Raw genomic sequence first — 57671 nt, 5'->3', positions numbered from 1 at the left:
GTGGCAAACAGAGTGGCCGTACCCAGGAAATCCAGCGTCTGATCGGTCGTAGCTTGCGCTCAATGGTTGACCTGAAAAAGCTGGGTGAAAATACCATTACCATTGACTGTGATGTGATTCAGGCTGATGGCGGTACCCGTACTGCAGCGATTACCGGTGCTGCGGTGGCGCTGGTCGATGCCATGAATGTTTTGCTGGAAAGAAAGAAAATCAAACATGATCCATTAAAAGGTCTGGTAGCTGCGGTTTCTGTTGGTATTTTCAAAGATGAAGTATTACTGGATCTTTGCTATGAAGAAGATTCGAACTGTCAAACCGATTTGAACGTGGTGATGACACAGGCCGGTGAATTTATTGAAATTCAGGGCACTGCGGAAGACAAACCATTTACCCGTGCCCAATCGGATGCCATGCTGGAAATGGCCGAGAAAGGCATTCAGGAGCTGGTGAAAAAGCAGCAACAAGCTTTGGGCTGGTAATTCATTACTGCCAAATATAAAACGCATCTCCGGATGCGTTTTTTTATGCCGGAAATTTCAGAATATAGCCCATTGAAAATGCAGCACAAAACTTCCTGACAAAATTCCGACATGAATCGGCTAGATCCAGATCTATTTTGCCCCGATATTCAAACGATATCACAATGAGGAATGCGAGATGAAACAGTGGATTTGTGCAATGTCTTTGCTGGGCATGTTTGGACTAAGCGCCTGTGACTGGGGCAATCAGCGGAAGGATGACGAGCGTTCAGTGTTAAATCAGGATCGTGAGGAGGATAACGGAAGATATAACGACCGTGATGGTGACGATGATGACCGCGATCGTCGAGGTAATCGGGACGACGATGATGATTAAGGTCTAAAATAGAAAATTGAGCAAAATATATGCAAAAAAATTTCTAAAAATCAAAAAAGGGTGCTTCGCACCCTCAATGGTCATCTATCGAATTTAGGCTTCAGCATTAAATCGCATCGATAAATCCACAGCTTTGACATCTTTGGTCAAGACACCCATCGAAATATAATCGACACCGCTACTGGCAACTTCACGTAAATTTTCGATCGTGATATTGCCAGATGCTTCCAGTTTGCAGCGGCCGGCCACATGCTGTACTGCCTCAATCATTTGCTGCTGGCTGAAATTATCCAGCATCACGATATCCGCATTGGCCTCTAAGGCCTGATTCAGTTCATCCCAGGTTTCCACTTCTACTTCGACCGGTTTGCCCGGCGCAATCTGGTGTGCCTTGGCAATCGCCTGAACAATTCCGCCAGCGGCCATAATATGATTTTCTTTAATCAAAAAGGCATCGAATAAACCCAGACGATGATTCTGACCACCACCAATGGCAACGGCATATTTTTGTGCAATACGCAGGCCAGGAAGGGTTTTACGGGTATCCAGCAGCTTGGTATTTAAGCCATCCAATTGTTTGACATAATGCGCTGTTTTCGTCGCAACGGCAGACAGTGTCTGGACAAAATTCAGCGCAGGACGTTCCACAGTCAATAAACTGCGTGCAGAACCGGCCAGTTTCAGGAAAGTTTCATTGGCTTGAACCTGATCACCCTCATTTTTTAGCCAGATGACTTCAACACTTGGATCATAAGCCTGAATCAAGGCATTCACCCAAGGTTGCCCGGCCAGTACCATATCTTCACGGCTGATGATCGTGGCAGTGGCCTGTTCATCTTCAGGGGTCAGCAGGGCAGTAATATCACCGTCACCAATATCTTCTGAAAGTGCCTGTTGGATATTGATCTGAATCGACTGGTCTAGCAACGCTTGAGATATGCGCATGAGTATTTCCGTATCTTTTAAGCCGTGAAAATTGCGCATTATCTTAGCACTGTTACATAAAAAATGAGCGATTTTTCCTACAGTCTGCCGGGATGAATTGAGATTTGTGCCTGAAAGTTTTAGCATGAAGCCGGCTGCAACCCTGATCGTGCAGATTTTATTTTTGGAGAGAATGGTTTTATGCAACAGGCAGCCGAGTTTCAGGTTAAGAATGGACAACTGATGGGCGCACGTCACATTCCCTCTCCCAATTTTAACCAGCGTCCGGACAATACCGAGATTCAGCTCATTGTGGTGCATAACATCAGTCTGCCACCCTCACAGTTTGGCGGCGGTTATATTGAACAGTTTTTTCAAAATCAACTGGATTGGTCAGTCCATCCCTATTTTCAAAGCATTGAAGGGATGCAGGTTTCGACCCATCTGCTGATTTTGCGTTCTGGTGAGGTACTGCAATTCGTCAATTTTAATGACCGTGCCTGGCATGCCGGACGTTCGACCTATTTGGGTAAAAAAGAATGTAATGATTATTCGATTGGCATCGAGCTGGAAGGCAGTGACGACTTGCCTTTTGAACCGGTACAGTATGCAGCCTTGATCAAAGTCACTGCCTGTTTGCAAGATTATTATCCTAAAATTCAGCAGCATATTGCCGGACATTCGGATATTGCCCCGGGCCGTAAGACCGATCCGGGACCGTATTTTAACTGGGCTGATTTTCGTTGCCAGTTACAGCATTATAAAAATACCTCAACCTCGCTTGAGGGATGCAATTAAGCAATGAACTTCTGACAGAGGTTTCATTACAATAGCCACAAATTTATACATTAGGTGAATAGGATGGCGCTTTGGCGTTCGACCGTCATTGTCAGTGCGATGACCATGTTGTCACGTGTACTGGGATTGGTTCGAGATATTGTTTTACTGAATGTCTTTGGTGCGGGTAAGGACTTCGATACCTTCGTGGTCGCATTTCGTATTCCAAACTTTTTCAGGCGATTATTTGCCGAAGGGGCATTCTCACAGGCCTTTATTCCGGTTTTGACCGAATACAAAACCAGTCGTACCCATGCTGAAGTGCAGATTCTGATTAGCCGGGTCTTTGGCTGTCTGGCAACGGTAATGAGTCTGCTGACCATGTTCGCAGTGATTGCTGCACCGTTGATCATGTATATCTATGCGCCCGGTTTCCATAGCGATCCTGAGAAATTCGCCTTGGCGACTGACATGTTCCGCCTGACCATTCCTTATTTACTGTTCATGTCACTGACGGCTTTTGCCAGCAGTATTCTGAACAGTTATGGCTCTTTTAGTACACCGGCCTTTGCACCGGTCTTGCTCAATGTCGCCATGATTGCTGGTGCGCTCTGGCTGACTCCGCATATGGCCGAGCCGATTATGGCACTGGGCTGGGCAGTCATCATTGCCGGTATTTTACAGCTGGCGATTCAGATTCCTGAACTGTGGCGTAAAAACCTGCTGATCCCACCTAAAATTGACTTCAAGCATGAAGGCGTGGATCGCATCATGAAGTTGATGCTGCCGGCTTTATTTGGTGTATCCGTCACGCAAATTAACCTGCTGCTGAATACCATCTGGGCTTCATTTATGCAGGATGGTTCGGTGTCCTGGCTGTATAGTGCTGAGCGCATGACCGAGTTGCCGCTTGGCCTGATTGGTGTAGCGATTGGTACTGTCATTTTGCCATCTTTATCGGCACGACATACCGAGCAGAATCCGGAAAAATTCCGCGGCATGATGGACTGGGCCGCTAAAGTGATTGTAATGGCAGGTTTACCGGCCAGTATTGCCTTGTTTATGCTGTCGACCCCGATCATTCAGGCCCTGTTTGAACGTGGTCAGTTCAGCTTTGAAGATACCCAAATGACGGCTCTGGCGCTGCAATGTATGAGCGGTGGTGTGATTGCCTTTATGTTGATTAAAGTCTTTGCCCCGGGTTTCTATGCACAGCAGGATACCAAAACACCGGTGCGTGTCGGTCTGATGGCTGTGGCTGCCAATGCAATCCTGAACGTGATTTTTATCGGTATCTTCAAGTTGATTGACTGGGAAGCAGAACATATGGCACTGGCACTGGCATCGACCGGTTCAGCCATGGTGAATGCCGGCCTGCTTTATTACTATCTGCATAAGCGTCATATTTTCCGCTTTGGCCCGCACTGGAAAAAAATCTTCCTGCAATTCATGTTTGCCAATGTGGTGATGATCGCAGCTTTGGCTTATGCCTTAAGTTGGTATAATGCCGATGTGTCGCAATGGATGCGTGTCGCAGAAGTACTCATCTTGTGTGTCATTGGTGTGGTGGCCTATCTGGCGGCCTTGCTGGTGGCAGGTTTTAGACCGCATCATTTAAAACCTTAAGTGAATATTGAACTTGATATTCGCTTAATAAAGCCATAAAAAAAACAAGAGCCAGAAGGCTCTTGTTTTTTTCGAAGGATCATACTTGCTTCGACTCAATCTAAACTGAATCTAGACCTTACCGCGGGAAAGAAATCCAACGATCGCAAGAATCACCGCAATTACTAACAAGATAATTGCAAAATCCTTAGATAAGCCTGCTACTCCACCGAAACCAAGTAGACTCGCAATTAATGCAATAACAGCAAAAATAATAGCCCAGCGAAACATATATATTCTCCATGTGTTTTTATTTTCAAATTTAGTATAGAAATAAACGATTCCAGCGACTGTTAGTGTTTTGTTGACGAACTGTCTATGATTTAACAATAGTTTACGTGATGGTAATAAGAATTTGAGCGGTAGGTCTGCGCGGTTTGGGCTGCTATAATCAGCTGATTTTTGAGTGCGCCGACCTGATCATGACCGATACTTTACGTCCCGAATTTTGGAAAAACTATGGCCTTGCCGAACTCACGCAAGCCGAGTGGGAAGCCTTGTGTGATGGTTGCGGACTCTGTTGCCTGATTAAACTGGAAGATGAAGATACCCAGGAAGTCGCTTATACCAAAGTGGCCTGCAAACTGCTGGATTGTACGACTGCGCGTTGCTCCAATTATCCAGAGCGTTTGCACTATGTGCCAGACTGTATTCAGCTCACGCCAGAAAAATTGGAAACGATTCACTGGTTGCCTTCAAGCTGTGCTTATCGCCGGGTCGAGCAGGGCAAAAGCCTGCCATCCTGGCATTATCTGATCAGCGGTTCACGGGAAAGTGTGATTCAGGCACGCAAGTCGGCAGCAGGGCGCTGCCTGAGTGAAGCCGACATTCCTGAAGACGACATCGAAGACTATATCGTGCGTTGGGTGCGTTAATTTGCCGCGATAAGTAGCTATTGATTTGCCGGCTGCAGTAGGGCCTGAGCCGAAGCACCGGCCATCGGACGATAGAAATAAAAGCCTTGTCCAATCTGACAGTCACAATGGATCAGGGTATCGAGTTGTTCGGTATTTTCGATGCCTTCGACCAGAACATCCAAAGCAATACTGGAACCAATCTGGGTAATGGCTTTGACAATCGCCAAGGCGGACGGGTCACTGTTCATACGCTCGACGAAGTTGCGGTCAATTTTGATGCAATCCACCGGATAGTCTTGTAAACGGGTTAGTGAAGAATGCCCGGTGCCGAAATCATCCAGTGAGATCTGGATTCCGGCCTGTTTCAGCAGGTTCAGGGCCCGGATTACATAATTGGCACCATGCTCGGACAGACTCTGTTCGGTAATTTCCAGTTCCACCTTATTCACAGGAATATCAAAATTGGACAGGCGGGCCAACATTTTTTCAGCATAGTCATCGCGCAAAAATTCAACCGGTGCAGCATTGATTGAAATCGGCAACAGATCCAGTCCTTGGGCCTGCCAGCGACTCATATCGGCAAAGACTTTCAGCTGCATGGTTTCACTGATACGTGAGGCCAGCTCATAGTCCTGAAAGGCACCAAAAATCTCGGAAGGCAGTTGCACCTGCTGATCCTGATCTTGCCAGCGTAACAGCGCTTCAAAACCAATCACCACACCATCAGACAGACGAACTTTGGGTTGATAGTAGGGAATGATCTGATCGGCCAGAATAATCTTGCGGGCCAAAGTCAGCTGCTTGGTCATATTTTCCAGCGAACCACACATGTCCTGATTAAACATGCGGATGCCGCCACGACCACTATTTTTCAGATCATTTAAGGCAATGTCGGCACACTTCAACAGATTCGAGGTGTTCAGGGCATCACGTGGATAGATGGCACAGCCAATACTCATAGCACTGCTGATACTGTCGCCAATATAATTGATCGGTTGATCCAGCTGGCTATAGGCCAGTTGCGCCGTGGCCAGCAGCTGTTCTTCACTTTCCAGATTTTTCACCAGAACTGCAAATTCATCTCCACCCAAACGGGCCACAATGGTATTCGGGCCGAAACAGGCCTGGAAACGCTGACCCAGAACATGGAGTAGATGATCGCCAGCAATATGGCCCAAGGTGTCATTGATGTGCCGGAAATAATCCAGATCAATCAGCAGTAGACCCGCCTTGGTCTGCTGTTGTTGCGCTTTTAATAGCACCTGTTTAAAGGTTTTATAGAAGGTACTGCGATTATACAGACCAGTCAGTTCATCTCGTTTAATGGCTTCTTTTAAGCGGGTTTCTGCAATTTTTTGCTGACTGATATTGCGTGAGACACAGAGGATGCTTTGGGTAATATTGTGCTGATCCAGAATCGGGGTCAGCAGATGATCCCAATATTGGATTGGCTGGTCTTTGCTCTGAGTTTTGCTAGAAAAACGGCTATTTAAGCCTAGGACTGCCTGTTTCAGTGCACGTTGCGCAGATTTTCGGGCTTCAGGTGCTAAACGGTTCAGCCAGGACAAAGAACTGTCCTGATCTTGCGCTGTTGTTTCGCTTTCTGGTGTCAGACCGTCAGACTGGTTACTATGCCGAATCTGACCTTCAGGACTGATAATATGGATGCAGTCTGCGCTGGCATCCAGCATATTTTCCTGGGTTGAAACGATTTGAGATAGTTGTTGCTGGATTTCAAAATAATCATGCACATCCGTCAGTGAAACCGCCCACTGCAACACATCTTCCGGATCATGATGAAATTTTACCGCCAGCGTACACATACGATAATGGGTATCGCTGCGTTTAATCCGGCACTGGGTTTCAAAATTCTGATGCTGATCCAGTGCCGCATGCCACAGCTTCGAAAACAGCTGTAAGTCCTCGGTATGAATGAAACTCTGCCACGATATATTGCCCGGTTCATTCAGGTTCACACCAAGATAATCGGTCATGGCGGCGTTAAAATAGTGCAGATGTGTTTTGCTACTGACCCAGAGAGGTTGGGGTAAGGCATCAATCAGTTTTTGAAGCTGAATTAATTCAGACAGATGAACAGGGGTTGAACTCAGTGATGTTGCCAGCAGAGGTTGCGACTGGCTCACAGCTCCCTGTTCAAATTTATCATGCTTCATGCATTCACCAATACAACCCAAAAAATACCCAGGGGGGCGACATAAGTTTCTTTTAATTAGAATAAACAATATGAAAATTACACTGTAATTAATTCACAATTAATCATGTTCAAATTACTTGCTTTTATGAAGATTAATTCATTCAGAATTAAAAAAATAGAGGATTTCTACATAAATTAATTTTTTATGCTTTATGTTTGCAATCTTGGAATCAAAACTGCTGGTGTTAGAATGAGATCAGAATTTAGTTTGAGCCAATAATAACATGTCAGATAGTCATATCCCGCTTCCAGAACGCTTAAGACCACGTGACCTTGCAGAGATTATCGGGCAGGAACATTTGCTGGGGGAACAGGCGCCCTTACGCCAGATGATTGATCAGGGTCATCTACCGTCGATTATTTTCTGGGGACCACCCGGCGTTGGAAAAACCACCATTGCCTTACTGTTGGCACAAGCGGTAGATCGGCCTTTTATCAGTCTGTCTGCCCTGAATACCGGAGTGAAAGAGCTGCGTGAAGTGATTGCCGATGGTGGTGATCTGCTGACGCCAGTGGTGTTTATTGATGAAATTCACCGCTTTAATAAATCCCAGCAGGATGCACTGTTAAATGCGGTCGAAAAAGGGAAAATTACCTTAATTGGTGCCACTACCGAAAACCCGTCTTTTGAAGTGAATAGTGCCTTATTGTCACGTTGTCAGGTGTATAGCCTGAATGCGTTGAGTGCGGAATCGATTCAGACTCTGCTCACACAAGCCTTGCAAAATGACCGTTTTTTGCAGGAACGACATATCCTGATTGAAGAATTTGATGCCTTGGTGCAGTTCGCAGCAGGTGATGCCCGTAAAGCATTGAATTTACTTGATCTGATTGCCAGTACTTTTGAACCGGATATGGAAAATATCATCACCAATGCAGGGGTGGTGAAAGTGGCACAACAAAATATTGCCCGTTATGACAAGTCCGGTGAACAGCATTATGATCTGGTCTCGGCTTTTATAAAATCAATTCGCGGCAGTGATCCCGATGCAGCGCTGTACTGGATGGCACGCATGCTCAAAGGCGGTGAAGATCCGGTATTTATTGCCCGCCGTATGCTGATTGCAGCTTCTGAAGATATCGGTAATTCTAATCCGAATGCCTTATTGCTGGCGGGTGAATGTTTCCGTTCGGTGCAGGCCGTCGGAATGCCGGAATGCCGGATTATTTTAGGACAATGTGCGGTGTATTTAGCCACCAGTGCCAAAAGTAACAGCACCTATCTGGCAATTAACAAGGCGATGGAGCTTGCAGATAAAACCTCGAATTTGCCGGTGCCTTTGCATTTGAGAAATGCACCGACCAAGCTGATGAAAGAACAGGGCTACGGGGTGGATTATCTGTATCCGCATCATTATCCTGAGCATTTTGTGCTGCAAGACTATATGCCGCCAGAACTGAAAGATACCAAACTGTATGAGTCGGCACGCAATAAACGTGAAGTTGAAGGAGAGCGCTTACAGCAACGCCGTTGGCAACAACAGCAGCAATAATATCAGTACACAAATAGATTAAACTCAGGCAAAAAAAAGCCCAATTCAAGGCGAATTGGGCAGAAATTAGGATGTTTTTTAAGGGAGAGAACATCCTAGAGGGTAGGCGATCAATCTGGTCGGCAAACCTTGAGTTAAATCAATCAGCTCACTGATTTGCCTAGTATGTGATGATATTAGACCATAGATTTTCCAATGTAAAAGCGATCATTTTTATCTGTAATATTTGTTTTTTCGATTAAAGCTTAAAAGGTCAATCTGGCCCAGCCAAAAAAATCAGGGATAAAAAAACCGAGCTGTTGAGCTCGGTTTTTTTGAAGCAATGGACTATGCCATTAGATGTTGTCGAGGTTAATACCTAAACGGCCCGCAACTTCTTCATAGGCTTCAACCACACCGCCTAAACCTTGACGGAAACGGTCTTTGTCGAGTTTTTTCTTGGTGTCTTTGTCCCATAGACGGCAACCGTCTGGAGAGAATTCATCACCCAAAACGATACGGTCATGGAATACACCGAATTCAAGTTTGAAGTCGACCAGAATCATGTTGCCGGCATCAAACAATGCTTTTAGCACGTCATTGACTTGGTAAGTCAATTCTTTCATTTTTTCCAGTTGCTCAGCAGTCGCCCAACCTAAAGCAATCGCTTGCGATTCATTGACCATTGGATCGCCAAGCGCATCGTCTTTAAAGAACAATTCGAATGTAGATGGAGTCAGTTCTTTACCTTCTTCAACACCTAAACGGCGGCATAAAGAACCTGCTGCATAGTTACGAATCACACATTCAACCGGGATCATATCCAGTTTTTTCACCAGCACTTCATTTGGAGTCAGCAGCTTTTCAAAGTGAGTTTCAATACCCGCTTCTGCCAGCTTTTCCATGATGAAGGCGTTAAAACGGTTGTTCACCTTGCCTTTACGATCTAGTTGCTCGATTTTTTCGCCATTGAATGCAGAGGCATCATCTCGAAAGACTAAAATCAGATGGTCTGAACTGTCTGTGGTGTAGACAGATTTCGCTTTACCAGTATAGAGCAAGGTTTGTTTTAACATGAGGGAACCTTTTACAAAAAAAAATGCCTAGAAATGTCTAGGCTGGCCAATTTTGGTAAATCTGGTTGAGCAGTTCTGCGGCTTTTTCACGGTCGGCAAAACTGTTATCGGCATTGAACACAGCGAGGTTATTACTTGAACCGACAGAAGATAATCTTAATACATAGGTTTGCTGGTCGACCCGAATCGTGACTTCGTAACGGTTTTTATTCTGCGCAACGATGCTATGATTCAGGCTGCTGAGGGTGGCAAGCGTATATTGCCAAATTGTAGCAGAATTTCCGTCAATTTTAAGCAGCGGATTAAGATTTCCGTCTGTGACCAACTGTGGTTTACCAACAGCATTGCTTTCAGTCAGCTCAGCTTGAGCGGTGTTTTCAGTCTGGGCCTGAGGGCGTGGCAAGGCAAAACGGTTGCCACGCTGGTTTTCAAGCTTCGGTGCATTTTCAATTGCAAGTGGATCGACTGTTGGAGCAGGATACAATGGCGTTGCAGGACGTACCATGGCGCCTTCAGGATATTGTAAAGCGTCCAGAGTTGTAGTTTCTTTATAGTCTAAAGTGCCGTTATTAAAGGCCATTGAACTACAACCTGCCAAACTGAATACTGAAAGTGTAAGGCTAAGTCCTAAACGTAATTGCATAATCTTGTGCTCTTTTATTTAATAACGCCCGCTTCGACCAGTGCTTCATGAAGCGGAGCGCGATATTGTTCTGCAAGTGGTGTTAATGGAAGGCGAATACCAGTACCAATTAAGCCCATGTCATGGAGTGCCCATTTCACAGGAATTGGGTTTGATTCGCAAAATAAAATATTGTGTAAATTTGCAACCTGAGCATTTAACTGTTCAGCGTCTGTAGCATTACCTGTAATGGCAGCGGCACACACTTCACTCATGGCTTTCGGAGCCACATTCGCTGTGACCGAGATATTGCCTTTGGCGCCATGACCCATCAGCTGATATGCCGTTGCATCATCACCTGAGTAGACCACCATGTCTTTGTCTTTCAGACCTTGCAAGAGTTCAGCACCACGCGGTACATCACCCGTCGCATCTTTAATCCCGACGATTTGTGGAATATCGGCCAGACGAATCACGGTTTCATTCAGCATGTCGACACCGGTACGGCCAGGGACATTATACAGAATCTGCGGAAGATCGACCGCTTCAGCCACAGCTTTATAATGCTGGTACAAGCCTTCCTGGGTCGGTTTGTTATAATAAGGCGTCACCAGAAGAGCAGCATCGGCGCCGAGTTCTTTGGCTTCACGGGTAAGTTGGATGGCTTCACGGGTCGAGTTTGCGCCTGTGCCGGCAATAATAGGAATACGTTTGTTGGCCACACGAATGATTTCTTTGATCACCTGGGTGTGTTCACTCATGCTCAGGGTCGAGGCTTCGCCTGTCGTTCCAACGGCAACAATACTGTTGGTGCCCTCTGCAATATGCCATTCAACCAGCTTCTCGAGACCCTTCCAATCTACGTTGCCATCTTCAAACATAGGGGTGACGATTGCGACTATGGAACCTTGAATGGTCTGTGCTTGCTGAGTCATTTTAAAAAACTATCCTATTTGTCCATCCGAAAGGAATGAGAAAACATAAATTGGGATGGATTTGTATTTTGATTTATAGCAAATTCAATGGACTTGCGCTGAATTGAAGATTGCTTATGCAAATTATGACTGATCAAACGCATAAGAACAATATGCTTTAGTCAAAGCCACTCAATTCTTTATACAAAGCCTTTTGAAAACAATCAAGTAATAAATTAGATGATTTATCCGGCGAAATACCGCGGTCAAACTGCGACTTAAGTCCCGGCTCAGCGAGATATTGTTGAATTTTGTCTGCAAAATTAGCTCGATTTGAGTAAAAATCTCGGCCAAGTCGTGAATTTCGTTGTTTTTAGCTGCTGAATTAATATTTTTATTGGATGAATCTATATGTAAAACATCTTTGTCTGGAGGCTAAGCTGATGTAAACAGGTTGAAAAATTGAATCTATTAATCTTTTTTTAATATCAATGAATTGCATAATATTTTTCTAATCGGTTGGTTTTTTAACTTGATGTATAAGTCTTAAAGCATAAATTGTGAATTTTAAAACTTTTTGATTAATTGCTTTTGCGACTTTATCTCAAGGTCTATTGCATGGAGCTGCTTCAGCTGCTGTGGGGATATCCAAGTAAAACGTTCAACTTATTGATAGTTATTTCTGCGCTCAGGCTCATAGATGATGGTCTTTCTTTTGTAACGCTGATTGAACAAGGATAATCCAATGGAAAAATCAGACAATAAGCATGCTATCGTCACGGTCGCCATCTGTTTTCTGATAGCGGTGATTGAAGGCTTGGATATTCAGGCTGCTGGTATTGCTGCAGCCGGTGTGCGTGAACACTTCGGTCTCGATAGTTCCCAGTTGGGTGTGTTTTTTAGTGCAGGGATTCTGGGTTTATTACCCGGTGCACTGATCGGCGGTCGATTTGCAGACCGTATCGGCCGTAAGAAAGTGTTGATCTGGTCGACAGCAACATTTGCCATATTCACTTTATGTACAGTTTGGGTCAATAGCTTTAACAGTCTGCTGGCAGTACGTTTTCTGGCCGGAGCAGGTCTGGGCGGTGCGATGCCGATTCTCATCACACTCGCTTCTGAAGCGGTATCGCCGCAAAATCGTGGTCGTGCAGTCGGCTTGATGTATTGCGGTATGCCTGTGGGTGCTGCGATTTTATCTTTAATTGCTGCGACTGAATTTGGTGCCAACTGGAAAAATGTTTTCTATTTGGGCGGCTTGTTACCGATTTTTGCAATTCCATTGATGATGCTATTTTTGCCTGAATCGAAGGAATATCTGAAAACACAGAACAAAACTGCAGCAGAACTTGCCGTTGCACCACAAGGTTCATTTAAGGACCTGTTTAATTCGGACAACCTGTTACGTACCATGTGCATCTGGATCAGCTACTTCTTTACGCTGATGGTGGTTTACATCATGTTGAGCTGGTTACCCTCATTGTTTATGGAACTTGGCTTTAGCCGTAAGGATGGTTCAACCGCACAGTTCTACTTCATGGTCACGGCGACGATTGGTACAATTATCCTGGGTATGCTGACCGATCGCTGGAAAAAAGCGTATGTGATCCTGTTGATGTACGGCGGTATTCTTGCAGGTCTATTGGCACTAAATGGTGCAAGCTCACTGAACCAGATGTATATGGCAGCAGCATTGGCAGGTGCCTTCGTAATTGGCTGTCAGGGTGTACTTTATGCCTTCGGTAGTATCGTGTATCCAACAGAAGTGCGCGGTACCGGTGTCGGTGTAGCTTCTGCAGTCGGTCGTATTGGTGCCATGCTAGGCCCAGTCATCGCAGGTCAGCTCCTGGTGGCAGGTTTTGGTGCCGCAGGGGTAATTACAGCCGCAATCCCATGTATCATCATCTCTGCACTGTGTATGCTATTCCTGGTGAACCGTACCAAAGTGTAATAGGCCAAGATTTGAAAAAGCCTGCTTTTGCAGGCTTTTTTGTGTTTAAAATTCAAGGAATCAGATCCGCAGTGCGGTTAAAAACAGGCAGAATCAGAATATGCAGTCACAGGGTTTTTAGCAGCCGCTCTAAAAATCCGATAACAATTTGCGCTATGCTTGGACATAAATCGAGATTTCAATGGATGAAAACAGATGCAAAATAATATCGCATTGCTGGTCGTAGATGTACAAAGAGGATTTACCCCAGGGGGTAATCTGGCAGTGGCCAATGCTGACCAGATTATCCCCAATATCAATTTATTGGGGCAGTATTTTCAAAATATTATCCTGACGCAGGACTGGCATCCAGAAAACCATATTTCTTTTGCAGACAATCACCCCGCTAAAGCGGCTTATGACAGCATTCAGCTGGATTATGGCACTCAGGTTTTATGGCCAAAGCATTGTGTGCAGGGGACAGTAGATGCCGAGTTGCATCCGGATTTAAATTTACCGCAAGCGCAACTGATTATCCGCAAGGGTTTTGATTCCCGGATTGACAGTTATTCCGCCTTTATGGAAGCAGATCAGAAAACCACAACCGGTTTGGCCGGCTATCTGCGTGAACGTGGTATTGATACGGTATTTGTGGTTGGGATTGCTACCGATTTCTGTGTGGCTTGGACCGCCATCGATGCCTGCAAACTGGGCTTTAAGACCTATGTCATTGCCGATGCCAGCAAGGGCATTGATCTGAATGGTTCCTTGCAACATGCCTGGCAAGATATGCTGGCGCATGGGGTAAAACGCATCTATACCAAAGATATCGTTCAGCCGGTTTAAAATTTTATCATGATGCGCTTCGGATATTTATTTGATCTTCGGCGCATTTAAATCTTCAGATTTCTGGTATTGAGAGATGCCTGTTTTATCTTGTTATTATTCTCCCTTTGTACCCCTGGATGAACCCCATGTCAGCCTTGCTCCAGTTTAGCCAATTTGTCCAAAAAACCTTTGCTTTATGGGTGCTGCTGTTTTCCGGCATTGCCTTAATGCTGCCCGAGGGCTTTGTCTGGTTACGCGCTTATATTCCATGGATGCTGGGCATCATCATGTTTGGTATGGGCATGACCATGACCGTAGGCGATTTTAAAAGTGTGCTACAAAGTCCGAAAGCTGTCGGGATTGGGGTCGTGGCCCAGTTTGTAGTGATGCCGGGTCTGGCTTTTCTCTTGTGTCAATTGTTCCAGTTGCCGCCGGAAATTGCGATCGGGGTGATACTGGTCGGTTGCTGTCCGGGTGGCACTGCCTCCAATGTCATTACCTATATGGCCAAAGGCAATACTGCTCTGTCTGTGGCCTGTACTTCCGTCTCAACCTTATTGGCTCCGATTCTGACCCCTGCGATTTTTTATCTCTTGGCCAGCCAATGGATCGAGATCAATGCCTTATCCATGCTGGTGTCGATTCTACAAGTGGTGCTATTTCCAATTCTTCTGGGCTTGATTGTACGGGGCCTGCTCAAGCAAAAAGTAAATGCCTATATTCAGGTGATGCCGCTGATTTCTGTGATTGCCATTGTCGCGATTGTGGCAGCGATTATTGCCGGCAGCAAAGCTCAGATTCTGCAATCCGGATTATTGATCTTGGGAGTTGTGGCCTTGCATAATGGTCTCGGTTATTTGCTGGGTTATTGGGCCAGTCGTATCTTTAAGCTGGCGGAAATAGACTGTCGTGCGGTATCGATTGAGGTGGGAATGCAGAATTCGGGTCTGGGTGTGGCTTTGGCTGCGACCCATTTTGCAGCTTCTCCACTTACGGCTTTGCCCAGTGCGATCTTTAGCTTATGGCACAATATTTCAGGGCCAGCTCTGGCCACCTATTGGGCAGCCAAAAGCAGGGCAACGACATTAGAGCCAAAGCAAAATCTGGATACAGACAGCTAGAGTTTTAAAATGCGGCAGTGATTTTAATTGCTGCAAGGCGCTGAATAATAAAACTTGACCAGTAACAGCTTGAAAATTCTGCGCATAAAAAAGCCCGATTTAAAGTCGGGCTTTGTACTGTACAACCTTTATGAGGCTTTGGACTGTTTGGATTTTAAAATCTCGGTTCTAAAAGTCTGTGCCAGTTCAGCCGTTTCTGCATCCATGCCATTCACTACAAAGGCATGACGGGTCAGGACATTGGTTGGATTCGGCATGCTCACCAGCTGGAAATGTTCGCTCACATCTTTCAGCAAGCTATTCGGGACATGTAAGGCACTTTCTTTTGCGACCAAGTGCTGGCTAAGACGCTCAGAGGCCTGCACCGAGCTGAGCTGCATCTCCTCGACTTTAGACGCAATTGCACTACGGGTTTGTAGTACAAAACGTTTTTCTTCACGATAGCGTTTATACAGTACTTCCGAGAGTAACTGGAATACCGCACTGATCATGGTCAGGCAGGCCAAGGCATTTGGCTTGTCTGCCGCAATGCTGATAGTGGCACCTTTTTCATCAAATTTATGCACAGTACTAATATCACTGCCATTCAGTTTGTAGCGCTGCACACAGAGTTCAGTGGCTTTATTCAGGAAAATCTGACACAGGTTGAAATAAGGCACCGATACGGTTTTATTCACGCTATCGAGTAACTGTTTTGGATCATAGAACTGGATATTCAAGCTCAGGCTATCGCTTTCTAGTACAGCTGGCTTATGTTCTTTTTCTTTGGCTTTATTTTTTACTGCCTGCTGGGCTTGGGCAATGGCCAGTGCAGCATTGTGCTTTTCCTGTTCCAGAGCTTGGGTCAGGGTCTGAATCTCGAATTTCAAACGGGATTCGTTGTTAATGCGTGCCAGATATTCGGTTCGGCTAGGACGCGCGATCGCGCGGTATGCCACCCAAATCAAAGCATGAATAATGAAAGAGAACAGAATCGCCAACCATTGCGTCCGCAGAATTTCACCCATACTTGGCTCAATCAGGGTGATTTCAATCAGACCAACTTTTTTCTCGTTTTGCAGTGCATCACGGACAAAAACTTCACCATCACGAGTTTTGGTCAGTCCACCGGTGGCTAAAACCTGACCTTTCGCATCCAGAATTCGAATCGAAGCCACACTCGGGTTGGTCGCATAACGATTTGCCAGCAAAGCCAGGGAAACACGATTGGCCGGTTCCAGCTCGGACAGGCTGTCTGTCACCAGTTGACTGGTGATCAGCTGCCCCTGACTGGTGCGGTTTTCATTCAGTTGGTGAGTGGTTGCCAATACCAGTAAAAAGGTATGCAGAGCAAAACTTACAATCAATAGGCTAGCAAATAGCCCTTGTCTAGGCGCATTCAACGTAAACTTCCAAGGCAATTCTGTTCAATTTCGATTATGATTCTAACAATAGTTGTAGCTCAGACCCGAGTCAATTCATGCGAGAAATCATTCTTATATCATTTTTAGGACCTGACCAGCCTAATCAATTTACACGATTAATGCAGGTTTTGTCCGCCCATTCCCTACAGATTTTAGATGTGGGGCAAGCGGTTATTCATAATCAGTTAACCTTAGGTATTGTTGTAGCGTCTGATGACCAGACGGCGACAGCATTAGCCATGAAGGAAATCCTGATTCTAGCACATGATATCGGGTTAACTGTGCGCTTTAAACCGATCTCTGCGACTGAATATGATCAGTGGGTCAAAGAGGGTGGGCGCACACGTTATATCGTAACGGCATTGGCCCCTGAATTAAATGCCTCTCATTTGCAGGCCGTGACCCAGATTGTCTCGGCTCAGGGTTTTAATATTGAAACCGTAACCCGTCTGTCTGGCCGTCCGGCCCTGGATGGCAGCAGTACCGGTCCGAAACGTGCCTGTATCGAATTTGGTTTAAAAGGACAAATGCTGGATGCCGCAGCCATGCGTGCTGCCTGTTTGCGTTTATCCAGTGAACTGAATGTCGATGTTGCGGTTCAGGAAGACAATGCCTATCGCCGTAACCGCCGTCTGGTCTGCTTTGATATGGACTCGACCCTGATCGAACAGGAAGTGATTGATGAACTGGCGATTGAAGCAGGGGTCGGTGCGCAGGTTGCTGAAATTACTGAACGCGCCATGCAAGGTGAACTTGATTTTCAGGCCAGTTTCCGTGCCCGTGTGGCTTTATTGAAAGGCATGGATGCATCGGTACTGCCGAAAATTGCCGAGCGCCTGACCATTACCGAGGGTGCTGAACGCCTGATTTCGACTTTAAAAGCATTGGGTTACCGTACTGCAATTCTGTCGGGTGGTTTTCAGTACTTTGCCGAATATCTGCAAGGCAAACTGGATATTGATGAAGTACATGCCAATGCGCTTGATGTTCAGGATGGTGTAGTCACGGGTGAAGTCAAAGGTCATATTGTTGATGGCGCGCGTAAAGCTTTATTGCTTGGCGAAATTGCCAAAGAGATGGGAATTTCCCTGGAACAGACCATTGCAGTCGGTGATGGTGCCAATGACTTGCCAATGTTATCGATTGCAGGACTCGGTGTGGCTTTCCGTGCCAAGCCACTGGTGCGTCAAAATGCCACTCAGGCGATTTCCAGTGTGGGACTGGACGGGGTACTGTATCTGCTCGGGGTACACGATAAAGACCTGAATCAGGCATAAACACTCTTTTTGATAGAATAAACGCGACCTCAGGGTCGCGTTTTTTGATTGCCTTTGTACTAAGGTGACCAAGCCAGCAGAGAAGATTGACTATAAAAACATCGATCATCTTAAACGGAAAAATAATTTTTTCAGTCAATAACAGCCCTGATAATTTTGTAATGACACGCCAACATTGACACAGTCATTGATCCACAAAAATGCCAAAAGCAAAAAATGTAATGACAATATAGTATCGCGACAAAGTATGTCGTGAGACCAGATCACAGGACTTTTTTTATGCAAAAAACTCAGCATAATGCAGGCATAGAGATACAAATCAACAGATTCCATTTTATTGATTGAACGAAATTCAATAGATAGAACCGTTGCAATATCAAACAGGCAAACTATCTATTTGGATGGAGGGGTTTATATGGTAACAGCGAATTTAGCAACGATCGTGGGCTTCAGTTTAGTCGCTGCAGCTGTAGTTGCTGTGTTCTTCTCGCCTTATCGTCGCTGGTTGAGTTTTATGGCAGCCGGGATGTTGGTCTGGGGCTTGATTGAGATGATTCGTGTAGGCACACAAGCCTGGTTTGATCTGCCAATGACCTATAGTTATCTGAGTGCATTGACAGCAGTCATGATGGTGGTCACTTTCTTATTATTGCGTGAAGACCGTCGTGCAGAGCGTGCCTTGGCAAAACGCCGTTGTATCGAACATACGCCAGTCTATGAAGATGACCAGCAGCAGCTTTCGAGCCGTTAAGTCTACAAATCGCAAAGAAAAAATGCACCCACGGGTGCATTTTTTAGCTTAGAAATATGATACAAACTGCTTAATCAACCTAGCCAAGAATTATGCTAGGATATTTGTCAATTTTCGTACAATTAGAATAGGCATCCTCCATGAAACTGTCGTCCATTCCTGTGTTAAAACTTCCTCTTATTGATATGAGTACCGATCCACTGGACTTGTTGGTCGCGGGTCTGGCTTTACGTATGAAGCAATTGGCACGTACCAGCCCAAAATTTATTGAACTGGTACATGAGCGTCAATTCCGGATCCAGATTGGCACAGATGAAGGTATGGCACGTCAGATCATTGTCAATAATGGCCAGATTGAGACGGTTTCAGGTGATGCAGAGAAAGCAGATTTTGTATTGCAGTTTGCTGATAGTGAACAGGGTGTAAAGACCTTGGTCAAAGGTGACCCGACAGCATTCATGACCGGTATGCAAAATGGCACCATCAAAATGGAAGGTGACTTTGGCCTGCTGGTCTGGTTTAACCAGGTGGCGAAGATGATTCCACCCAAATTGCCCAAACCGGTCAAAGAAAAAATTAAATTTGCCCGGGCGTTTATTAAAGAAAAAACGGGTAAATAAAACTCTGCTCCTGACTTCCTCTCCTTTTTCAAGGAGGGCTGAGGGCAGGATTCAGCCAGTTTCAATCTGGGTAATGCCAGTCAGTTAGGGAGTTTAGATCTAAGCTCCTTAATTTTTTAAATCTTTTGCAGAAACAATTATTTTCTAATCTTGCGGTACAATACACCTGATGCCCCAGACCGTTGGGGATGAGGTTTCCAGCTACCCCATATCATTATGAATAACAATAATAAAAAACCAGACAGTTTCCTGCCTGATCTCGATTACTGAATCTGAGGGCTTTTTAATGTGGAAAATAATGTCGCTATTCAACTTCTAAATTAAACGTCACCGGCCCATCATTGATCAAATGTACTTTCATATCCGCTGCAAAAATACCAGTTTGTACATGTTTAAATTGTGACTTTGCATAGTCAACCAGTTGCTCATACAGCTCTTTTGCAGCAGCAGGTGGCATGGCAGGGCCAAAATCTGGACGTAAACCTTTTTGGGTTTGCGCCATTAGGGTAAATTGCGAAACCAGCAGTAAACTGCCTCCGGCCTGACCGACATTCCAGCCCATTTTGCCTTGTTCATCATCAAAGAATCGGTATTTCAATATCTTATCAATCAGCTTTTTACCTTTTTCCAGATTGTCGTCCTTGCCCAGACCCAGAAAAACCAGAATTCCTTTATTTATTTCGCCAGTGGTTTCACCCTCGACCACGACTTTAGCTTCTAAAACTCTTTGTAATAAGGCACGCATTTTACATATTGACTGATAACGATAGATGGGCGTGATTGTAGCAAGAATAAAACCTGAAGCAGTATCAGATGCTAATTTTTATGAGTTTTAAATATTTGAAAATCAATTGATTAATTTTTATAAATTCATTAAAACGATTGAAGTGATAAAAATAATCTGTTTTAACAATTTTTAGTTTTTATATATCTTAGCACCTGCAGGAAAGGTAATAAATTGAGAGATTTAGAAATGTTTAAGCGTTCATTACTGGTTGCAATGCTTGCAACTGTCACAGCCACACAAGCTGCTCCTCTAACTAAAGACAATGGTGCGCCAGTCGGTGATAACCAGAACTCAATCACAGCAGGCCCAAATGGTTCAGTCTTGCTTCAAGACGTTCAATTGGTACAAAAACTACAACGTTTTGGTCGTGAGCGTATTCCGGAGCGTGTGGTACATGCGCGTGGTACAGGGGCTTATGGTGAATTCGTTGCAACTAAAGACCTGTCTGACTTAACAATTGCTTCTCTATTCAAGACCGGTACTAAAACTCCAGTTTTTGTACGTATGTCTACGGTAATTCATGGTAAAGGTTCACCGGAAACCCTGCGTGACCCGCACGGTTTCGCGATCAAGTTCTATACTCAAGAAGGGAATTGGGATCTGGTCGGTAACCAGACACCGGTATTCTTCATCCGTGATGCGATCAAATTCCCGGACTTCATTCATGCAATGAAGCCAAGCCCGGTGACAAACGTACAAGATGCCAACCGTGTATTTGACTTCCTGTCGAGCCAGCCATGGGCTACCAACATGCTGACTTATGTGTACGGCAAACAAGGTGTGCCCACCAGCTACCGCGAACAGGACGGTTTCGGTGTACATGCTTACAAGCTATATAACGACAAGGGCGAATACAAATATGTGAAATTCAACTTCCGCTCGCAACAAGGCGTGAAGGGTTTGAATGTGAAAGAAGCTGCCGTGCAACAGGGCAAAGACTTCAATCACTTGACCAATGATCTTTATAACAACATTTATGCCGGCAACTTCCCGAAATGGGATCTGCATATCCAGGTACTGGATCCAAAAGATCTCGGCAAGTTTGATTTTGATCCACTTGATCCCACCAAGATCTGGCCAACTGACTTAGTTCCAGAAGTGAAAGTGGGGACATTGACCCTGAACCGCATGCCAAAGAACTTCTTCAATGAGACTGAACAGTCGGCATTTGCACCAGGTAATCTAGTTCCGGGTATTGAGCCATCGGAAGACCGTCTGCTACAAGGCCGTATCTTCTCTTACTCAGATACGCAAATGTACCGTCTGGGTGTGAATCACCAGCAAATTCCGGTGAACCGTCCAGTGGTTGCTGTAAATAACAACAACCAGGAAGGTTATATGAACGTGTCTGAGCGTGACTCGGATGTGAACTATGAGCCAAGCCGCAAAGAGCCAAAAGCTGCAACTGCAAAAGCACGTGCGGTACAAACACCATTATCGGGTCATGTACAGCAAATCGGTGTGAAAGAGCAGAACTTCAAGCAGGCAGGTGAGCTGTACCGCTCGTATACTGCCAAAGAGAAAGATGACCTGATTATGAACCTGGCTGCGGATTTAGGTGCAGTAAAAGATTCAGAAACCAAGCACATCATGTTGTCTTATTTCTACAAGGCAGATGCCGACTACGGTACACGTATGACCAAAGCGGTGAAGGGCAACATCGCAACGGTCAAAGCCAAAGCAGCACAACTCAAAGACTGATTTCGATTGGTCGATCAGGATTGGTGACTAGGGTTTAAGAATTCACCTCCGCAAAGTCCTGTAGAACTCCAAACCTTTCCTGCACCCTAGGGGGAGTTCTACAGGCACTCCGTTTTACTCATCTTATCTAATCTGAATAGAATCATTTTCGATTCATGTCTCTATTTGATTTCTGTTGGAGTTCATCATGAAAGCTATGCAGCATGCAGTTTTAGCCAGTATTCTCGCGATAGGTTCCATGTTCGCAAACGTGGCCACCGCCAAGGAGATCTCCTCCCCCGCTAAAACTGTGGAAAATGTTCAGATGAGCTCACAACAGGAATTAGTTGCATTGTTTTTTGCCGCAGCCAAAACCGGCAATCACGAAGTGATTCATGAATTTCTAAAGTATGGTTTTCCGGTTGATGTACGCAATAGTGCCGGTTTTACCCCACTGATGATGGCGACCTATTATGGTCATCAAACTATTGTGACGACCTTGCTCAATCATGGTGCTGATCGCTGCGCCCGCGACAATAAAGGCAATACCGCATTGATGGGGGCACTGTTTAAAATGGAACTTGCGATTGCCAAACAGCTGCGTCAGGTCGACTGTGATGCCCAAGCCAAGCAGACCGGGCAAAAGACCACAGCCGAATTTGCCAAGGTGATTGGTCAGGAAAAACAGCTGCAGAAAATTATTCAAGAACAGGGGAAAACCCCAGGCCAGTTGCCGAAATAAAACCCCTTATACTCTGATACTTTTGTCGCGAATTCAGCTAGCTGTACGTAAATCCTGCAATATTGCATAAAATTTTATGCTTTAATGTTGAGATAAGCACAGCGATATTTCCTTAGTTATGGCTCCAATTATCCGTTCCCTGTTAGATACTGACTTGTACAAATTCACCATGTTACAAGTGGTATTACACAAGTTTCCGCAAACGCATAGTGTCTACCATTTTCGTTGTCGTAATCTGGAAGATACAGTCTATCCACTGACGGATATTCTGGATGATCTCAATCATCAACTTGATCTGTTGTGTCAGCTCAACTTTAAAGAAGACGAGTTGCAATATTTAAGAAGTCTGCGTTTTATCAAGAGCGATTTCGTCGATTATCTGGAACTGTTTCAACTGAAACGCCGTTTTATTCAGGCCAGTATCGATAGCGAAGGTCGTTTAGACATTAAAGTTGAAGGCCCGATGGTTCAGGCGATGATGTTTGAAATCTTCGTACTGGCAATTGTCAATGAACTGTATTTTAGCCGGATCCGTAGTCCTGAAGTGCTGGCTGAAGGTGAGCGCCGTTTACAGGCGAAAATACAATTATTAAAAGAATACGATGCATCGCAACATCCACATGATCCGCCATTTTTAGTGTCGGATTTTGGGACACGTCGCCGTTATAGTTTCGAATGGCAAAAGCATGTGGTAGAAGAATTCAACAAGGCTGCACCACATGTCTTCCGTGGTACCAGTAATGTGTTATTGGCGAAAGAATTGGGAATTACCCCGATTGGCACCATGGCGCATGAATTCCTGCAAGCATTTCAGGCGCTTGACGTGCGTCTGCGTAATTTCCAGAAATCTGCGCTGGAAACCTGGGTACAGGAATATCGTGGTGATTTAGGTATTGCCCTGACTGATGTGGTCGGTATGGATGCTTTCCTGCGTGATTTTGACCTGTATTTTGCCAAACTGTTTGACGGCCTGCGTCATGACAGTGGTGATCCCTATGTTTGGGGTGACAAGGCCTATGCACATTATAAAAAACTGAAAATTGACAGCAAAACCAAAATGCTGACTTTCAGTGATGGTCTGAATCTGGAAAAAGCCTGGAAACTGCATCAATACTTTAAAGACCGTTTTCAGGTCAGTTTCGGGATTGGCACCAACCTGACCAACGACATGGGCCAAACCCCCTTAAATATCGTATTGAAACTGGTGGAATGTAACCGTCAGTCGGTGGCAAAAATTTCGGACAGTCCAGGCAAAACCATGACTGATAATGATACTTTCCTGGCTTATTTGCGTCAGGTTTTCGAGATCACTGAACCTGCTTAAGCACATTTTAGACATGAGTAATTTTAAAAACCGCTTCGCTACAGGGGCGGTTTTTTTATACAAGATGGCTTTTTAGCATGACTTATCTAAAATCCTGCTAATCATCTTAAAGGAAACCGCATAAGTGTAAAAATGAGCTGTGCTAAGATCAAAACAATTTGACCCATCATAGCCATGATAACGATGACAGCTTCAGCTTTTAATTTTGGTCTGCTGATCGAGGCAGAAGATTTAGTTCCCTATTTGGGCCATGAAAAACTTCGTATTGTCGACCTCAGCCGGGCTTCTGTGTATGAGCAGTTGCATATTCCACATGCCCTGCATTTACAACCCAAGCTGCTGGTTCGTCAGGAAGAGCATACGATGGGGCTATTGCCGGATGTAGAAGGCTTGCAGGCCCTCATTGCTTATCTGAATATTTCGCCTGAGCATCATGTGGTGGCCTATGATGATGAGGGCGGGGCGTGGGCCGGGCGTTTACTCTGGAATCTGCATTGTCTGGGTTTTGAAAATACCAGTCTATTGAATGGCGGGATTCATGCCTGGCTAGGTGCAGGTTTGCCAACCTCGTCCGATCAGGAAATATTTAGCCCGGTGAGTCATTTAGTTCCTGTCAATCTCGAGCAAAAATCAGAGTTTCAGATTGACTATGATGAATTACACCAGCTCATTGAAAATGAACAAGTTCAACTGTGGGATTGCCGCACTGAAGATGAATATACTGGCCTGCGTCTGGCAGCGCGCCGCGGCGGTCATATTCCGGGAGCACGTCATTTTGAATGGAGTACTGCACTTAACCGGCAAAATCATTTAAAATTGCAGCCTTTACCACGTACTCAGCAGCGTCTGGAACAACTGGGCTTTGATTTGACTCAGCCGGTTGTGGTGTACTGCCAGTCCCATCATCGCTCAGGTTTGGCCTATATTCTGGGCCGTTTACTGGGCTGGAAAATTCGAGCCTATGATGGTGCGTGGAGTGAATGGGGCAATCGCCTCAATAGTCCAATCGCTACAGGGGAGGTGCCATCTTGAGCATCACATCACGTTTAAAACAACAGTTTTTTATTAAAGCTCAACGATTAGTACCGCAACATCGCCTGTCTCGTGTGGTCGGCAAAATTGCTGCCAGCGAAAACCCGATTATCAAAACGGCTGTAATTACTGCCTTTAAGGCACAGTACGGCATTGATATGTCGATTGCTGAACAGGCCAATGCCTTGAAATTCAAATCATTTAATGAATTCTTTACCCGTGCCCTGAAACAAGGGATTCGTGCAGTTGATCCAGATGCCAGCAGCATTGTTTCACCTGCGGATGGGGCGATTTCCCAGCTGGGTAAAATTGAAAATGGCGATGTGTTTCAGGCCAAAGGTCAAAAATTTACTGTAGAAGCGCTGATTGCTGACCCGCAACTGGCTGAACCCTTCAAAAATGGCGAGTTTGCGACAGTATATTTGTCACCACGTGATTATCACCGTGTGCATATGCCATTTGCAGGGACTTTGACTGAAACTTTGTATGTACCGGGCGAGCTGTTCTCGGTCAATCAGGTCACAGCAGAAAACATTCCGGGTCTGTTTGCCCGCAATGAACGCATGGTCTGCCTGTTTGATACTGAAATTGGCCGTATGGCCGTGGTCTTGGTTGGTGCAATGATTGTCGCTGGTATTGAAACGGTGGCTACTGGCAAGGTTAAACCTTCTGGTCGGATCGAGTTAAACCAGCATGATCTGTTCCTGGAAAAAGGTGCGGAACTGGGCCGGTTCTACCTCGGTTCAACTGCAGTGATTTTATTTGAAGAAAATAAAATGCAGTGGGATGCCGCTTTCAAGGCCAATTCTTTGGTGAATATGGGTGAAGCATTGGGGCATACGGTTTAAAGATTTTAGCCTCTTGTATCCTCCCCCTTTTTCAAAGGGGGATCGAGGGGGATTAATCCTGAATGATATAAATCCTCCCTTGCGGAGCAATGCTCTTCACCCTTTTCCAAAGGGGGAAGGATACAAAAAAAGCGCCATCAGGCGCTTTTTTTATTTAAATCTTTAGCGCTTCACCACAATCGAATCAATGCCACTGTGTTGCAAGGTCTGCTGGGCAATCAGTGCCGCATCAGCCGAGTCATAAGGGCCTGAGACCACGCGATACCAGACTTTGCCATTTTCTACGCTTCTGACCACATCAGCAGACAGGCCATTCAGAATAATTTCCGCACGGCGGGCATCGGCCTGATCCGGATCATCAAAGCTGCGTACTTGTAGAATATAGCTGACCGGAGCTGTAACCGGTGCTTCGCTGACTTCCAAGCCAGGTTCGGTGCTTGCTGCAGCTTCAGGAACTTCAGGTCGAGGTGCTTCTACAATCACCACAGTATCCTGTCTTTTAGCTTCAGGTACCGCCTGTTCAGGAATCGGAGTTACTTGTTGTTGTGGCAACAAATCGTAAAAACGGTAATCCTTATTGGTGTCTTCTTCCTGGACAGATGCTGCAGTCGTTTGAGTTTTAGGCTTAACCGGTTCCCATGGCTTCCACAACATCAGTGCCATTAAAAAACTCAACACGATTAAAATGATCACGAGTGTGCCGAGCCAGGTCGGAATCAGTGGCTTTTTAGGCTTATTCGGTCTTTCAGATACACCGCGTTGCGTTTTTCCAAACACTTGGGATTTCCTCTATATCGGGTTGCCTCATAGAAAAGGCATAACAGTGGTTATGCCTGACTATTATTTCATCCTATGTGATTAAGATCCAAATGTCATTATTTAGATCAAACTGCACACCAGATTTATACTTGAACTATTTTTTCAAATAGCTGGCAGAATCTAGCCAGGTATTTTCTGAACAGCTAAAACAACAGTTTTCGTTGTGGCTTCGAGTAGAGCTTTTGTCTTGCGAGCATGCAAAACAATCTATACATGCTTACTCAAGCGAAGCTTTCGCCTTGCGAGCATGCAAAGCGGTGCTTTGCTTACATGCTCTCAGGCGCAGACACACCTAAAAGTTCTAAGCCATTACGCAATACCTGACGTACGTTCACTGATAACAGTAAACGCGCCTGAGTCAGTTCAGCATCATCACCGAGTACTTTATTGTCGTTGTACCAGCCGTGGAACAAGGCTGCCAGCTCTTTCAGGTAGTTGCCGATTTGATGTGGCTCATGGCTGTTTGCAGCACGCACCAGAATTTCTGGATAGGCAGCCAGTTTAGCCAGAACTTCAGTTTCAGCATCCAGCTCGAGTCGGGCCGCCAGAGTACGCGCTGCCGCAGCGTCAAAATTCACGCCTGTAGAGGCCGCTTTTTCTAACATACGGCAGATTCGGGCATGCGCATACTGGATGTAATATACAGCGTTGTCTTTGCTTTGCGACACCGCTAAGTCTAGATCGAAATCGATGTGTTGTTCAGATTTACGCATCACATAGTAGAAACGTGCAGCATCGTTGCCGACTTCTTTACGCAGATCACGCAAGGTCACGAACTGACCTGAACGAGATGACATTTGTACCATCTCGCCACCGCGCCACAGGCTGACAAACTGAACCAGAAGCACTGTTAATTTCTTCGAGTCATAGCCCATCGCATCAATCGCTGCTTTTACACGTGCGATATAACCGTGGTGGTCTGAACCCCAGATATCAATAATATCGGTATAGCCACGTTGTAATTTATTCAGGTGATAGGCAATGTCAGAGGCAAAGTAGGTAGTCTGGCCGTTACGGCGTTTCACCACACGGTCTTTTTCATCACCAAATTCAGTCGACTTGAACCAGATATTGCCATCTTTTTCGTACAGGAAACCGCGCTGATCTAGGGTCTGTAAGGCTTCTTCAATTTTTTCGGTTAATGATTCTTCGCTGAACCATTGATTGAAAGTGACACCAAACTCGCCCAGGTCATCTTTAATATCGTCCAGAATCGCTTTGAGTGCTGCCTGTAGGAAGACACGATAGCCTGTACCAATCAAGGCCTGAGAATTAAAGATCAAACCATCAATGTGCTTTTCTTTGTCGCCAGACACCACCACTTTGTTGCCATCTGCATCCAGTTCAGCAGCGAATTGCACATCTTCCGGTACATCTTTATACACATCCGCAACCGGGCGGACATAAGCATCGCCATCCTGGTCAATAATGCTTTGCGCGATTTCTTTGACATAGTCGCCTTGGTAAGCATTTTTCGGGAAGACCAGTTCCTGACCATTTAACTCTAAATAACGCAGGTAAGTTGAAGTGGCCAAAATGTCCATTTGACGGCCAGCATCATTGACATAGTATTCGCGATCTACTTTGGCACCAGTCGCCTCTAAAAGATTGGCAACGGTCATGCCATACGCGGCACCACGACCATGACCCACGTGCAGGCTAGAGGTCGGATTGGCAGAGACAAATTCAACCTGAATGCGTTTGTCCGCATTGACCTGGGTGCGACCATAAGCATCTTGCTGTGCTTGAATTTGATCGAGTACCACAAAGCGCTGGTCTGCATTGAGGAAGAAGTTAATAAAACCAGGACCTGCGATTTCCGCTTTGCTGATATCTGCCACTTCAGGAAGAACAGCAAGCATTTTTTCTGCTAAATCACGCGGCTTCATACCCGCAGCTTTAGAGGCAATCATCGCGATATTTGAGGCGAAATCACCGTGTGTTCGGTCTTTGGTACGCGTCAAACTACTGCTGTTTTTCCAGTCAGATGGGAGGACACCTTCAGCTTGAAGGGATTGCACTGCATGTTCTAGAGCTGCTTGGATTGCCGTGTTCATAATCAGTCGAAAATAAATGTCGCAGAAAAACAGCAAATATAGCAAATTTCATGCTCTTTAGGTAAAAGCATTTCTAGGGAATAAAAATTATACGATCACTCCACAGATTTTTTACAATCTGGTCTTTGGGAGAATGTGATCAATCGGGTGAAAATAACATCAATTTTAATAAAAATGCACCTTCAGAAGTATAAAATTTGGCTTATATTAGTGATCTTAAAATATAGAAAAAGAGCAGTCCGTGGATTCGCAACAACATCCGACCATTATTGGCAATATTCCTAAACTTCCGGCGAAATGGGCACTGATTATTGTGCCGTTTATCTTGTCTGGTCTGATGAGTGGCATCATTTCCATGATCAATATGCTGCGCAATTTAGGCTGGATTGATGGATTTATGGCACTCTGGTTTCATAACTGGATGATTTCCTGGGCGATTGCTTTTCCGATTGTGGTGACCTTATTGCCGTTCGTGCGCAAATTCACTGGGCTATTGGTCGATATGTCCGGATCTCAGCCACCCAAATGATCATTTTTTAAATTTGATCTGGCTAGAGTCAATTCTTGGGCATTTTAAAAGTCGGGCTCTATGGGGCGAATAGTGTCATCTTTAAATTAAATGCTCTACCGCCGCCCGGATGATCCCGAGCACCAGACCGATACAGGCACCCACCACGACCCCATTGACCCGGATCATATGCAGGTCGCCGCCAACTTCATTTTCAATCTTGTCAATCATCTCGCTCGAATCCCATTCGTGAATGCGCTCGCTAATGAAACGAATCACTTTTTCACTGTACTGATCACTCAGATCCACCGCGATCCCGCTAAGACGTTTATTCAGCAGCTCACGTACCGAAGCATTCGAGATAATATTTTCTCCGACCTGCTGAATCGCAATTCTGAGATTCTCGGCAATACCGGAATCCGGTTTTTGCAAATCCTCTTTAATGGCATCACATAAAATCACCACGGCACCACTGATAAAATTCAGCACCTGCGGGCTATCGAGCAAGGCATCCTTGGTTTCATTCAGACGCTGGCTGGCTTCACTGTGGTTGTCGGCCAGTTGCAACATCCAGTGATGTCCAGTTTCCTCAATTTTAAGCCGCCAAGGATGATCCGGGTCGGCCAGCATCGCTTCAACCCTCTGAATGACAGAATCAATACTGCGTTGCTGTACATCAATTCCAATCCAGCTCGCGCCTTTGGCCAGTTTCCAGACTCCCATTTCCTTGAACAGGTTGCGGGTCAGTTCCCGGGTTTCTTCAGGATGTGAGCTCATCCAGGCATGTACCACGTCTAGGCCGCGTTGCAGTACATCCTGATGAAAATCATTTTCGAGTACGGCGCGCAGCATCTCGCTGGCCAGGGTATTGATCTGGGTGTTCTTGACCCATTGCACGCTATTATTCTGGATAAATCCGGCAATCTGTTCCTGCCCGACAAATTCGAAAACTTTAGGCACGGTTTGCTGGATCACCTGGGTGACCTGGGCATTATTCTGCGGATTCGCCAGCCAGCACCCCGCGGCCAGACTCAGGTCGGTACTGGCCAGACTGCGCTGTACAATTTGCGGAGAGAGAAAATTTTCCTGCACAAAACGGCCCATTGACTCTGCAATACGGGCCTTGTTGCGGGGAATGATTTCGGTATGGTCACGTAAAAATTTCGGGATCGGCAAGCGGCCAAAAGGATTACGGAACAGTACGGTAATCGCATACCAGTCAGCCAGACCACCGACCACACCGGCTTCTGCAGAGAGCATCAGGATATGAATCAGCCAGACATATTCGGGCAGCAGCTTGGCAGCAAGCATGAGTGCCAACCAGATCAGTACCGCGACCACTAGCGCGATGGTCGCAAAACGTTTACTGCGTTGTAAGCTCGGTGAGATAGGCTCTGTCTGCATAGATCATCCTGTCAAGAGGGATTGGCCGGTTGCGGTTGCAGCACTGCGCCGGATGGACTTAGACCATATTTAGCCCCAAGTGACTGTAAAATCAAGCGCGCATCAAAAGCATCACTAGGTGCCTGACCAGCTTTGAAGCATTCAATGGTATAGGCCACCTGAGCAGGATCCAGGGTGACAGTATAAGGACGGTCATAGAACGGGTCTGGCCAGAACCCCGGATAGCGACGGTAATAACCATATGGATAATAGCTCGGTGCCGGATAGACGATCGCCTGACGTGGCGGTTGCTGGGTACGATTACTTGGATCATTCAGCACTCTAAAGAACTGAAAGCCATTTTGCACAGTGGTCTGCGCGGCTTTGAGCAGGGTAATTTCCTCAGCCGTGCCAAAGCTCATATTGGGCCGGGCCTGAAACCCAATCCGATAGGTGTTGCTGTTGAGGGGCGTGGTACTGTAGCGGCCCAACTGATCAAAGCTTAAAGGCTTTGAGGGTGTCGTTGCACAGCCACTCAGACCCAGTACCGCAATGAGAGCCAGCCCGCAGAGGGTATATTTCATGTTCGATCTCCTGATGCAATGATCCAGTCCAGATAGCGGAGCTTAAAAACTCTTAAAAACTACTGTCTGGCTGGGTCAGGAAAGTTAATTCTTCCGCTGTCGATTCCCGGCCTAAAAGCTGGTTTCGATGCGGATAACGTCCGAAACGGTCAATAATCACTTTATGTCTTAGCTCATAGTCCAACACAGTTGGATTATCCAGCGCTTCAAACAGTTGCAATGCCACTTCATGGATACGTGCTGACTCACTGTGCATAAAGGGCATGTATAAAAAACGGCGGTAGACTGGATCAAGCGCTTGATCGAGTTTTAGCTGGATCATTTCCTGCGCCAGGACCAAAGCCATACCATCTTGAGCAAAAGCACGTGGATCATTGCGATATAAATTACGGGATAACTGATCCAGGATAATGATTTCGGCCACCCGGCCTGCTGGCGCTTCTCGCCAGGTCCATAATTCGCCTTGTGCAGCCTGCCGATGCAAGACGCTAAACTTTTCAGCCAGTAAGGCATCAAAGGCTGCGCTTTTAACAAACCAGTTCGGTTCTGCGGCCGGGGAAAACCAGAAGTCTAAAAAATCTTGATAATTCATATGCTTTATTGTTTGCCTCTGCTCATTTAATTATAAAATCACAAATTTCACATGTCTTATAGGGGAAGTTTGTGTTAAAAAATTGCCAAATTAAAAATCAATAGTTTGCCTGAAAACTAGACAGCCTATCATGTGCCGGCCAGAAATCACGTTATACTGATTAAACTGATGATTTTAATTTAATAGTTTAGCCCCTTTAAGCGAGATTGTAATGAGTCAACCTGAACCGACTTCCCCAAATGTGTTACCGACCTGGGTAGAGTCGTCACTCATCAAAGGCATGCTGCGTGGTATTGAGCGTGAAAGCTTACGTATGCAGAGTGATGGTTTCCTGTCACAGGCAGGGCATCCGCGTGCCTTGGGTTCAGCCTTGACTCATCCACATATCACCACAGACTATTCTGAAGCCTTAATGGAGTTCATTACGCCGCCGCAGGACACGATCAAAAAAGCCTTGGACTATCTCACTGATATTCACGCGATTGTGCATCGTCATCTGGAAAATGAGGAAAAACTCTGGCCGATGTCGATGCCCTGCATGCTGGATAGCCGCGATGAAAGTATTCCGTTGGCGCAGTATGGCAGCTCGAATATCGGCTTATTTAAAACCTTGTATCGTCATGGCTTGGGGGTGCGTTATGGTCGCCGTATGCAGACGATTTCAGGGGTGCATTATAACCTGTCTTTCCCGGATCATCTGTTCGAAGCCTTACAGCAGCAGGAGCAGGATGAAGCACTCAAGGACTTAAGCCTGCAGGATTATCGCAGTCACCGCTATATGGGGCTGATCCGTAACTTTATTCGTCTGACCCCACTGGTGATGTTCCTGGTCGGTGCCAGTCCGGCAGTCTGCCAGTGCTTTATGACCGGTCGTGATCATCATCTATTGCCCTTGGTAAAAGGCACCCTGTATACCCCTTATGCGACAGCATTGCGTATGGGACGATTTGGCTACCAGAACTCAGCCCAGAAACAGCTCGGCATTCACTATAATAACTTGCAAGACTATCTAGAAGGACTGCAAAAAGCAGTCAAAACGCCGTATAAACCCTTTAGTCGTCTTGGACTGAATGCAGCAGATGGCCAGCCGACTCAGATCAATGATCATGTGCTGCAAATCGAAAATGAATATTATAGTCTGGTACGTCCGAAGCAGGTGCCACAAGAGGGTGAAACCCCATCTCAAGCCCTGGAAAATCGCGGGATTGCCTATGTCGAGCTGCGGGCAGTCGATGTCAATCCATATAGCCCGATTGGCATCAATGAAGACACCGCCGGCTTCCTGGAAGTGGTGGCCTTGTATTGTTTATTGCAGGACAGTCCAGCACTTTTCGGTGAGGAGCAGGAGATCATTGAGCAGAATCAGACCGAAGTGGTAAATCGTGGCCGTGCGCCGAATGCTGCAATTCTGGCAGATGGTCAATGCTATCCGATTGAAGACTGGTGTGCCATACATCTGCAACGCATGCAGCCTCTGGCCGAGCTGCTCAATCAGACCTATGCAACCGACCTGTATAGCAATGCCATGAAGATGATGCAGATCCGGGTCGATGAAGTTGATGCAACTTTATCTGCCCTGGTGGTGGGCGATACACGCACTCAAGGCAGTATGTGGCACTTTGGCCAGCATCTGGCTCAGCAACATAGCAGTGTTTATGAAGCACACCAGCTTAGCCCGGAAACACTGGCTTATTTTGAAGAAATGTCACAAAAGTCATTGCAGCAACAACAGCAACTCGAGCAAGATAGCAGCGTCAGTTTTGCTGATTATTTAGCTCAATATCGATAAAAAGTAAGAGGATTCACCATGCAATGGGGTTATCGCTTCGTGAGTGGTATGTTATTTTTGGCTGCTGTCATTGGAATGGCATTTGCTTTATATCTTGAGTATGTACAGGGCCTGGCGCCTTGTCCACTCTGTGTGTTTCAGCGTGTGGGATTAATTGGACTGGGGATCATCTCACTCATCGCATGTCTGCATAACCCTAAATCCAATATCATGAAGCGGCTCTATGCCTTGCTAGGTTCGCTGAGTATTTTATGGTCTGTGGGCGTTGCTGCCCGGCATGTCTGGTTACAGAATCTGCCACCGGATCAGGTGCCGAGCTGTGGTCCTGGCCTGGAATACTGGCTGGAAACCTTGCCAATGCAGTCGGTATTGCAACAGGTACTCAATGGTTCTGGCGAGTGTGCCACCATTGACTGGACTTTCTTGGGGCAATCTTTGCCGGTCTGGTCTCTGATCTTCTTTAGTATTTTATTGCTGGTCAGTCTATGGCAACTGCTGCGCAAATATAAAACTGCACCGGTTAAACGGCTCAGAGATAAATATTAATAAGTTCGCATTAACAAGCCCTCAATTGAGGGCTTGTTAATGCGCTGAAAGTTAAGTCAGGGCAATACCTTCCAGACTTTCCAGATCAATTGTATATTCACGAATTTGATCAAAGGCTTCATCTTCTACACTTGGATAGAACCAGCGTGCCACCTGTTCGGCGACCAGCGGATGATATTGAATCTCGAAATGGTTCAAGCCATAGAAAATAGCCTTGTGGGCATCCGGAACTTTGAGCTGGAAACGCGGATTGGGATGCTCGCCCAAAGCGCTTTTGATACTGACCAGATAGTCGCCAATCACGTGCAGGGTCTTGTTTTTGCGGTTTTCAAATTCGATCGTACCCGCAACCAGATAGGTGTCGATATGCGACGGGATCGGGGCAGGTTTACGGTTGTCATCCATAAAGCCGATCCGAAGCGCATTATGCTCCCAGTCATCATCACGGACGCTGCCATGGCGTAAATCCAGAATCCCATTACTGCGAATATTGACCAGATGACCAATCAGCCGGATCAGCGGGAAATGTCCAAGTTTGTCCTGCAAGCTAAACCCAAAACGTTCCAGTACAGCACCATGATGTGGTGAGCCGAGACAGACCAGATTCTCCACCATATTGATCCAGCCATACATATTCTGCTTGCCATAAAACAGCGCACTACGAGAGACTAGACCCCCCATGCTATGCCCGATCAGGTCAATACTGGTAATTCTCGGATTGCGAGCGACCAGATCCTGCAAGGTATTGGCCAGACTGCGGCCATTGGCTGAAATTCGCCGACCGGTATTGTAATTCAGATACAGCATGGTATTGCGGTCGCGCTGGGCCAGTAATTTTTCTCCAATCCCTTCATATTTGCGATTTGACCAGTCTAAATGGTTCATGCATAAGCCATGTACAAACAGGGTAATCCGTCCGCTCAGCTCACCATTTTGCAATGAGCCATAATGATCATAGATCACCATGGGCAAGGCCAAAGGGTTTTGATATTTCAGCAGATAATCCCCAATAATGCCATTTAAGGCACTGACCAGAAAATGCAAGGAAGGCGTCAGCGGCTTATTATGCAGTTTGGGAAAACGTTCAATAATCTGGCGTAGACCGGGTGCAATCAGGGTATTGCCATAATGAAACAGCATGTCATAGGACATTTGATAGAGCCGGGCAATCGACGGAATATTCTGAATTTTTTGTGAATTATTCTCACTTAAACCAAAAATACTCATTAAAATTTCACGCTGAATACTCTTGATCAGTTCCTGAATAACGTCGTTAAAGCGCGTCGTCACCAGCTGCGCCAGACCTTCCAGTACATCGGCCTGACTCGGTGGGGTTCGGTCCCAGCGACAATAGGTTTCATGTAACGGTGTCAAACTTGGCATCTGATGCTGTCCTTTCAATGAGCCGCATGATTTGTCATCTTTCTTTTTAAAGAACTTCGCGGTATAAATTCTTTTTCTTGTCGAGTTTCCAGATATTGAGGCCTTCATTCTAAAATAGCGAGAATTACAGAATACTTCTGGCTTTTTTGTCAGACAATTTAAGTAATTAACGGGTCTGATATTGTAGTGTACTTCACATTTTTTAAATTAAATTTTGATGATGAATGGGTTTTTTGTTGGTAGTTCATGAATATTATTTATTTGCATGGCTTTAAAAGTAATGCCTACTCGATCAAGGGGACATTGCTGCAACACTACTGTGCAAAATACCCCGGGGTTCAGGTGCATTTGCCTGATTTAAATATGTCGCCACTGGCTGCGATTCAGCAGCTTTCCGAGCAGATTCAGTCAATGCAAGATGTGGCGCTGGTGGGCAGCAGTCTTGGCGGATTCTATGCGACATATCTGGTCGCACAGCATGCTGTGCCTGCTGTACTGATTAATCCGGCAATGCGACCATGGCAACTGTTTCGTGAACTGTTTGACGAGCAACTGCCTTTGCAGGTGCATCCGAACTGGTGTCTGGATGATGCAGATCTGCTGCAACTGCAACAATTGGCCCTGCCAGTTGCACAAGATGCAGACAAAATGCTGGTTCTGCTGCAACAAGGCGATGAAGTTTTGGATTATCGTGAAGCACATCGTTATTATAGTGCTGCGCGTCCCCCTGCAATGCTGATGACCGAAGCAAATGGCAGTCACGGGATGGATGATTTTGCGGAGAAAATTCCGCTGCTCTTACAGTTTTTGTTGGACTGCATAAAAAAGGAAACCGAATAACGTGTCTCAATATACGGCTCAATCTCTTGAAGTTTTATCTGGTCTGGATCCGGTACGTCGTCGTCCGGGCATGTATACCGATACCTCTCGTCCGAACCATCTGGCGCAGGAAGTGATTGATAATGCTGTCGATGAGGCCTTGGCCGGACATGCCAACAAGATTACCGTCACGGTCTGTAAAGATGGTTCATTATCTGTCGAAGATAACGGTCGTGGTATGCCAGTCGATATTCATCCCGAATATGGTCAAAGTGGTATTGAAATCATCATGACCAAACTGCATGCCGGTGGTAAGTTCAGCACCGATAACTACCAGTTTTCCGGTGGTTTGCATGGCGTGGGGATTTCAGTCGTCAATGCGCTTTCGACCCGTGTAGAAGTTGAAGTTCAGCGTCAGGGCAACCTGTATAAAATGGCCTTTGAAAATGGTGAGCCGACGGCTCCACTTGAAGTGCTGGCAGGCAAGGCGCCTAAACGTGCCTCGGGAACTACGGTACATTTCTGGCCTGAAACCAAATACTTCGATTCACCCAAATTTGCCTTAAAAGCTTTAAAGCATAATCTCAAAGCCAAAGCGGTTTTGGCTGCGGGCTTACAGATCAATTATGTTGACCAGATCAATGACGAAAAGATCAGCTGGCAGTTTGAAAATGGTCTGGTCGACTATTTGATGGATGAGCTTGAGGATCGTGAAATCATTCCTGCACCGGCTTTTGTTGCAACAGGTGACGCTGAGCGTGCCAGTGCCGAGTTTGCGATTTGCTGGAATGTAGAAGGCGGCGATAGCATTCAGGAGTCCTATGTCAACCTGATTCCGACCGCGCAGGGCGGTACCCATGTCAATGGTTTACGTTCAGGCGTGACCGATGCCATGCGTGAATTCTGTGAGCTGCGTAATCTGTTACCGCGTAATATGAAACTCTCTGCGGAAGATGTCTGGGATGGTGTCAACTATATTCTGTCGCTGAAATTCCAGGAGCCGCAGTTCTCGGGACAAACCAAAGAGCGTCTGTCGAGTCGTGAAGCCTCAGGTACGGTGCAGAATATTGCCAAAGATGCATTTGCACTCTGGCTAAACCAGAATTCTGATATCGCGATGCAACTGGCTGAAATGGCCATTTCCAAAGCGGGTCGCCGTTTAAAAGCCGCGAAAAAAGTAGAACGTAAAAAAATTGTGGCCGGTCCAACCTTGCCGGGTAAATTATCCGACTGTGTTGGACATGATCTGGATCAGTCGGAACTGTTTATTGTGGAAGGCGATTCTGCGGGTGGTTCTGCCAAACAGGCGCGTGATAAAAACTTCCAGGCGATCATGCCCATTCGCGGTAAAATTCTAAACACTTGGGAAGTCTCTTCGGATGAAGTTTTGGCATCGCAAGAAGTACATAACATCGCGATTGCGATCGGTGTCGATCCGGGTTCAGATGACCTGTCCGAGCTACGTTATGGCAAAATCTGTATTCTGGCCGATGCCGATTCCGACGGTCTGCATATTGCAACTTTGCTCTGTGCCCTGTTCGTCAAGCATTTCCCGACCTTGGTGGAAGAAGGGCATTTATTCGTTGCCATGCCGCCCTTGTATCGGATTGATGACAACAAAGACGTGCACTATGCCCTGGATGATGACGAGCTCAATGGTATTTTGAAAAAATGCAAAAGCAAAAATCCGCAAATTACCCGATTCAAAGGTCTGGGCGAGATGAATGCCAGCCAGTTACGTGAAACGACCTTAGATCCAAATACACGCCGTTTGGTGCAGCTGGATTTGGATGATAGTCATTTTACCGCAGGTTTACTGGACAAGTTACTTGCGAAAAAACGTGCCAGTGACCGTAAGGAATGGTTAGAGCAAAAAGGCAATCTGGCAGATATTATCGTGTAATAGCTCTCTTTTTTAGATCAAGAGCCCGCAACTGCGGGCTTTTTGCTGGCTTGAATCTAAGCCCTATTTTTTCGATCTGAGCACTGACATTTTTATATCTGAAACCGATTAATTCTCTACTTTTAAGAAAACTCCTGCCGCTGAAACATTATGCCCAAAGCCACAACCTGAATCACCACTATTCTGCTTAAGCACTGCACGACTTCCGAGTTTGGCATCAAAGCCGAAAGAGATATCGATTTTGCAGTCTTCAGAGCGATATTGTGCCTGTGTTTTATTCAGTGGCATCGTGGTATTAAATCCACCTAGATTTGGTCCATAAATCAAACTGCGTAAGCCCATATAGAGACCTTCATATTCGATCGCATAATGTTGCTGCTGTTTGACAATTTTCAGCGTACTCCAGGCACCAAAACCGGCATGCTGTACATAAGTACCTGCAAGTTGAGTGTCCTTTTTAGGCGGAGGAAGCTGTTTTAAATTAAACTGACTACTTTTAGCATCGGGGTAAACGGAGAACCAGGCACGTGCCCATTGAGGCTTGCCAAGTTTGCTATAGCTTAAACCCACATTATTAAATGCTGTTGTAATGGCTTGTTCAGAGAAAGAGGTTTTAGCTTCATCCCGGTTCATTTCACAAAAAGATGACCAGGCAGCTTGTTGCTTAAATTGTGCTATGGCCTGTTGATAGTGTTTTTGATCATAGAATTTTTTGCCATTATTGGCGTAGCTCTTCACTTTGCTGCAGCTTGTACGAAGTTCTTTTTCAAAATCTGAATCGGCAAAAGTTAGTGTACTTAAAGTTAAAATACCAATACAACATAGAGATTTATACATTGTTTTACTCTGGACGGCTTTGATCTGAATAAAACATAGCCAGCTTTGGAAGTAAATAGAGTGTCTGTTTCGATACCAGTTTAAAAAAAGAGAAGCCGGTCTAAATAACAGGAGATTTAAAGAGCCGTTACTTCAGCCTGCTCCAAATTCAGTTGTAATAGCACCAGATCGCGCCATTGACCAAACTTTTGTCCAACTTGCTGCATATAAGCACTTTGCACAAAGCCCAGTTTTTCATGCAGGCGAATCGACGAGATATTTTCTGAATCAATCGCTGCGACCATGATATGCAATTGCTGTGCTTGAGCCTCTTCAATTAAATGCTTTAATAAGCTAGAACCCAGACCTTGTCCTGCATAATCCGGATTTAGAAAAACTGAATGTTCTACCGTGTGTTGAAAGCCTTGAATACTACGAAACTGGTCATAGCAGGCATAGCCAACAACACGCTGATCTCGTCTATCTTCAACCACAAAAACCGGGAAATTTTGATTCTTCAACTGCTTAAACCAGATTTTAAAATAGTTCAAATCAAAGGCTGTTCTGTTCCAGGTCGCAGTGCCATGTAGCACTTCTTGATTATAAATCTCGAGGATGGTTTCAAGATCATGTTCGGTCGCAGGTCGAATGTCAAAATCAGGCATATTCTTGTTCTGGTAAGGTTGATCTGAAATCACAGTTTAAAAAAAAGCAGAACCGGAGTTCTGCTTTTGATCATACATCAATTAGAAATGGTATTTAACCAATGCACTAACATCATTTTGATCTAAGCCTTTAATGGCATATTTATTGTTCCAAACTGAATGTTCAATACCCACATACAATTTTGTTTCTGGAGAAATGTGTTTGCCTACATTCCATTTGTACTGAGATGTCCAGTTTAACTCACTTGCGTGACCATTCTTTTCAGCTGTTGACCAGTCTAAGAATGCATCAGCCAAGAACTCTTCACCGCCAATTTTAAATGGGACTGCGTAAGTGATCGTCATTTGATAATCATCTTCACTGCCATCATTGTCGGCTTTATAGAAGTTGATGGTTGCATAGTTGGTATAAGGGATCGCTAAATTAAAACCAACACCATATAGGTAGTTGTTAAAATCACTACCCTTGGCACTGTTGCCTTCCCAAGTCGTTGCAATCAATATGTCTGTGATAGGGCCTAGTTCAAGTTTCTGGCCAGTTACCGCGCCAAGGCTTAAACGTGGTGCAACTTCAAAATAGGTTTCGTTACCATTTGGATCATTGTTGGTACGATCCGCAAAGGCAAAGAAATCGCCATATTTAAAACCAGCGGCATATTCAGCAGTAACTGTGCTTTGCTCAATTTTTTCATCTTGAGTTGAAGGTACTTTATAGTTTTCACCATAAAGGCCGGTCAGGCTAAAGTCTTGCCAGATTGGTTTTGCCTGGGTAAATGTTGCAGTGGTAGCCAATGCACAAAGTGCCGCGAGTTGTGTCAATTTCATTTAAATCTCTCCCCCAAGAAAGCAGAGTAAGCATACAGATTAATGCGTAAAAATAAAGTTAAAATTGATCGCTGACCTAAATATATTTCAGTCCTCATGAGTTGAATGCAGACGATCATCTTCCTCAGTTTTCATTGTTTTTCGCTGATGTTTTTCTAAAGCATTATTTTTTAAATAAAGTTGAATATGTAGCGCCTTAAAAGACTGAATGTATAACTAAAAATATAAAATCACTTCAATTCAGGATGATTAACTTAAAAAACAAGTATAGAAGGAATGTACAGATTATTTGGCAATTAATTTTAGGCTGAGGCTGAACAGCTTTGTTCAGTTTGTGTAATGAGATTAGTTTTAAAATCTCAAATGACCGTCGTTTTATAAGCCTGTTCTCAGCCCCTTCAAGTAAGATTGAACGGTCTTATATTTCAATTGAAAATCATTTTTGCAGGTTGTTATTTTAGAATGACGAAGGGGTATTTTTCCTGATTCTGCAAAAGTAACTAAATAAGGATAAAGCATATGATCTATTCAGGACTGTAAGGCTTACTAGATGCAGATCTTATAAGAAAAATTATTAGATAAAAGTGAGCTAATTTCGATAAAAAATACTTTTAATTCCTCTTTTTTAGGTTTTCTGGTCGAGTGTTATTTAAGCGATTTATCGGTCTGGCTAAAAAATTATTTCGAATTAAATCGTGTGAAAGGTTTTGAAATTACCAGTTGAAAAATCCTGCATTTTTGAGCTGAGTAAGCAGTTGTCACAATGGATTATTCTTTTGCTAAAAAACCAAAATATCACTTGCATATTTCCCAGATACAGCCGATATTCAAGATATAAGGACACGATTCTGCAGACTCAAAAATGTGTTCATCATTCAAAGTGGAGGGTGTAATTCCAATCATTTGAAGAAGTGAAATGCGATGCGAAACAGCAAGCTACAAACGTGCCAAGATAAAAATTTTTGCACTCAAAAAGTTACAAAGATTGAGGATGGTAATTTATGAATATTGAACTTCGTACAGATAAACACATTCAGAATAGCGAGCGTTTAATTGATTATGTACGTGAAGAATTAAATCAAGAATTCCAGCGCCATAGTGAGCGTATTACTCATTTTTCAGTCCATCTCAGTGATGAAAATGGCGCCAAAGGCGGTGATGATGATATTCGCTGCATGATAGAAGCGCGTCCTGCAGGGTTAAAACCCGTGGTCGTCAATCATCGCGCTCACAATGTGGATACTGCCATTCGTGGTGCGATTGACCGGCTAAAACGCAGTCTGGAACATGTGATTGAGAAAAAAGACAATGTTCGTCCTGGTGCCTTAGCACTGGCAGATACAGATACTGCAGCAGAGATTGACGAGTAATGCTGACCGATTTTAAAAAGCCCTGCGGGGCTTTTTTTGTATGAAATAAAAATATAATAGTGAGAAGCGCAACAAAGCCGCACGTTATTCGGCATAATAGTCGAAAACGAATGAAAGTGAGCTCCATCATGTTAACTGCGCAACAACAGCTTTTTGTGCAAGCACTCGAAGAATTAAATCTGGATCAGGTAAAGCAGCTTTTGGCAGATGGACTCAATCCAAATTTTATTGATCATGACAAAGGCCCGGTAATTTCGGTCTGGTCAGATGGTTTATTTAAATGGTGGGAAGAGGTATGCGAGTTATATGAAGCCGGCACCCCACTTTCAGCTGAAGAAAAACAGGCAAGATTGGCTGTACATTTACAAATTCTGGAAGAATTGATCCAGGCCAAAGTGAATTTGCATCTCTGGGATGCAGAAGAAATTTATGGCCCATTATGGGATGCTGCAAGTGCCGCATGTGCACCTGCCGTGCAGCGTTTACTCGATGAAAAAGTTGATCCAAATAGCAAAGATGAAGATGGCATGACCATTTTATCTTCGATTAGTGACCTGTTCTTCGATTGTGATTTTGATGAAATTAACTGGTCAGAAGCCTTGGATGAAGAAAAACAGACGCTAGAACTCCTGCGTAGTCATGGCGCAAAAATGAGCAAAGAACTGGGTTAAATTTTAATAAAGAGCACCAAGATGACAATATTAAAAACTTTGGGTTTAATTGCACTGACTGGTTGCAGTGCATCACTTTTCGCAGCAGATTTTGAATTTGATCGACCAGGTGAAGGTCTCAGTACTGGAATTACTCCAGTCGGAAATGTCGCTTGGGAGCAAGGCTTGCCTACAGCGCGTTATAGCAAGTCAGGCGATCAGACCGCGACCACACTCAGTGCAGATATGTTGTTACGTACCGGACTTAGTGATGGTCTGGAGTTGCGTCTGGGCTGGGAAGGCCCTGTCTGGTCACAAGTCAAATCCAATGGTCAGACGAATGAAAATGATGGTCTGGGCGATGTCAGTATTGGTCTGAAAAAAGCCATTGATCTGGATGATGACAAACTGAGTCTGGCCTTGCTGGCCGAAGCAGTTATTGCGACAGGCAATGCCGGTTTCAGTAATGAAGAAGATATTTACAGCCTGGGTTCTGTCGTATCGTACCAATATAATGACTTGGTCAGTACCGCATTGACTATGCGTTATGAATGGCAGGACAGCAATTGGGCCATAGCTGCGATTCCATCGATCGGCTACCAGATCACCGATCGCTGGTCAGGCTATTCGGAACTGATTTACCGTAAAGCTGAAAGCATCGACAATGAATACGCGCTTGGCACTGGGGTCATGTATGCCTTAAATGATCGTGTCCAATTAGATGCGAATGTCGGTGTGGATCTGGATGGTGCAGATCGAAGTTACTTCTCAGGCCTAGGTTTCTCTGTGCTGTTCTAAGTTATTCAACTCACAGATGATGAAATACTCGCAGTTCCCGACCTGGGGGAAAATGCTTGCCCCGGTTATTTTGGGAAGCACCTTGTTCAGCAGTCCTGCTCAGGCGGAAACTGCATTGTTGTCTGCCGATCAGGCTTTTCCTGTGAGTGTGATCTCAACCAGTCAACAGCAGGCTGAACTGAGCTGGCAGATTCCGGACAACTATTATCTGTATCAGCATAAAATAGAAGTGCGGCAGGGCAATCAGCCTGTATTGCTTGAATTACCGCCTGCTAAAGATCTGTATGATGACAACTATGGGCATACCCAGGTGTATTATCAGCAGTTAAAGTTTCAGATTCCGACGCAGGCCAACCAGTCCTATCAGGTGAGCTGGCAGGGCTGTGCCAAAGACCGAATCTGTTATCCGCCGCAAAGTATTCAGTTCAAGACAGATCTGTCAGGTCTGGTGCAATTTGAAGCTGCCGGCCCAGGAAGCAAGCGCTTACTTGATCTAAACGGGTCATCACTACAACACAATACCCTGTTTAATACAGCGGCTTCCTCAGAATCTACAGCGGATGCATTTTCTGCAACCTCTAGCGGGCAACCCGCAGTCGGTGCGGCACAAGACCAAAAATGGTCAGCTCAATTGCTTGAACGCTCTTTGGGTTATGGACTGTTACTGTTCTTTGGCTTAGGAATCTTGCTGGCTTTTACCCCATGTTCCTTGCCGATGCTGCCGATCCTGACCTCGCTGATTGTACGGGACAGCAAAGGTGTCAAAGCCTGGATGATCGCCCTGACTTTTGTCAGCAGTATGGCCGCGGTCTATGCGGTGCTGGGTTTAATTGCGTCTTCGGCCGGCCTGAATTTCCAGCGTTGGTTGCAGCAACCCGGTACCCTGATTGCGTTTAGTGTGTTGTTTGTCCTGTTTGCCCTGAATCTGTTTGGACTGTTTGAAATCAAACTGCCACAACGTCTGGTTCAGCGTCTGGATCGGGCTCAGGCCATGCAGCAGGGTGGTAGTTTGGTCAGTGCTGGAGTCATGGGCATGATCTCGGCGCTGCTGGTCGGGCCATGCATGACCGCACCGTTGGCGGGTGCACTCTTGTTTATTTCCCAGACCCAAAGCCAGTGGCAAGGTGCCTTGCTGCTATTTACCCTCGGTTTTGGCATGGGCACACCTTTACTGTTGGCCAGTATTTTGGGTGCACGGGTACTACCTAAAGCCGGGCACTGGATGAATCAGATCAAAGTGCTCTTTGCCTTTATCATGCTGGCGCTGGCACTGTATTTTATTCGCCCACTGATTTCAGAAGCGACTTTACAGTGGTTATCCTTAGGCTTGGGCATGGTCTTTGTGACCTATGTACTGTTCCGGATTTTCTGGCATCGTACCAGTCTGAGGTGGTTGTATATCCTGTGTCTGGTGATAGCGCTGCCTTATATCAGCTATAGTCAATATCAGCATAGTCAGCGGTTTTTTGTTGAGCAGTCCAGTACAGAAGCCCAGTGGCATGTGGCACGCAGCGCAGCAGAATTTCAGCAGATTTTGAATATAGCACCGCAAGGGCAAAAGATCGTGATTGATGTCTATGCCGACTGGTGTGTCGCTTGTCAGCCGATTGAACATCGTATTTTAAAATCTGCACAGGTACAGCAGGCTCTGGCACCTTATTTCCTGATCAAGCTGGATTTAAGCCAATACAATGCCTCGCATCAAATGCTGTTAAATCAATGGGAAATTCTGGGACCACCAACCTATTTATTTCTGAATGAGCAGCAACAGGAAATTCGCGGTTTACGTTTGACCGGTGCTTTTAGCGAAGCAGAATTGCTGGCCCAGCTGCAACGTCTGGCTCAAAGCTCAACTCCATAATCTTCATAATCATCGAAAAAGCTGAACCCGTTTAAGAAACCTGCATCTGTGCAGTCACCGGTTCAGCATAGGCTTTGACCCGATTACGTCCACCGGCTTTGGCCTGATAAAGCGCCTGATCGGCCTGACTGAGTAGCTGTTGTGGGCGTAACTCGGCTTTGGAAATAGCAATTCCGAAACTGGCAGTCACCGGAATCGGCTCACCTTCATCACTCATCATCTGTAATTGCTGAATCGCGCTGCGGCAGCGTTCTGCTACTTGTTTGGCTTTTTCCAGACTGGTATTTTTCAGCACCAAAATGAACTCTTCACCGCCAAAGCGGCCCACTACATCACTTTCGCGTAACTGTTGGCTTAATACAGCACTGACTTCAACCAAGGTTTCATCGCCCTTATGATGACCATACAGATCATTAATTTTCTTAAAGTGATCCAGATCTAAGAGAACCAGGGCGTAATGGGGTACAGCCGTAGCATTGAGCTGATCCAGACATTGATTGATACTGCGCCGGTTAAACAGGTTGGTGAGCGGATCGATCTGGCTCAGCTGTTTGATCAGCTGCTCGCGATGCCGCCACTGACTGAGCAGAATCTCGAATAACACCATGCAGACGGCCAGAATTGGCAAAATGAAATACAGCATCGATAACAGCCAGAAACCATTATAGAAAAGCTCGCCATCGAGATTAAATAGCGGTGAATAAGGCAATTGATGGCTGAAACTTAAATAGGCACATCCGCCTAGGAAAATGGATGCTGGAATCAGCATGCTATAGACCAGTGTGCGATGGAACAGCACCAGTCCCACCATAATTAAACAGACATAGGAGGTCGTGGCCACAGGGCTGATCACCCCCACGACATAGGCATCACGGCACAGCGAAATCACAAAAGTACCCACTGCCATGTAGGGCAGATAACGTTCCACCAGAGGATTGCTCTGAAATTTATAACAGGGATAAATCAGTGCCAATAAAATCGCTAAAAAGCTGCTGTTCAGGATAACTTGGGTATGAACCCGTTCTAACTGAACATATTGCCAATACTCTGGATTGAATAAAACAAAGATATCCCAACCGAGCCAGGTCAGATGTACGCCGCAGCCCAAAGCCAGCATCAGGATGCACTTTTTGAGAATACTCCAGTTCATCACGACTTCATCTTCGACCAGATATTTCGTGATTCTGTGTTTGATTATTTTTTGTAATACAGGCGATATTCGCTTCATGTTGTCGGTCTGACTTAAATTATTATGGCAACTTTTTAAGATTTATTGACTATTTATAGCTTTATTTACATAAGATAACATAAGTTTTAACGCTTGATAAACCACAATATTTAAGGCGTCTGCAAAATAGGAATTTCTAATATTAAAGCTGGTTTTGTTCTAAATTCAGAATGATGTGTTTTATCTGTGCTAATTATTTCATGCAACCTAAGCCTTAAAATGGCTGCATTAGTTAGATAGCCCCATAGATGAGAGCGAAGCCATGAAAGTTTTACAGATTGATTCCAGTATTTTAGGCGATGCCTCTATTTCGCGTCAGCTGACTCAGGCGTTGGTGAGTCAGTTACAACAAAAACATGCTCAGGCCATCGAGCTTGAATATCTCGATCTTGCTGCACAGCCGATTCCACATCTCACGGCTGAAATTTTAATGGGTCAGAATGCAGAACAGACTGCATTAGGCGAAGACATCCTGCAGCAGTATTTACAGGCAGATATCGTGGTGATTGGCGCGGCCATGTATAACTTCGGTTTGCCATCGACCTTAAAAGCCTGGATTGACCGGATCTGTGTGGCGGGACGTACGTTTAAATATACCGAACAGGGCCCTGTCGGTCTGGCTGGCAATAAAAAAGTATATATTGCCAGCAGCCGTGGCGGAGTTTATGGGGAGCAAAGTCCTGCCGATTTTCAGGAAGCTTTTTTGAAAACCGTGTTTAACTTTACCGGCGTAACCGATATTGAAGTGATTCGTGCGGAAGGCGTGAACATGGGCGAAACGATCAAGGCACAAGCCTTAGAGACGGCATTGCAGCAGGTTCAAGCCATCTAAATATCCAAAAACAACTCAAAAGGTCAGCCTATGCTGGCCTTTTTTATATGGGTAAACAGTGATTAATCTCGATCCAGACGGTGCGCGAAGGCTGCCAGATCGCTCAGCGCCTGTTGGGCTTCCTCAAACCAGGCACTGAACATCTGAAAGTTATGCCACATGCCGGTATACAGTTTAAATTCCACATCGACACCCGCCTGTTCGGCTTTTTCCTTAAAACGACTGGCATCATCCAGTAGAATTTCCTTGGAACCGACCTGAATATGAGTTGGGGGCAAGCCGCTTAAATCGGCGAAAAAGGGCGAAACTTCCGGATCACCCCGATCGATGGCACGCGGGACATAATATTCAATGCCAGTTTCAACTGTTTCCGGAGACAGCAGGGCATCATGTTTCTGGTTATAGCGCAACGATTCACTGGTCAGGGTCAAATCCAGCAAAGGAGACAACAGAATCAAACCACTCACTTGTGGGAGGTTTTCTTTTTGTAATTTGAGCGCCAAGGCCAGCGCCAGATTGGCCCCACAAGAATCACCGGACAGGATGATATCTTTGGCCTGAACGCCTTGATCGAGCAATAAGTTATACACATCAAACAAGGCTTCCAAGGCCTCTGGATAGGCAGATTCCGGTGACAGCGGATAATCTACATGCAGTACCTGCATCTGGGTTCGAGCCGCAATTTGAGTCATAAAGGCACGATGGGTATTTAAAGAGCCTAAATAAAATGCCCCGCCATGAATATGAAAAATCAGCTGAGTCGACTCTTGCTGCGGCTTAATTTCCTCTGCGCGCAGACCCGCCAAACGTAGCGAACGAATCTGTACGGTTTTGTCTTGTGGAAAGAGTTTGCACATCTGCTCCAGTGCAATGCGCATTGAACTCGGTGGAAGATTGAATCTGCTCGGGGCACGAATGACTGTCTTTAAGATGCTTTCTGTAATTAATTGTTTTGTTAACGGGCTTATCTTCATTTTCCTTCCATCTTTTTGTGCTTTTATTGATCATGTAGATTATTTACCAACCATATTTACAAGGTTACACTAAATAGTCACAGCTAAAAATTGAAAAATTGTTGTGACTTTTTAATACTACAGAGGTCTATTTTCAGACTAAGGAAATGAAGAAAAATGAAAAAAATAGCGCTTATGTTAGGACTACTAGGCTTATCTGTACTGGCAAATGCCGCAGATCCTTTAAATGGCACGGTTTGGAAAACCATTGATGATAAAACCAAGCAGCCTAAGGCCATGGTTAAATTTACTGAACAAAAGAACGGTACGTTGTCAGCAAGTATTCAATCTGTGTTAACACCAGGTGAAGAAAATGCCTGTACCAAGTGTGAAGGTCCGTACAAGAACAAGTCACTCAAAGGCTTGACCATTGTGAAAGGTCTTAAGAATTCAGGTGGTACCAGCTATGACAGTGGTTCAATTCTGGATCCGCAATCTGGTAAAACTTACAAACTGAAAGGCCAACTGGCAGATGGTGGCAAGAAACTTGAGCTTCGTGGCTTTATTGGTGTGGCAGCATTAGGCCGTAACCAGACTTGGGTTCGTGCAAACTAATCCAGTTCGATAGAAAGATAAAAGCCTGACTGCTGTCAGGCTTTTTTGTATGAATTATTTAGGATAATAATTAATTACTTAGGGTGCGATAAGCCGCGTCATCAAAACCGGCAATAAAACCTGTGGGCGTGGCCAAGATCGGACGTTTAATTAAACTGGTATGAGTGCTTAATGCGGCAATTAAAGCATCTTCACTGGACAGCGCCGTTTGCTGCTGTTCTTCAGTCAGTTTGCGCCATGTGGTTCCTTTTTTATTTAATACCACATCCTGACCCAGCGCATTCAGCCAGACTTTAATGGTATCAGCATCGATGCCCTGTTTCTTATAGTCATGAAATTCATAGCTCAACCCCAGCTCAGTCAGTAGGTCAAAAGCTTTTTTCATCGAATTGCAGTTTTTAATCCCGTAAATTTTTAACATATTCGCCATCTAACACATCTTAAATCATGGCCTAGCTTAACCAAATTCGCAGCAGTCGACCATGCAAAATAGAATGATTAGAAAACAATTTAAAATAGGGAGGCAGAATCGTCATCAAAATGACATCAATGCGCTTTAAAATGACCAGCAAGAAAAACAACAATAAAAAAAATAATAATTTTAGGCAGTGGAAATAGAAAACCCGCATTTAATCATCCTGATCATGCGGGTCTCAATTCAACGTCCATTGTCACATCCATGAAAAACAAGCTAAATGTTCTAGTTTGTTTTATTTTCTTCCTACGGCGTCCTGTCCTTATATTGTCATCCTGACATGTCCCTGTGCCGTGAGGCTATAATGCTCTGTTATGACATCGAGATAAACCCAAAAAATACGTCATGTCATGTAAGCAATAAGCCTTAATTGAGTGAACAGGTGTGCACTCAATTGATAGGTATCTTTTATAGTTTGTAGTCGATGATCACTGGGGCATGATCGCTAAACCATTGTTCCTTATACACCCAGGCATTGACGGTACGCTCTTTCCAGTCTGGTGAGCAGGCCTGATAATCAATCCGCCAACCGACGTTCTTGGCTCGGGCTTGTCCGCGGTTTGACCACCAGGAATACAGTTCAGCTTCTTTGCGTACTTCGCGGAACGTATCGACATAACCGAGTTCATCATAGATATGATCTAGCCAGGCGCGCTCATGTGGTAAACAGCCGGAAGATTTCTGGTTGCCGGACCAGTTTTTAATATCAATCCGTTTATGCACGATGTTGTAATCACCGCAGACAATCACCGATTTATTTTCATCGCGCCATTGTTTCAGGATTTTGGCATATTCTTCCAGAAAGTGATCTTTACGCGCTTGTGCTTCATCGCCTGATGAGCCGGAAGGTAGATACAATGAACAGATATGGGCCGTTTGCTCCAAACCTAAATCAAATTCGGCTGCAATAAAACGGCCTTGCGAATCTGCCAGTTCAAAGCCCAGACCATCGGTTAAAGAGACGAAGGGCAGGCGGCTATAAATCGCGGTACCGGCATAACCTGGACGTTCGGCAGGGAATAGATGAGTATACCAGCCTTCCGGTTTAAATTTATCGGTCCACTGCACATGGGTGATCCGGCTTTCCTGCATACAGATCACATCGGCATCCGACTGTTCCATCCATTCCAATAGGCCTTTGCTCACCGATGAGCGTAAACCGTTGACATTAATTGAAACGACACGAAGAATTTTTTGATCACCTGGATAGCTACTCTTTGGTATCATGCGCAAGTCTTACCTTAATTAATGGATTTAGGAGCACCTCATGCCAACGCCAGCTCAGTTTAACCCGCAAGCTTTTATCGAACTCGCATTATCACGCGGTGTGCTTAAATTTGGTGAGTTTACTTTAAAATCGGGACGTGTGAGTCCCTATTTTTTTAATGCGGGTCTGCTGAATGATGGTGAAGCCTTGACATTGCTGGCTTCTGGCTATGCAGCAAAATTAACGGTATGTGACCATGTGGAAGTGGTTTTTGGTCCTGCATATAAAGGTATTCCTTTTGTGGCAGCGACCGCTGTGGCGCTATCACAAAATCATGGGGTGAGTGTGCCTTGGGGTTTTAACCGCAAAGAAGCCAAAGATCATGGCGAGGGTGGCGTACTGGTGGGTGCTTCTGTAGCAGGTAAAAAAGTCTGGATCATTGATGACGTGATCACGGCAGGAACAGCGATTCGTGAAGTCGTGACAATCTTGAAAAATGCCGGTGCACAAATCGCAGGTGTTTTGGTTGCACTTGACCGTCAGGAAAAAGGTCAGGGCGATTTATCTGCCATTCAGGAAGTGCAGCAAGAGCTCGAGATTCCTGTACATGCCTTGATTACCATGAAAGATTTGATGGACTATCTGGAAACCAAGGGCGATCAAGAAGCTTTAGCTAAAATGGAAGATTATCGAGTTAAATACGGGATCTAAGCGGTGATCCTTATCGTAAAGGAAGCTACAGCTTCCTTTTTTGTTTTAAAGTTCAATTGATGTAGAAATTAAGCATTCAAATACAGGGTGAATACTTAAAAAACTAAGTCAAAGTTCTGTAATTCAAAGATTTTTAATATTAAAGACTTTCAATCTTGATGTAGATGAATACAGTTTAAAATACTGGAAATTGACAATAATATTCAGTGATTCTGTACGCATTTGCTTACGTGAGTTCAAGCCGTTTGCGTCTATACGCGCTGTGCTGCATTGCCTATGATGAATTCATCAGGAACAGGATGTTCCATAAAAGAATAACAAGAGATAAATACAAGGAAAGTAAGGTAAGACAGGAATCATACCCAGCGAACCAACACGAAAATCCCCCGGCAGGATGCTGGGGGTTTTTCATTTTTAGCGATTCATGCAGGCCCAGATGTAGCAGGCTTAGACGCGGGGAGAATAAATAAGATGATTTACTGGTTTAAATGACTGGAATAGGTTTAAAAAGCATCACCAACCGATCGCTTTTGAAGATTGTTAATCTTTAGAGCCAAAAAAAGCACCTTAAGGTGCTTTTTTTATTGCTGGGCTAAATTATAGCGCAACGATATTGATCGCGTTCGGGCCTTTTTGACCTTCAACTACGCTGAAAGAAACGCGTTGGCCTTCAAACAATGTTTTGAAGCCAGAACTGCTAATTTCTTTAAAATGAGCAAAAACGTCAGGACCTGATTCTTGTTGAATAAAACCAAAACCTTTAGTTTCGTTAAACCATTTCACTGTACCGGTAACTGTAGTAGACATAATATAACCTATCAAATTTTTAATAATTTTAGCCATTGAAATGACTATGGATAACTTTGAAAAACAACAAGAATTGAAATAAAGATCTGAAAAAACTGAGGATTATAAAATAACACTGCGGTACTTAAAGAAGTTTAACTAAACAACACTTTTTTCTAGTTGAGTACAGTATAACCTAAATCAGCAAATATTCAAGTTTTTTATATTTATTATTTATTTTTCTTATAAATATGGGTGGATCTTTCTTTTTTAAATATGTGCTGGTCAATTTTTTTAGTATGACTGACTGTATAAAGATTTACTCAAGCAAAACAACAAACATACATTTTACTTACGTTACTTTATGTTAATAAAACTGAACCAGTACGCGGAAAGATTTTTCTAAGTGAATGTATTTTATAACATTGGGTAAATTTGTAGCTGGCTTGTTTAAGATAGTTCTGGTCATTGTTCAGCTATTCAAAGGCCCCTATATTAAAAACACATGGAAAAATTAACTATAAGAATTTCTTAATTTTAATTTAAAACCAGAATAAGAGTGAGTCTCATGGATTACTGGAATTGTGTTTTATTAATCTCCATTATTGCAGTTGTAGGCCTAACGATTATTATCCTGCTGGTCGGCTGTAAAATCTGGAAAAACCTGATCGTCACTTTACTGATTTCGACCATAATGAGTTTTTTGATTATCTATGCCATCAACTTTATCTTTGGAAAGAGTCTGCATTTCCTTTGGGGTCACCGGGAAGTCGGGAATCTTGACTTTATGCTTGAAATTGGGCTGATGAGTCTGGTGATTGGTGGGGTAATCACCTTTATGATTATGTTAGGCACCTTGATTGCCAAAAGTAATGATAAACAGAGTGAGGAATAGAAACAGAGAGCAGGCAGTAGCAATGCTTTCTCTGGACAATACACAGCCTCCTTCTCTTGAGTCAATTTAATAACAGCCGACGAAGTATGAATGGATTTTTCATACTTCGTCGTGGTCTTACCTTTTATCTTAAAAATGATAATCCGTCCTTAAAACATCATTTTAAGTCCTAAAGCATAGATCCAGCCCTGGTCAGAGCCGGATGCCTGCTGCCAGGCAGTCTGTTTGTTTCCTTTGCTATATTCATAGCCAACCTGCAGATAAGGCATGACTTTTTTACTGATCTCATAACGGGTTTCTAGTCCTAATGTCGCATGACTCAGACCAGATTTTTTCGCACTCGCAGCTTGATCATTGAAAATGATATCCAGTTCAATAAAGGGCTGCATAATCAGTTTCTGAGTCAGCAACAGGTCACGTTCTGTTTCCAGTTTGAATCCGACAAAATCATCTTCACCGACATAGAGATAGGCATCGGTTTCAAAAAAATAAGGGGCCAGGCCATGCAGTCCAAGCACTGCATCGAAACGTTCATTTTGTAGGGAAGCTGTATGCTGGCTTATATTTTCCTGACGGTAGCGCAAACCGGTTTGTACATCCCAGAAATCGGAAATATTACGGCTATACAGGATTTCGGCCGCATAGTCAGCCTGACTCGATTCAGATTTATCTGCCTGCAGCTTGAGAAAAACCTTGTTTTCATCAGTACCAATTCTGGCTTCATTCTCTGATTTAAAAGCGCCATTTCCAGCTGAATTGATTTGCCATTTCTGGTCCAGAATGACTTGGCTATAAATCTGTGCACCATGTTCTTTCCGATGGTCATGCTCCGCAGTAGCGCCAACAGGTTTTTCGTGCCCTACAGATTCTTGATCAGATAAAGATCGAGCTTGTTGGGTATGTGAGCGTAGATCCGGCACTGCAATAGGAGCGCTATGATGTACTGCGGTTTTGCTAGGATGATGATCCTGATGATCCTGATGATCCTGATGATCCTGATGATCCTGATGATCCTGATGATCCTGATGATCCTGATGATCCGCTGCCAATATACTGAAACTCGCCACGAGCAGTGCACTGCTTAATACCGATTTTAAAAAGAGCTTAGTGATGTGCATGGCTTTCTCCTTGATCCACTGCTGGCTTTGACGGCATTTGTTGCGGCGAAGCATGAGAAGCTTGATCGTCATTCACATGTGCCACAATCAGCTTATTCATCATGCCGGCACTCATGTGATAGAGCAGATGGCAGTGAATCGCCCATTCTCCCAGTTCATCTGCCGTTAATAAGGTTGTGAGCGTTTTTCCAGGTGGCACAATCACGGTGTGTTTATTTGGCATCTGTGCAGCAGATTGACCATTTTCCAACTGCATAAACATGCCATGTAAATGCATCGGATGCGCCATCATGCTGTCATTGATAAATTTCAAACGGATCCGTTCGCCATATTGCACCTGCAATGGTTCGGCATCACTGAATTTTTTACCATTGATGGTCCAGATATAACGTTCCATGGTTCCACCCAGACGAATCACCAGTTCACGTTCTGCGGCTCGGGTATCGGTTTGTGGCGTCAGGGCTTTGAGGTCTTGATATTGCAATGCTTTATGCCCTGCAGGTGTAGACATATTGACCCAACCCTCAACCGGTGGATGAGACGGATTTGTCTTGGGTATAGCACTGTGACCTGCGTGCATGTCGTGCTGGGCATGCTCATCATGTTTAGGCGTATCTGTTGCAGATTTCGTGGTCTGACTGCTGTGTGCGGTATGAGACATGTCATGCGGTTCGCCATGTCCCATATCTTCCATGGTCAATAAGGCACGTGGACGTGGCGTCGGTAATTGAATCGGATGTGTCGCTGGATCAGCCTCATTGTGCAAGCTGCCAATGGCAAAGCCTGAACGGTCGATCGATTCGGCTTCAATCTGGTAATGAGGTGCAGTTGGTTCCACAATCACATCATACGTTTCAGCAGTTCCGATACGGAATTCATCTACAGCGACCGGCTGTACAGCTTGTCCATCGGCGCTAACCACGGTCATTTTAAGCTGGGGAATACGTACATCGAAAAACGACATGGCCGAGGCATTAATGAATCGCAGACGAACCTTTTCATTCGGTTTAAATTGGCCGCTCCAGTTCTGTTGCGGGGTTTTGCCATTGATTAAAAAGGTATAACCGCTGACATCAGACAGGTCGGTTTTCAACATGCGCATCTGGTTCCACATTTTGCGATCTGACCAGGTGGCCTTGAGACCGTCACGTTTTACCTGCTGGAGTACATCGCCCACGGTTTCACGCTGATTCTGATAATATTCAGCCGATTTTTTTAAATTATTCTGAATCTGCTGGCTGTCCTGTTCATGAAAATCCGACAGCATCACCACATAATCCCGCTCGGTTTTTTCATGCTCAGGCATCGGTGTTTGTGCTTTAGGATAAATCACCAAGGCACCATATAAGCCGTCCTGTTCCTGGCCTTTGGAATGCGCATGATACCAATAGGTACCGTTTTGACGAACCTTGAAACGATAAGTAAAAGACTGCTTCGGTTTGATACCCTGAAAACCATTAAATCCAGGGACACCATCCATTAGGCCGGGCAGGAGCAGGCCATGCCAGTGCAGCGAGGTATCTTGATTCTTCAGGTTATTTTGCACATGAATCACCGCATCATCACCTTCTTCGAATTCCAGCAAGGGGGCAGGGAATTTTCCGTTTACGGTAATCCGTTTGACCGTCTTTCCGGTGAGATTGAGCGGACTTTCATCAATAACCAGATGATATTCTTTAACAGCTGCAAAAACTGCAGACGATGACATCAGGCAAATGCCCAGACATAGGCATTGGGGAATTTTAATTAACATCACTTAATCCTTAATTAATAAAAAATTGAATATTCAGGATTAAGTTTTGGGTGGGCGCAGGATTTCCTGCCAATAACCGGCAAGGTGTTTGGCATGATAAGTTGGGAGGAGGGTTCTTTCTAGAGAATGATGGTCGAATACTGTCAGTTCAGGGGCCGAAATTTGCAAGCCGCTCATCTGGCTTTGACAGGCCATCGTACTGCAATCCAGACAGTCTTGTGAGTGCTGTGGCATATCCGGAAAACAGTCAGCCTGTGTCAGGTCTTGATCTGAGTTATGCGCAGATTCATGCATAGCATGAGAGGTGGAGGCTTTTACCATGTCCAGACAATGGCTGCTCATCTGTTCAGACGACATGACCAAATGCATGGTTGTTGCAGAAGCAACAGACACACTGCTCCAGCCTATGGCAAAAACCATAAGCATCACCAACCAGATCTGTTTGACGAGCCGTGTGAGCAAAGTCCACCCTGAAAAAAACGCTGCATGTTTGAGCAATAAAAGCATAAACGCAGTGACTGCAATTAGCAAATCCTGTGCGAGATTATTTTTAGTCAGCTACATCACACTTTTATAGGTTCAGGTTTCAGTTTCGCACTTTTCACATTTTTTACAGTCCAGCAGCATGCCAAGCTTTTCTTTGCGACCTTGCTCGGTCATCACCCAGGGCCGATTTTGCCACGGCGGGGTATGCCGTACATGCTGGCCATGTCCGCAGGCCAGCTCTGCAACCCAATGCTGTTCTTCATCCAAATGAAAACCGATAATTGCCTGTTGCATGGCAAACCTCCTTTTGAGCTCAATCTGCCTCAGTACTTATCTAAAAATCTATACAGAACAAGTCATGCAAAATCACCATAAACAAAAGAATCCACACAAGCTATACTCCTTGCTAAGTCATTTTTTGAAAAAGAGCAGAGACACATGCGCGTACTTGTTGTGATGGATCCCATCGAAAATGTAAACCTGAAGAAAGACTCGACCATGGCCATGCTTTGGGCAGCAGCACGCCGTGGGCATGAGCTTGGTTATGCATTACAACAAGATTTATATATTGAGCAGGGCAAAGCTTTTGGTTTGATAGTGCCGCTACAGGTGTTTGAAGACTATGATCACTATTATGAACTCGGTGAAAAAAAGAAAGAATCCATCGCTGCTTATGATGTGGTGTTGATGCGTAAAGATCCACCTTTTGATATGAATTTTGTCTACACCACTTATATTCTGGAGCAGGCAGAACGCGAAGGTGCATGGATTGTTAACAAGCCACAAAGCCTGCGTGACTGTAATGAAAAACTGTTTGCGACCCAGTTCCCGCATCTGCAAGTTCCGACACTGGTGACTTCGCAGCAAAGCCTGATTCGTGAGTTTCTCAAAGAACAGGTCGATGTGATTGTGAAACCGCTGGATGGCATGGGGGGTACTGGAATTTTCCGCCTGTATCAGGATGGCATCAATATTGGTTCAACCATTGAAATGCTGACCAATAACGGTACCCAGCCGATTATGGCACAGCGTTATATTCCTGAAATTGTCGAAGGCGATAAACGTATCCTGATGATTAATGGCGAGCCAGTACCATATTGCTTGGCCCGTATTCCACAAAATGGTGAAGTGCGCGGCAATCTGGCGGCAGGCGGTCTGGGAGAAGCACGTCCACTGACTGAAAATGACCGCGCCATTGCGGCAAAAGTAGGCCCTTATCTTAGAGAAAAAGGTCTGGTTTTTGTAGGACTGGATGTGATTGGTAATTATGTCACTGAAATTAATGTAACCAGCCCAACCTGTATTCGTGAAATTGATGACCAGTTTGGAACCTCAATTGCCGATGATCTGTTTGCTGTATTAGAGGCAGGCCGTTCGCAGCAGGTTTAAACCAGACAGAAAAAGAGCCTCATCTGAGGTAATGCTGATCAGTTAAGGAGTTTAGAAATAGACTCTTTAATTTTTTAGTCATTCAATGCGGAGTATTAATGTTATAAATCAAATTCTTGTAAATTATTTGTTACT

Annotated in this window: 57 protein-coding genes (1 of these 57 only partly in view); 31 read left to right on the top strand and 26 right to left on the bottom strand. The window is 44.9% G+C overall.

The features are described 5' to 3' along the window. Positions 1-479, top strand: partial view of a ribonuclease PH gene (gene rph, locus FTV30_RS03770; protein WP_005173362.1) — the 3' portion only. 238 nt of this gene lie to the left of the window's left edge; 479 of the gene's 717 nt are visible here — the last part of the coding sequence; its start codon lies beyond the left edge, outside the window; its stop codon occupies positions 477-479. Between the two features lie 214 nt (positions 480-693). Next, positions 694-855, top strand: coding sequence for a hypothetical protein (locus FTV30_RS03765; protein WP_180001047.1), 162 nt, complete (start codon positions 694-696; stop codon positions 853-855). A gap of 93 nt (positions 856-948) precedes the next feature. On the opposite strand, the gene nadC is transcribed toward FTV30_RS03765, so the two are convergent. Further along, on the bottom strand, positions 949-1800 hold the full coding sequence (gene nadC, locus FTV30_RS03760; protein ID WP_180001046.1) for a carboxylating nicotinate-nucleotide diphosphorylase: 852 nt from the start codon (positions 1798-1800) through the stop codon (positions 949-951). 180 nt (positions 1801-1980) lie between these two features. Between nadC and ampD the strand changes: the two genes are divergently transcribed. Together ampD and murJ are read left to right on the top strand one after the other, a co-directional pair. Beyond that, a complete protein-coding gene (gene ampD, locus FTV30_RS03755; RefSeq protein ID WP_005173355.1) occupies positions 1981-2577 on the top strand; it encodes a 1,6-anhydro-N-acetylmuramyl-L-alanine amidase AmpD in 597 nt (198 codons plus the stop codon). A 54-nt stretch (positions 2578-2631) separates the two neighbouring features. After that, entirely contained in the window at positions 2632-4182 is a 1551-nt protein-coding gene (murJ, locus tag FTV30_RS03750) for a murein biosynthesis integral membrane protein MurJ (RefSeq protein WP_180001045.1), read from the top strand. Between the two features lie 111 nt (positions 4183-4293). Here murJ and FTV30_RS03745 read toward each other — a convergent pair whose 3' ends face one another. Beyond that, entirely contained in the window at positions 4294-4452 is a 159-nt protein-coding gene (locus tag FTV30_RS03745) for a DUF1328 domain-containing protein (RefSeq protein ID WP_004647174.1), read from the bottom strand. Between the two features lie 188 nt (positions 4453-4640). Here FTV30_RS03745 and FTV30_RS03740 point away from each other — a divergent pair, with 188 nt between their 5' ends. Then, a complete protein-coding gene (locus FTV30_RS03740; protein WP_171063370.1) occupies positions 4641-5096 on the top strand; it encodes a YcgN family cysteine cluster protein in 456 nt (151 codons plus the stop codon). A 17-nt stretch (positions 5097-5113) separates the two neighbouring features. On the opposite strand, the gene FTV30_RS03735 is transcribed toward FTV30_RS03740, so the two are convergent. Then, the gene (locus tag FTV30_RS03735) at positions 5114-7252 is read right to left on the bottom strand and encodes a bifunctional diguanylate cyclase/phosphodiesterase (protein WP_180001044.1); all 2139 of its coding nucleotides are present in this window, start codon (positions 7250-7252) and stop codon (positions 5114-5116) included. A 265-nt stretch (positions 7253-7517) separates the two neighbouring features. Here FTV30_RS03735 and FTV30_RS03730 point away from each other — a divergent pair, with 265 nt between their 5' ends. Continuing rightward, a complete protein-coding gene (locus FTV30_RS03730) occupies positions 7518-8786 on the top strand; it encodes a replication-associated recombination protein A (protein ID WP_100329543.1) in 1269 nt (422 codons plus the stop codon). 335 nt (positions 8787-9121) lie between these two features. Here FTV30_RS03730 and purC read toward each other — a convergent pair whose 3' ends face one another. The 3 genes from purC to dapA are packed head-to-tail and all read right to left on the bottom strand — an operon-like array spanning position 9122 to position 11398. Then, positions 9122-9841: a phosphoribosylaminoimidazolesuccinocarboxamide synthase gene (gene purC / locus FTV30_RS03725; RefSeq protein WP_005173343.1), complete on the bottom strand. Its 720-nt coding sequence runs from the start codon at positions 9839-9841 to the stop codon at positions 9122-9124. Between the two features lie 37 nt (positions 9842-9878). After that, entirely contained in the window at positions 9879-10484 is a 606-nt protein-coding gene (locus tag FTV30_RS03720) for a lipoprotein-34 precursor (NlpB) (protein WP_100329542.1), read from the bottom strand. 14 nt (positions 10485-10498) lie between these two features. Next, complete coding sequence (gene dapA / locus FTV30_RS03715; RefSeq protein ID WP_180001043.1) at positions 10499-11398, bottom strand: 4-hydroxy-tetrahydrodipicolinate synthase; 900 nt, start codon at positions 11396-11398, stop codon at positions 10499-10501. Between the two features lie 724 nt (positions 11399-12122). On the opposite strand from dapA, the gene mhpT reads away from it, so the two are divergent. The 3 genes from mhpT to FTV30_RS03700 all read left to right on the top strand — a co-directional run bounded on the left by mhpT (position 12123) and on the right by FTV30_RS03700 (position 15256). After that, positions 12123-13328: a 3-(3-hydroxy-phenyl)propionate transporter MhpT gene (gene mhpT, locus FTV30_RS03710; RefSeq protein ID WP_005173339.1), complete on the top strand. Its 1206-nt coding sequence runs from the start codon at positions 12123-12125 to the stop codon at positions 13326-13328. Positions 13329-13523: 195 nt separating this feature from the next. Beyond that, on the top strand, positions 13524-14153 hold the full coding sequence (pncA, locus tag FTV30_RS03705; RefSeq protein WP_005173338.1) for a bifunctional nicotinamidase/pyrazinamidase: 630 nt from the start codon (positions 13524-13526) through the stop codon (positions 14151-14153). A 128-nt stretch (positions 14154-14281) separates the two neighbouring features. Then, positions 14282-15256, top strand: a complete 975-nt coding sequence (locus FTV30_RS03700) for a bile acid:sodium symporter family protein (RefSeq protein ID WP_180001042.1) — start codon at positions 14282-14284, stop codon at positions 15254-15256. A 128-nt stretch (positions 15257-15384) separates the two neighbouring features. On the opposite strand, the gene FTV30_RS03695 is transcribed toward FTV30_RS03700, so the two are convergent. After that, entirely contained in the window at positions 15385-16638 is a 1254-nt protein-coding gene (locus FTV30_RS03695; protein WP_005173336.1) for a hypothetical protein, read from the bottom strand. Between the two features lie 77 nt (positions 16639-16715). Here FTV30_RS03695 and serB point away from each other — a divergent pair, with 77 nt between their 5' ends. From serB to FTV30_RS03680, 3 genes are all read left to right on the top strand, one after another. Continuing rightward, on the top strand, positions 16716-17936 hold the full coding sequence (gene serB, locus FTV30_RS03690) for a phosphoserine phosphatase SerB (protein ID WP_074383828.1): 1221 nt from the start codon (positions 16716-16718) through the stop codon (positions 17934-17936). Positions 17937-18351: 415 nt separating this feature from the next. Then, on the top strand, positions 18352-18687 hold the full coding sequence (gene aciT / locus FTV30_RS03685; RefSeq protein ID WP_074383829.1) for a ciprofloxacin tolerance protein AciT: 336 nt from the start codon (positions 18352-18354) through the stop codon (positions 18685-18687). A 140-nt stretch (positions 18688-18827) separates the two neighbouring features. After that, complete coding sequence (locus FTV30_RS03680; protein WP_180001041.1) at positions 18828-19307, top strand: SCP2 sterol-binding domain-containing protein; 480 nt, start codon at positions 18828-18830, stop codon at positions 19305-19307. Between the two features lie 304 nt (positions 19308-19611). On the opposite strand, the gene dtd is transcribed toward FTV30_RS03680, so the two are convergent. Continuing rightward, entirely contained in the window at positions 19612-20052 is a 441-nt protein-coding gene (dtd, locus tag FTV30_RS03675; protein WP_180001040.1) for a D-aminoacyl-tRNA deacylase, read from the bottom strand. 228 nt (positions 20053-20280) lie between these two features. Between dtd and FTV30_RS03670 the strand changes: the two genes are divergently transcribed. From FTV30_RS03670 to asd, 5 genes are all read left to right on the top strand, one after another. Then, positions 20281-21795 carry a catalase gene (locus FTV30_RS03670; RefSeq protein ID WP_100534549.1) on the top strand — a complete coding sequence of 505 codons (1515 nt, stop codon included), beginning with the start codon at positions 20281-20283 and terminating at the stop codon, positions 21793-21795. A gap of 187 nt (positions 21796-21982) precedes the next feature. Beyond that, on the top strand, positions 21983-22516 hold the full coding sequence (locus tag FTV30_RS03665) for an ankyrin repeat domain-containing protein (protein ID WP_180001039.1): 534 nt from the start codon (positions 21983-21985) through the stop codon (positions 22514-22516). A 118-nt stretch (positions 22517-22634) separates the two neighbouring features. After that, positions 22635-23840 (top strand): nicotinate phosphoribosyltransferase, encoded by a 1206-nt coding sequence (gene pncB, locus FTV30_RS03660; protein ID WP_074383833.1) that lies wholly within the window; start codon positions 22635-22637, stop codon positions 23838-23840. A gap of 183 nt (positions 23841-24023) precedes the next feature. Beyond that, positions 24024-24872 (top strand): sulfurtransferase, encoded by an 849-nt coding sequence (locus FTV30_RS03655; RefSeq protein WP_180001038.1) that lies wholly within the window; start codon positions 24024-24026, stop codon positions 24870-24872. Then, positions 24869-25720 (top strand): archaetidylserine decarboxylase, encoded by an 852-nt coding sequence (gene asd, locus FTV30_RS03650; protein ID WP_180001037.1) that lies wholly within the window; start codon positions 24869-24871, stop codon positions 25718-25720. Before FTV30_RS03655 ends, asd begins: the two co-directional genes overlap by 4 nt. Before the next feature lie 162 nt (positions 25721-25882). On the opposite strand, the gene FTV30_RS03645 is transcribed toward asd, so the two are convergent. Both FTV30_RS03645 and argS read right to left on the bottom strand, forming a co-directional pair. Next, a complete protein-coding gene (locus FTV30_RS03645; protein WP_074383835.1) occupies positions 25883-26497 on the bottom strand; it encodes an SPOR domain-containing protein in 615 nt (204 codons plus the stop codon). Between the two features lie 308 nt (positions 26498-26805). After that, the gene (gene argS / locus FTV30_RS03640; protein ID WP_180001036.1) at positions 26806-28596 is read right to left on the bottom strand and encodes an arginine--tRNA ligase; all 1791 of its coding nucleotides are present in this window, start codon (positions 28594-28596) and stop codon (positions 26806-26808) included. Positions 28597-28837: 241 nt separating this feature from the next. Here argS and FTV30_RS03635 point away from each other — a divergent pair, with 241 nt between their 5' ends. After that, positions 28838-29125 carry a DUF2798 domain-containing protein gene (locus tag FTV30_RS03635; protein WP_180001035.1) on the top strand — a complete coding sequence of 96 codons (288 nt, stop codon included), beginning with the start codon at positions 28838-28840 and terminating at the stop codon, positions 29123-29125. An 81-nt stretch (positions 29126-29206) separates the two neighbouring features. Here the strand turns inward: FTV30_RS03635 and FTV30_RS03630 are convergent, their stop codons facing one another. From FTV30_RS03630 to FTV30_RS03620, 3 genes are read right to left on the bottom strand one after another with little or no spacing between them, the layout of a single operon-like run. After that, positions 29207-30508 carry a DUF445 domain-containing protein gene (locus FTV30_RS03630; RefSeq protein WP_180001034.1) on the bottom strand — a complete coding sequence of 434 codons (1302 nt, stop codon included), beginning with the start codon at positions 30506-30508 and terminating at the stop codon, positions 29207-29209. 11 nt (positions 30509-30519) lie between these two features. Further along, on the bottom strand, positions 30520-31071 hold the full coding sequence (locus FTV30_RS03625) for a hypothetical protein (protein ID WP_180001033.1): 552 nt from the start codon (positions 31069-31071) through the stop codon (positions 30520-30522). Between the two features lie 52 nt (positions 31072-31123). Continuing rightward, positions 31124-31663 (bottom strand): DUF924 family protein, encoded by a 540-nt coding sequence (locus FTV30_RS03620; RefSeq protein ID WP_180001032.1) that lies wholly within the window; start codon positions 31661-31663, stop codon positions 31124-31126. Between the two features lie 211 nt (positions 31664-31874). On the opposite strand from FTV30_RS03620, the gene gshA reads away from it, so the two are divergent. Together gshA and FTV30_RS03610 are read left to right on the top strand one after the other, a co-directional pair. Further along, on the top strand, positions 31875-33452 hold the full coding sequence (gene gshA, locus FTV30_RS03615; protein ID WP_180001031.1) for a glutamate--cysteine ligase: 1578 nt from the start codon (positions 31875-31877) through the stop codon (positions 33450-33452). Positions 33453-33470: 18 nt separating this feature from the next. Further along, positions 33471-33998, top strand: coding sequence for a disulfide bond formation protein B (locus tag FTV30_RS03610; protein WP_180001030.1), 528 nt, complete (start codon positions 33471-33473; stop codon positions 33996-33998). A 51-nt stretch (positions 33999-34049) separates the two neighbouring features. On the opposite strand, the gene FTV30_RS03605 is transcribed toward FTV30_RS03610, so the two are convergent. Continuing rightward, positions 34050-35381, bottom strand: coding sequence for a hypothetical protein (locus FTV30_RS03605; protein ID WP_005173301.1), 1332 nt, complete (start codon positions 35379-35381; stop codon positions 34050-34052). A 246-nt stretch (positions 35382-35627) separates the two neighbouring features. On the opposite strand from FTV30_RS03605, the gene FTV30_RS03600 reads away from it, so the two are divergent. Next, positions 35628-36221 (top strand): YqiA/YcfP family alpha/beta fold hydrolase, encoded by a 594-nt coding sequence (locus FTV30_RS03600; RefSeq protein ID WP_180001029.1) that lies wholly within the window; start codon positions 35628-35630, stop codon positions 36219-36221. A gap of 1 nt (position 36222) precedes the next feature. After that, on the top strand, positions 36223-38103 hold the full coding sequence (gene parE, locus FTV30_RS03595; protein ID WP_100534542.1) for a DNA topoisomerase IV subunit B: 1881 nt from the start codon (positions 36223-36225) through the stop codon (positions 38101-38103). A 108-nt stretch (positions 38104-38211) separates the two neighbouring features. Here the strand turns inward: parE and FTV30_RS03590 are convergent, their stop codons facing one another. From FTV30_RS03590 to FTV30_RS03580, 3 genes are all read right to left on the bottom strand, one after another. Then, complete coding sequence (locus tag FTV30_RS03590; protein ID WP_100356993.1) at positions 38212-38940, bottom strand: hypothetical protein; 729 nt, start codon at positions 38938-38940, stop codon at positions 38212-38214. Between the two features lie 116 nt (positions 38941-39056). Further along, positions 39057-39584: a GNAT family N-acetyltransferase gene (locus FTV30_RS03585; protein WP_180001028.1), complete on the bottom strand. Its 528-nt coding sequence runs from the start codon at positions 39582-39584 to the stop codon at positions 39057-39059. Between the two features lie 81 nt (positions 39585-39665). Further along, positions 39666-40409 carry an outer membrane protein OmpK gene (locus FTV30_RS03580; RefSeq protein ID WP_180001027.1) on the bottom strand — a complete coding sequence of 248 codons (744 nt, stop codon included), beginning with the start codon at positions 40407-40409 and terminating at the stop codon, positions 39666-39668. A gap of 1001 nt (positions 40410-41410) precedes the next feature. Between FTV30_RS03580 and FTV30_RS03575 the strand changes: the two genes are divergently transcribed. From FTV30_RS03575 to dsbD, 4 genes are all read left to right on the top strand, one after another. Further along, positions 41411-41779 carry an HPF/RaiA family ribosome-associated protein gene (locus tag FTV30_RS03575; protein WP_005094974.1) on the top strand — a complete coding sequence of 123 codons (369 nt, stop codon included), beginning with the start codon at positions 41411-41413 and terminating at the stop codon, positions 41777-41779. A gap of 128 nt (positions 41780-41907) precedes the next feature. Continuing rightward, complete coding sequence (locus FTV30_RS03570) at positions 41908-42450, top strand: hypothetical protein (RefSeq protein ID WP_005094976.1); 543 nt, start codon at positions 41908-41910, stop codon at positions 42448-42450. Between the two features lie 21 nt (positions 42451-42471). Next, positions 42472-43227: a transporter gene (locus FTV30_RS03565; protein ID WP_180001026.1), complete on the top strand. Its 756-nt coding sequence runs from the start codon at positions 42472-42474 to the stop codon at positions 43225-43227. 19 nt (positions 43228-43246) lie between these two features. Continuing rightward, positions 43247-45088 carry a protein-disulfide reductase DsbD gene (gene dsbD, locus FTV30_RS03560; protein ID WP_100329564.1) on the top strand — a complete coding sequence of 614 codons (1842 nt, stop codon included), beginning with the start codon at positions 43247-43249 and terminating at the stop codon, positions 45086-45088. Positions 45089-45119: 31 nt separating this feature from the next. Here dsbD and FTV30_RS03555 read toward each other — a convergent pair whose 3' ends face one another. Continuing rightward, positions 45120-46316, bottom strand: coding sequence for a GGDEF domain-containing protein (locus FTV30_RS03555; protein ID WP_180001025.1), 1197 nt, complete (start codon positions 46314-46316; stop codon positions 45120-45122). A gap of 262 nt (positions 46317-46578) precedes the next feature. On the opposite strand from FTV30_RS03555, the gene FTV30_RS03550 reads away from it, so the two are divergent. After that, positions 46579-47148: an FMN-dependent NADH-azoreductase gene (locus FTV30_RS03550; protein ID WP_005094985.1), complete on the top strand. Its 570-nt coding sequence runs from the start codon at positions 46579-46581 to the stop codon at positions 47146-47148. Between the two features lie 62 nt (positions 47149-47210). On the opposite strand, the gene FTV30_RS03545 is transcribed toward FTV30_RS03550, so the two are convergent. Further along, a complete protein-coding gene (locus tag FTV30_RS03545) occupies positions 47211-48122 on the bottom strand; it encodes an alpha/beta hydrolase (protein ID WP_180001024.1) in 912 nt (303 codons plus the stop codon). Between the two features lie 156 nt (positions 48123-48278). Here FTV30_RS03545 and FTV30_RS03540 point away from each other — a divergent pair, with 156 nt between their 5' ends. Next, positions 48279-48716: a DUF2147 domain-containing protein gene (locus tag FTV30_RS03540; protein WP_005173279.1), complete on the top strand. Its 438-nt coding sequence runs from the start codon at positions 48279-48281 to the stop codon at positions 48714-48716. Between the two features lie 70 nt (positions 48717-48786). Here the strand turns inward: FTV30_RS03540 and FTV30_RS03535 are convergent, their stop codons facing one another. Together FTV30_RS03535 and FTV30_RS03530 are read right to left on the bottom strand one after the other, a co-directional pair. Next, positions 48787-49137 carry a Spx/MgsR family RNA polymerase-binding regulatory protein gene (locus tag FTV30_RS03535; RefSeq protein ID WP_034609159.1) on the bottom strand — a complete coding sequence of 117 codons (351 nt, stop codon included), beginning with the start codon at positions 49135-49137 and terminating at the stop codon, positions 48787-48789. Positions 49138-49599: 462 nt separating this feature from the next. Then, complete coding sequence (locus tag FTV30_RS03530) at positions 49600-50418, bottom strand: exodeoxyribonuclease III (protein ID WP_180001023.1); 819 nt, start codon at positions 50416-50418, stop codon at positions 49600-49602. A 40-nt stretch (positions 50419-50458) separates the two neighbouring features. On the opposite strand from FTV30_RS03530, the gene pyrE reads away from it, so the two are divergent. Beyond that, on the top strand, positions 50459-51109 hold the full coding sequence (gene pyrE / locus FTV30_RS03525) for an orotate phosphoribosyltransferase (protein WP_180001022.1): 651 nt from the start codon (positions 50459-50461) through the stop codon (positions 51107-51109). A gap of 597 nt (positions 51110-51706) precedes the next feature. Here the strand turns inward: pyrE and FTV30_RS03520 are convergent. After that, positions 51707-51916 (bottom strand): cold-shock protein, encoded by a 210-nt coding sequence (locus FTV30_RS03520; protein ID WP_005094999.1) that lies wholly within the window; start codon positions 51914-51916, stop codon positions 51707-51709. A gap of 547 nt (positions 51917-52463) precedes the next feature. Here FTV30_RS03520 and FTV30_RS03515 point away from each other — a divergent pair. Further along, positions 52464-52790: a hypothetical protein gene (locus tag FTV30_RS03515; RefSeq protein ID WP_005095001.1), complete on the top strand. Its 327-nt coding sequence runs from the start codon at positions 52464-52466 to the stop codon at positions 52788-52790. A gap of 149 nt (positions 52791-52939) precedes the next feature. On the opposite strand, the gene FTV30_RS03510 is transcribed toward FTV30_RS03515, so the two are convergent. From FTV30_RS03510 to FTV30_RS03495, 4 genes are all read right to left on the bottom strand, one after another. After that, entirely contained in the window at positions 52940-53908 is a 969-nt protein-coding gene (locus tag FTV30_RS03510; RefSeq protein WP_180001021.1) for a copper resistance protein B, read from the bottom strand. Beyond that, positions 53895-55661 (bottom strand): copper resistance system multicopper oxidase, encoded by a 1767-nt coding sequence (locus tag FTV30_RS03505; RefSeq protein ID WP_100356986.1) that lies wholly within the window; start codon positions 55659-55661, stop codon positions 53895-53897. Before FTV30_RS03505 ends, FTV30_RS03510 begins: the two co-directional genes overlap by 14 nt. Before the next feature lie 39 nt (positions 55662-55700). Further along, entirely contained in the window at positions 55701-56081 is a 381-nt protein-coding gene (locus tag FTV30_RS03500) for a hypothetical protein (protein WP_227523614.1), read from the bottom strand. A gap of 159 nt (positions 56082-56240) precedes the next feature. Beyond that, on the bottom strand, positions 56241-56441 hold the full coding sequence (locus FTV30_RS03495) for a DUF3565 domain-containing protein (protein WP_004281307.1): 201 nt from the start codon (positions 56439-56441) through the stop codon (positions 56241-56243). Between the two features lie 144 nt (positions 56442-56585). On the opposite strand from FTV30_RS03495, the gene gshB reads away from it, so the two are divergent. Continuing rightward, on the top strand, positions 56586-57536 hold the full coding sequence (gshB, locus tag FTV30_RS03490; protein ID WP_180001020.1) for a glutathione synthase: 951 nt from the start codon (positions 56586-56588) through the stop codon (positions 57534-57536). Positions 57537-57671: the final 135 nt, after the last annotated feature.

This window comes from Acinetobacter sp. YH12255, assembly GCF_013417355.1.
Classification (GTDB): Bacteria; Pseudomonadota; Gammaproteobacteria; order Pseudomonadales; family Moraxellaceae; genus Acinetobacter; species Acinetobacter pseudolwoffii.
This window is presented reverse-complemented; position numbering and strand designations above follow the sequence as displayed.

Bases quoted from the DNA above. Each gene is read 5' to 3' on its own strand.
- FTV30_RS03610 (WP_180001030.1), top strand. From the start codon at position 33,471: ATGCAATGGGGTTATCGCTTCGTGAGTGGTATGTTATTTTTGGCTGCT.
- serB (WP_074383828.1), top strand. From the start codon at position 16,716: ATGCGAGAAATCATTCTTATATCATTTTTAGGACCTGACCAGCCTAAT.
- FTV30_RS03600 (WP_180001029.1), top strand. From the start codon at position 35,628: ATGAATATTATTTATTTGCATGGCTTTAAAAGTAATGCCTACTCGATC.
- FTV30_RS03735 (WP_180001044.1), bottom strand. From the start codon at position 7,252: ATGAAGCATGATAAATTTGAACAGGGAGCTGTGAGCCAGTCGCAACCT.
- FTV30_RS03550 (WP_005094985.1), top strand. From the start codon at position 46,579: ATGAAAGTTTTACAGATTGATTCCAGTATTTTAGGCGATGCCTCTATT.
- FTV30_RS03655 (WP_180001038.1), top strand. From the start codon at position 24,024: ATGACAGCTTCAGCTTTTAATTTTGGTCTGCTGATCGAGGCAGAAGAT.
- argS (WP_180001036.1), bottom strand. From the start codon at position 28,596: ATGAACACGGCAATCCAAGCAGCTCTAGAACATGCAGTGCAATCCCTT.
- FTV30_RS03680 (WP_180001041.1), top strand. From the start codon at position 18,828: ATGAAACTGTCGTCCATTCCTGTGTTAAAACTTCCTCTTATTGATATG.
- dsbD (WP_100329564.1), top strand. From the start codon at position 43,247: ATGAAATACTCGCAGTTCCCGACCTGGGGGAAAATGCTTGCCCCGGTT.
- FTV30_RS03545 (WP_180001024.1), bottom strand. From the start codon at position 48,122: ATGAAGATAAGCCCGTTAACAAAACAATTAATTACAGAAAGCATCTTA.
- FTV30_RS03745 (WP_004647174.1), bottom strand. From the start codon at position 4,452: ATGTTTCGCTGGGCTATTATTTTTGCTGTTATTGCATTAATTGCGAGT.
- FTV30_RS03720 (WP_100329542.1), bottom strand. From the start codon at position 10,484: ATGCAATTACGTTTAGGACTTAGCCTTACACTTTCAGTATTCAGTTTG.
- gshB (WP_180001020.1), top strand. From the start codon at position 56,586: ATGCGCGTACTTGTTGTGATGGATCCCATCGAAAATGTAAACCTGAAG.
- gshA (WP_180001031.1), top strand. From the start codon at position 31,875: ATGAGTCAACCTGAACCGACTTCCCCAAATGTGTTACCGACCTGGGTA.
- FTV30_RS03665 (WP_180001039.1), top strand. From the start codon at position 21,983: ATGAAAGCTATGCAGCATGCAGTTTTAGCCAGTATTCTCGCGATAGGT.
- aciT (WP_074383829.1), top strand. From the start codon at position 18,352: ATGGTAACAGCGAATTTAGCAACGATCGTGGGCTTCAGTTTAGTCGCT.
- FTV30_RS03575 (WP_005094974.1), top strand. From the start codon at position 41,411: ATGAATATTGAACTTCGTACAGATAAACACATTCAGAATAGCGAGCGT.
- FTV30_RS03630 (WP_180001034.1), bottom strand. From the start codon at position 30,508: ATGCAGACAGAGCCTATCTCACCGAGCTTACAACGCAGTAAACGTTTT.
- FTV30_RS03565 (WP_180001026.1), top strand. From the start codon at position 42,472: ATGACAATATTAAAAACTTTGGGTTTAATTGCACTGACTGGTTGCAGT.
- pncA (WP_005173338.1), top strand. From the start codon at position 13,524: ATGCAAAATAATATCGCATTGCTGGTCGTAGATGTACAAAGAGGATTT.
- dtd (WP_180001040.1), bottom strand. From the start codon at position 20,052: ATGCGTGCCTTATTACAAAGAGTTTTAGAAGCTAAAGTCGTGGTCGAG.
- ampD (WP_005173355.1), top strand. From the start codon at position 1,981: ATGCAACAGGCAGCCGAGTTTCAGGTTAAGAATGGACAACTGATGGGC.
- FTV30_RS03670 (WP_100534549.1), top strand. From the start codon at position 20,281: ATGTTTAAGCGTTCATTACTGGTTGCAATGCTTGCAACTGTCACAGCC.
- FTV30_RS03505 (WP_100356986.1), bottom strand. From the start codon at position 55,661: ATGTTAATTAAAATTCCCCAATGCCTATGTCTGGGCATTTGCCTGATG.
- FTV30_RS03700 (WP_180001042.1), top strand. From the start codon at position 14,282: ATGTCAGCCTTGCTCCAGTTTAGCCAATTTGTCCAAAAAACCTTTGCT.
- FTV30_RS03530 (WP_180001023.1), bottom strand. From the start codon at position 50,418: ATGATACCAAAGAGTAGCTATCCAGGTGATCAAAAAATTCTTCGTGTC.
- dapA (WP_180001043.1), bottom strand. From the start codon at position 11,398: ATGACTCAGCAAGCACAGACCATTCAAGGTTCCATAGTCGCAATCGTC.
- FTV30_RS03515 (WP_005095001.1), top strand. From the start codon at position 52,464: ATGGATTACTGGAATTGTGTTTTATTAATCTCCATTATTGCAGTTGTA.
- FTV30_RS03570 (WP_005094976.1), top strand. From the start codon at position 41,908: ATGTTAACTGCGCAACAACAGCTTTTTGTGCAAGCACTCGAAGAATTA.
- purC (WP_005173343.1), bottom strand. From the start codon at position 9,841: ATGTTAAAACAAACCTTGCTCTATACTGGTAAAGCGAAATCTGTCTAC.
- mhpT (WP_005173339.1), top strand. From the start codon at position 12,123: ATGGAAAAATCAGACAATAAGCATGCTATCGTCACGGTCGCCATCTGT.
- FTV30_RS03535 (WP_034609159.1), bottom strand. From the start codon at position 49,137: ATGTTAAAAATTTACGGGATTAAAAACTGCAATTCGATGAAAAAAGCT.
- FTV30_RS03520 (WP_005094999.1), bottom strand. From the start codon at position 51,916: ATGTCTACTACAGTTACCGGTACAGTGAAATGGTTTAACGAAACTAAA.
- FTV30_RS03495 (WP_004281307.1), bottom strand. From the start codon at position 56,441: ATGCAACAGGCAATTATCGGTTTTCATTTGGATGAAGAACAGCATTGG.
- pncB (WP_074383833.1), top strand. From the start codon at position 22,635: ATGGCTCCAATTATCCGTTCCCTGTTAGATACTGACTTGTACAAATTC.
- FTV30_RS03510 (WP_180001021.1), bottom strand. From the start codon at position 53,908: ATGCACATCACTAAGCTCTTTTTAAAATCGGTATTAAGCAGTGCACTG.
- FTV30_RS03765 (WP_180001047.1), top strand. From the start codon at position 694: ATGTTTGGACTAAGCGCCTGTGACTGGGGCAATCAGCGGAAGGATGAC.
- pyrE (WP_180001022.1), top strand. From the start codon at position 50,459: ATGCCAACGCCAGCTCAGTTTAACCCGCAAGCTTTTATCGAACTCGCA.
- FTV30_RS03585 (WP_180001028.1), bottom strand. From the start codon at position 39,584: ATGCCTGATTTTGACATTCGACCTGCGACCGAACATGATCTTGAAACC.
- FTV30_RS03500 (WP_227523614.1), bottom strand. From the start codon at position 56,081: ATGGTTTTTGCCATAGGCTGGAGCAGTGTGTCTGTTGCTTCTGCAACA.
- FTV30_RS03540 (WP_005173279.1), top strand. From the start codon at position 48,279: ATGAAAAAAATAGCGCTTATGTTAGGACTACTAGGCTTATCTGTACTG.
- nadC (WP_180001046.1), bottom strand. From the start codon at position 1,800: ATGCGCATATCTCAAGCGTTGCTAGACCAGTCGATTCAGATCAATATC.
- FTV30_RS03625 (WP_180001033.1), bottom strand. From the start codon at position 31,071: ATGAAATATACCCTCTGCGGGCTGGCTCTCATTGCGGTACTGGGTCTG.
- FTV30_RS03605 (WP_005173301.1), bottom strand. From the start codon at position 35,381: ATGCCAAGTTTGACACCGTTACATGAAACCTATTGTCGCTGGGACCGA.
- FTV30_RS03730 (WP_100329543.1), top strand. From the start codon at position 7,518: ATGTCAGATAGTCATATCCCGCTTCCAGAACGCTTAAGACCACGTGAC.
- FTV30_RS03590 (WP_100356993.1), bottom strand. From the start codon at position 38,940: ATGTATAAATCTCTATGTTGTATTGGTATTTTAACTTTAAGTACACTA.
- FTV30_RS03555 (WP_180001025.1), bottom strand. From the start codon at position 46,316: ATGAAGCGAATATCGCCTGTATTACAAAAAATAATCAAACACAGAATC.
- FTV30_RS03580 (WP_180001027.1), bottom strand. From the start codon at position 40,409: ATGAAATTGACACAACTCGCGGCACTTTGTGCATTGGCTACCACTGCA.
- FTV30_RS03620 (WP_180001032.1), bottom strand. From the start codon at position 31,663: ATGAATTATCAAGATTTTTTAGACTTCTGGTTTTCCCCGGCCGCAGAA.